Raw genomic sequence first — 54,634 nt, forward strand, 5'->3', positions numbered from 1 at the left:
CGCGCGGTGACGATGACACAGACGCGCTCACCGAGTTGCGCGGGCAGAAAACATTCTATCGTGCCATTGGCCTCGTCAATCCCGTCAAGCCAAAGCACCAAGTGCTGACCATCTGGCGGCGCTTTTGCGAGCAACGCGACCAATGCGTCGAAATCGCCCGCTTGATCGATTGGTTCATTGAAAACGGTCGCGACCTGATAATGCAGATGCGCGTAGATGTTTTCCAGTGAGGTGGTCGTTTGCCCAGTCGAGGTCGAACAAAAATGCCTCACGACCCGGCGATTGGCGACCATTTCGGCCAGATGGCACCAACGAGCCGCCAACGCGGATTTGCCAAAACCTGCGGGCGCGGCAATGACTAGCAAGCCTTGCGAGCCGCCTGCCATGCGCCGGTTCACAAAATCCTCAATAGCCTTAAGGTCACTTGACCGACCCGCGAAAAATGAAGTCAGGCGAGCTGCCACCAGCGCGGAATTTTGCCTAGCCGCCTCGGCCTTGAATTTGTGCGTTTGGCGATGCGTGAATGTCACAGCGTCGAGGTGTTCGGGAAGCTGCTTAGTCAACTCTTCGGAATGAGCCGCTTCCTCGGCAAGAGCCTTTTCAAGTTTAGCTATCGCCGCGCTGATCGAAATATTCGCAATATTATTGCCCTTGCCGGCACTACGTATTCTAGCCTCTTTGAGATCATTTTCCCATCGCTTGAACTGAACCTCTCCATTAAAGAGAAGTCTTGATATTATTTTGGCCTTTCCTTCAGAAGGAGGATATTTCTGATATTTCCCGGTATAACTGCGGTATTTCTTATACGGCCCATCGGGATCAACACCTTTGTCATCTTTAAACACTTCATCTCTAAATGCTCTTATATCCCAAGGAGTTGCGCCCCGCTGGGTTGGACTTCCTCCCGGGCGCGTCCACCAAACCTCTAAATGCCAAAGAAGCAGGTCTGCATAGGTGCCGCTCTCAGGATAGGTTGGGGGATTAGCCGACATTCTCTCATCCGTCGCCAAGTCGCCTTACCCTTCCGTTCAGCGGTCTCGGTGCGGTGCATAGCAGCCCGGCATTCCGGATAGAACGGGCAGCAGTTTTTCTAGACACTGTTAATGATATGTAATATCATTAAATCATATTTATGGCTAGTGGTGGCGAAGTTTGGGTTTTGAGTAAGATCAACGATCTCGCAAATCGGTGCGGGATCAATCCTGTCGAGGCCGATATCGACTTAAAATTCGTATCTCCTGATGATAATGAAGCTGATTGTTATTATTATATCGGCGCCATGGATGGCGGATATTCTAGTGATGATGCCAAGGTTCAGAAGTTTTGGGCATTGCTTGGCCTGGACGATTGCGGTGAGAGACGCGTGGGCACGCTGAGCGAAGTTGACGAAATTGTTGACCGGGCGTTATCTCTCGCGCCGCGCTGCCGAACCACTGATAAAAAGAGTTCTGGTCCCCCGACGCGATAGGCGTCAGCCTGCCCATGGACCGGCCATCGTTCAGAGTAAGAGGCTGTTTCCTTTTGTATCCGTTTGTGCGCCTGCACGGATGCCCTCCCTCCGCCCAAGGTCCTTTCACCGAGCATTTCTGCCGGCGACGCTAAACCGAAAGGACGGTGAGAAAATTGCGCAAAGTTTACCTAGCTGCGGCTGCGATGGTGGCGACCACGGTCGTTATCACTTGGACCCTCAGCCTGTTCGCCACGGCACAGCCGCCGGTGGCATAACTAACTAATAAACAACAACTTAAAACCTTGGGCGCGCGGACTTTCCCGCGTGATGGCTTCGTGCGCCCAAATTTTTGGAGAAACGCGATCATGCTCTACCCCAAATGTCCCAAATGCGGCGGCACCACCGAGACTGCCGAGGCTAATGATTTCGAGCGCGGCGCGCGCGGTGCCGGACAGATGCTTCGGCATCTATCGCACCGGCACCCCTACCTCAAAATGGCCCATCTGGCCGTGACGGTCGGTCGCGAGGTTTACAAACGCGTGCCGGGCGGCGGCGAGAAGCAATGCCTCGCCTGCGGCCACCGTTTCCACTGACCCTCATTCGACAAGGAACTCACCATGTTGAACTGTCCCCAGTGCCACTCACCCAATGTAGTCTCGAACAAGCCGCTAACGTCCGCGCATATCGCTCGGGCGACGGACGCAGCGCGATTCCTCCAGACATTTGGCGACCGCCGCTGGAGCGTACTCGCTGGTCTGGGAGCGCTCGGAATGCAGGGCATCAACGCGCTCTACAAGGAATGCCGGTGCCAGAATTGCGGCGCGACCTTTGATTCAGATGGCGACCATGCGCCGGCAGTCTGAACGGGCGTGCATTGGCAAATAACCTGACCTCGGGCGCGCGGCTTGCCGATAGCGGTTTCGCGCGCGCCACATCTTCGGAGAATGTACATGTACGTGACCGATTGGATTGCCACGCGCGGGCATCATGATCCCGTGATCTGCCCCGCTTGCGGCGCGAGCGATTACGAAGACTGCCATATCGACCTGCATCTGCACCGGGAATTGGTGCACGAGGCGGATGGCTTGGTGCAGGAAGGCCGCACCGAGGAAGCGGTCGATATTCTGAGCGCGCTTTATGCGCGGCACATCGCCAACTTTGTGCGCCCGCGCTGGCGGTGCCTGTGCTGCGGGGTGAAGTTCGATGCGTGATCGCTTCGCCAATGGCTTCGCCGCAGCGGTGGCGGACATCCGCCAGAAGCTGCTGGAAGAAGGATGGTTCGGCAAGGCGGTCACGCCGCGCAGCCAAACCATCACCGTCAATTCGCCGGGGGAGCAATCTCCCGGCGAACGGCTTGGCTGGTTCAAACGTGATGAGCGCTCGCACCAGTCACCCACCCCCGAACATGATCGCGGTGAAGCGGCCAAGGACCCCAAGGCCCAGGATCGCGGCATCGACCTATAGGAAGCTGCCATGGCTAAGCACCTGAGCGCGCTCGACGCGCCACTGTTGCAATTATCGCCGTATGACCATTGGGATGGCAGAGCGGCGAACAGTCATACCCTGATTTTGGGCACGACCGGCTCCGGTAAATCGAGCGCGAGCTACCGCCACGCAATCCTCGGTGCGCTCAAACTCGGTGCGGGCGGGTTGTTCTGCATAGCAAAGCCCGAGGATGCCGAAGCAATCCGCACCTATTGCGCCGAGGCGGGTCGCCGCGACTCCCTGATCGGTTGGGACGGGCGCAATTACGGCTTCAACGTACTTGCCTACGAGTTGGCACGCACCGGCAGCATCAACGCCGTGATCGACTTGCTAATGGCGATGCTCGAGATCGTGCGTGAGTCCGGGTCGAGTTCCGGCAAACCGGGCGATCAATTCTGGACGGATAGCGCTCAGCAGATGCTCCGCGCCGTTGTACCCATCGCCTATGCGGCAGAGGGAACGGTGCGCAATAGCACTCTGCTGGCGATTGTTCGAAGCGCGCCCATGTCGCTCGAACAAATGCGCGACCCGAAGTGGCAAGCGGATTCTGTGTTCGGGCAAATGTTCAATGCAGCCGCCAAACGGTTGGCGGCGGGACCGATCCCCGGCTTCGATGCGGAGACCGGCCAACGCGCGATGGACTATTGGGAAGAGTTCTGCACCCTCGATGCGAAGACAGCCGGGAACATCCGAATCTCGGTGACGACGTCGTTGTCGCGGTTCGAGACGGGTATTCTCAAAGACGCCCTTTGTGGGGACCTTGATCTGTTCCCCGCCGAACTGATGATGTCGGGCGCGATCATTCTGATGAATGTGCCGGTGCAGGTGCATGGCGCTGACGGCGCGATCCTGCAAAAGATCACAAAGCACGTCGTCTACAAAGTGATCCTCAGCCGTAATGCGATGCCCGAGGCGATGCGTGTACGACCGCTAATAATCGGCGCGGACGAATGTCAGAATTTCCTTTTCCGGGACGCCGAGGCCTTAGCGCAAATCCGTAGCTCGATGACGATGGTCATCTTCGCCACGCAGAGCCTGCCGACCATCAGGGCGATGATCGGCGGTGACCATCCGCATGACCGAACGGAGCACCTCGCTAGCGCCTTCAACAATATCGTGCTGCATTCTTCGGCCTGCGCGGAGACCAACGAATGGTTCGCCCGCAAGCTGGGCCGCACCCAGCATATGCGCTGGAGTTCCAGCCAAGGCTCAGGTGGTGGCGAAAATTACGGCCTGAACATGGGTGAAGGTACGAACTACGGCACGAACAGTAGCGCCGGGTCGAGTTCGAGCCACGCAAGCGGTGGCTCGTCCTACGGCTCGAATTCCAGCACCGGCAGTTCGCATGGCGGCAGCGATAATTGGGGCCGCAGCCGGGGCGGCAATTCGAGCTGGAACAACAGCCAATCATGGTCGGAGCAGACCGATTGGGTGATCGAGCCGGGCTTCTTCGCACGCGGATTGAAAACAGGCGGCACCGCCAACCGGGGGCGCGTGACCGCTATCTGGTTCCGCGCGGGCCACTGTTTCGCTGCGACCAACAGCAATTTCCTGATGGTGGAGTTTCTGCAGAAATGAAGAAACCAGCGATCAAAACGATGGTGATGGGGCATCCGGCGGTGGCCGTGCCGCTGAGGCTGATCGGCGGCATCACATTGCTCGCCGGCTTTCATGCAGGCAATGTCCTCATCGTCATCTTTGCCGTGGCGATCCTCGGAACCATCCAGAAGGCGAGCGCGGAAGCCAGCGCGTACCGGGCATGGGAGCGCGAGTGGAATGGGCTGGCCCCGGCCACGCCGCGCCAACGTAGGCGCGTCTGGGGTCGGGCCATCATCCTCGCGCTGGGCGCGGCGTTGTTTGGCGTGATGCTTAGCGGTGGCGCATCCGTATCCGACGCGGCGATATGCATGGGCCTCTTGGCGGGCGGTATCGGGATCATCGCCATGGCGCTGCGGTTGGCGACCTGCTGCTTCAAGCGGCGGCGGCCGCGACGCACCAGGTCATTCGTTGTCGCGGTCGTGGCTCGCCCGGGGATGGCGGTGCCGAGCCTTGCCGATGCCTACCGTGCGCTGCCGCCCTACTGCCACGCGCTGTTGCGGGGGCAGCAATGAGCAATCACGCAACTCCTGATTGCGCCCGCTCGGGCCGGATGGACTCGAGCGATCGGCGTCGCTCTACGCCAAAAGCGACAGCGAACGAAGCGCTTACAATTCGGTATTATCGAATTGTTAACCATGTTGTGCGCACAATAAGATCAAAAGGCCTTCCGCAGGAGTTCACGTTCGACACCACTTCAGGTGGCGAACGTAGCTGTGAACTCTTCCCGCGGGATAGACTTCTGATCTTAGGAAGCGGCCACAGGGCACGCCACGTCATCCATGGAGGGGGCGATGGCGCTGTTTAGCATGAGGGTCCAACAGATTAAGCGGTCGGCGGGGCAATCGCCGGTCGCGGCTGCCGCCTATCGGGCAGGTGAACGTCTGCACGATGAGCGGCAGGGCATCACCCACGACTACACCCGCAAGACGGGGATCGTACACAAGGAGATCATGGTGCCGGACAATGCCCCGGCCTGGGCGCGCAAGCTCGACCGGGAATCCCTGTGGAACATGGTCGATAAGCGCGAGCGCCGGAAGGATGCGCAGACGGCGAGGGAAATTCGCATAATGCTGCCGCGAGAAATTGCACCGGACGCACGGGTCGCGCTGGTGCGGGACTTCGTGAGGCGCAACTTCGTGGATCTCGGCATGATTGCGGATGTCGCGATCCACTGCCCGAAGGCAGCGGACGGCCAGGACCAGCCCCACGCGCACGTTTTACTCACGATGCGCGAGATTTTGGACTCCGGGTTTGGCGACAAGTCGCGGCACGATTGGGTGCCGGATCCGATGGGGCGCACCCACTCGGATGGCAGGCCGGTGATGGTCGAGTCCAATGCTCAAAGCTGGAACTCGGCAGCCTATTACGAGCGTTGCCGCGAGGATTGGGAAAACACCGCGAATGCCGCGCTTGAACGCGCCGGGTCGGCGGAACGCATCGACCGGCGCTCCTACCTAGAGCGCGGCCTGTCGAAATTGCCCGAACCGTTCCTCGGTGTGGCAATGCACCTCAAGACGCTCCATGGCGTGATGCAGGAACGGTTCGGGCAATTTCAGGTCGCGCGGCATTACCGCGTGGTCGAGGCGCGCGCCAAGGCGGCCTTCGACCGGCTCGCGGCGTCCCCGACCCGCGTCGGGGAGGCGGCGAGCATGGCGAAGCGCTTCCATGCATGGTTCGAGCGCATGGCCGACAGGCTCAGCGATCCGCCCGACCTGTCGCGCACCCCGCCACGCCGCCCGCCGGACCTTTCACCAACGATGGACCGCTGACATGAGCGAACCGCACAAGCCTTGGGAACCCGATCCCGCCAAGCTGGGCAACTGGCAGTCGATGTTCGAGCCGCGCCGCAACGGGACGACTCCTCCGCCCGAACAACCCACTGTAACGGCGGCGGCGATGTCTGACGATGTAGACGTGCCCCGCATCGATCCGTGCGAATACCGGCCGTGGATTCTCCTGCGTGGGCAATTGCGCAGTACCATGATGCTCGGCCTGCGCTGGTTTGACGCGAAGGCGGGGCTTTGGCACGGCACCGCCATCCCGTATTTCAGCCTCAACGCCATCGACACGATCGGCGAGCGGATGGTTTCTCTCGACTTCGGCGCTCGCCAATTCGTCATTGAGGGTAGCGGTCTCGATGAATTGGCGCGCCGCCTCCAGCAGGGCGATGTGGCGAAGATCGTAGAGTACGCGGCAGCGGTATGGCCGCACCGTCCCGCAGGGCCGATGGTGACCTCGATACGGCCGGTAAAGGCGGGTCAATAGGAGCGACGATTACGAACGATGCAAAGATAGCAATTCACATTTCCATGAGCCTGAGATAATATTGTCCAAATATTTCAGGTCAAATGAACTCGATCTCAAGACAATCTGCGTTTTCACTTATCGAACTCTCCATCGTGCTCGTTATCCTTGGGCTGCTGGTTGGCGGGGTGTTGTCGGGCCAATCGCTGATTCACGCGAGCCAACTGCGCAAGGTGAGCGCCGATATCAATACCTACAAAGCTGCTATCTACAGTTTCCGCGATAAATATTTTGCGCTACCCGGCGACATGACGAACGCCACTGCCTTCTGGGGGTTGGCCGGTGGTACGGGCGCGGCCGATGGCACCGATACCACCTGCTACAGCACCGCTGGCACCGGCACGGCCACCTGCAACGGCAATGGTGATGGGTTTATAAGTGGCACAGGTAATGGCAGTGGTGAGCCCCCACGCGCCTGGCAACATCTCGCGAATGCCGGGCTAGTTGCCGGTTCTTATGCAGGTAACTACGCCGGTGGCGGCGCAAACCCCAGCGGCTATGTACCTGCGCTATCGCTATCCAATGGCTATATATGGCTAGCCGCCTTCATGGCGAGCTGTGGACCAGGAGCGCAATTTTTCAATGCATGCTACGCCACGAGCGGTTCCAACTATTTATTTGTTGGATCCTATCCCACTTTTGGCAGCGGCACTGCTGTAACGCCTGGCCTGCTTCTATCGACGGAGGATGCTTGGAATATCGACACGAAGATGGATGACGGCCTACCGCAGACAGGTGTCGTTACTTCTACCGGACGTATAATCACTGGACCAGCCCAATACTCGAAGTTCTGCACGGTAGGCACAACATCGACGGACAATATGTACCAGCTGGACAGTTCCATATCCAGCGGCCCCCAATGCGCGCTGGCGTTCCGCGTCAATTAATTCTGCGTACTTTTCGCCGGTATTAGATAAAAGGGGATGAAATATATCTTATGATAAGGAGAATACGAGTTTATATTTATCCCGCCAAGCCCGGATTCAGCTTGATCGAATTAAGTATAGTGCTCGTCATTCTGGGTTTGCTTACGGGCGGAATTTTGGCTGGCCAGTCGCTCATCCGCGCGGCGGAATTGCGCAGCGTCGGCGAAGAGTATCAAAAAAACCGTACTGCTGTGGCTACGTTCAGGGACAAATATTTTGCCATTCCCGGCGATATGACCAATGCCACCAGCTTCTGGGGGCTAGCGGGCGGCACTGCTGCACCCAGCGATGCGGCCTGTGGCGTCATTGTTTCTACCGATCAAAAAACCTGCAATGGGGATGGCAGTGGGAAGATTGATGCAGCGTATGAAGCGGTGCGCTTTTGGCAGCAATTGGCGAATGCTGGCCTGATCGAGGGGCAATATACCGGCGCGTGGGGCACAACTGCACCCACTCTGATTCAGCCGGGGGTCAATATGCCCCGTGCGAAAGTGGATAGCGCCGCTTTCTGGCAACCGCAATATGAAGGTCCGGCTTCGGGAAACCCAGGCCGATTTGATAACCGGGGCTATGGTAACGTCCTTTTTATTACCGACTGGAGAAGCACATGGACGGCGAATTTTACTCCCGCCGAAGCATGGAACATTGACAAAAAATTCGATGATGGCGTGCCCTACAGCGGCATCGTCGTGAGCGGCTGGGGTACGGATGAAAGTACGGTAGCCTGCACCACCGCGACCAGTTCGGCTGACTTTACCGCAACCTACAATTTTTCCGCCTCCGGCAAAGATTGCTGGCTAGGTTTCATAAAGGCTTTTTAGGCGATAGAGTTTTGAGCATCGCTCTGTGATGCGTCTCCTCCGGGACCATCGCGAAAGTGCATGCGGGCGAGGCTCAGGAAGTGTGGCGATGGGCGCAGGCTGTTCACCACCGACCTCACCACATTCTCTTCGTCAGCGCCTGTCTAGCCGACACGTGTGACGGGCCTCATCGAGAGGGCCATCCGCAGGCCAAGTCCCGAATAGGTGCTTGCGGCGCATCACCGGCCTTTACCACATTCGGCCGGCGAACTCGCGTTCCTCCCAACCCACGGCATCAAGATAGATCGCCGTGGTGCTACCTGAGGCATGGCCCATCCACTTGGTGATGAGGTTCGGCGGAATGCGGCTAGTGGCAGCATGGATGCCGAATCCGTGGCGCAGCCCGCGACAGCAGGCCATTGGCCCTTGGATGTTGGCTGCAACCATGGCTTGCCGGATATGCCGGAAGGCAGTCGATCTATGGATCGTCCAAAGGCGACCGTCGGCGGACGGCTTGAGGGCGAGCAACATCTCAATCAGGTGGTCGGGAACGGGAACCGCTCGATAGATAGTGCGCCGCCGTTTGAGCGTGCGAAAAATGAGCCGGTATTGCCCAGCGTCAATTTGGTGTGCGCCCAGTTCAAGGGCTTCGCTGATCCGGCAGCCACTAAAGGCGAGGACATATCCAAGCGCACGCAGCGGCGGCGGGTAGTGATCCACAACCGCCAGAAAACGGCAGCGTTCGGCAGAGGAGACATATTTCCTGTGCCCCTTGTCGTTCAGAATCTGCCAACTGCTTGTCGGAGTAAAACGCACGCGACCCTCCTGCAACAAAATCGGCAATAGGGTTGCGCGGATAAATTTTCGATCATGGACAGCGGCTGCCGCTTGCGGGCTGTTTTCTGTCCGGCCGCTTCTAGGTGACTGCATGTGATAGCTGCCCCTCGCTCATGGACGAACCGAACATCTCCGGGCATTCAATAGCGAGATAATCAGCGAGCCGTATGTCAATCAGCTCTCACAACGCAGTGGTCCCGGGGTGCCCTGACCAACCGTTCGCTGACCGGTTGCCACCAGCCAATCGGATCTTAGATGGCAGCCAAAGACGAAAGCCTGTCTTCTAACGCGCCAATTGCCCGACATCGCGCGAGAGTCAGGAAAGCTTGCCTATGTCGATGTTAGGTTGACCGGTTCGGCTTATATAAGCGCCGAAGCGCTGGACCAGGTTTGGAAGAAAAGGCGTCGCGACCGACGCCTTCCGTTGACCCAAAATCGGCACAATCTCCGGCATTGGAATAGTCCTTACATCGGTGAACGTGACGAGCATCGGCGTGTCGGACCCGGGGAGCGGAGGCAGGAAATGCCGTGAGACGGGCAGGTTCTGATTCACAAAATCTCTCAGGAACGTGCTCGGCTCCTTCTTGGCGCTCTTGCTCGTTGCAGCCCTGAATGCTGCGACTTGCTCTTTCCATTTGTCGATCCCCGGCACGCATCGCGCCAACAGTACCGATTTCACCTTCCCGGTTGCCATGTCGCATTGCGGAGTGAGGACGATCCAAAGTTCGCCGTCGATCTCGAAAATGTCACCAGTATGCGCACGATCCGCAAGAAGCGGAGGTGTCACGTAATTTTCGAATGGATGCCAGCTCTCCGCATCAGGCGCGTCGATCCCGAGTAAATCTGCCAAGTGGGTAACATATTGCCGCGTAACCACACCAGCCAGAGCTTTCGGGTCGCTCCGTTCCATCGCCTCCAGTTTGTCCCACCGGGGCCATATACGTTCGACGAAAATCTCACCTCCGGCCCTTTCCATCCTCGCGCGCGCGGCGCTGAGAACGTCCATCATTTCCCAATATTCTGCGAACCACTCTATCGCTTGAGCATAGGCATCCTTCGTACCGTCCCCCCGGTCGATCGTGCCCTTGTTGAATTGCTTGACGAGCGTCTGCTGCGTCAGCTCTGTCGAAACGACTGACAAGTCGGCACTCATCAGGCCAACGGGAATCCCGAGCTCGTTGAGCGCCTTCAACGCGAGATCACTTCCAGCGGGTTCCGTCTTTCTGCCCGCAGTCCCTGCAGGCAGTCGCAAATCAAACAAGGCGCAATCAAACCGCTGCTCACGAAGCGCTGCGTCAGCGCTGGAAACATCCGTGCACAGATGCCATTCGAACTTTCTTTTTTTCTTTCCCTGTTCGGCGTTCCAGTCGCCAACAGCCGACTCAAACCGGTCGAGTTGTGGCTTCTCGTCCTCCACAAAGAGGATTCGCTTGATGTTCATGCCCTAACCCCCTCCAGTGGAAACCGGATCACGAACCGCGTGCCGCCCTCAAATTCTGGATCAAGTTCTAGGCTAGCACCGGAGCGCGCCAGCGCCTCTCGCGCGATATTGAGGCCCAATCCGGTGCCCCCAGTTCTCAGGGAAAAGCCTACATCAAAAACGGAATTCATGAATTCCTTTCGTATGCCCGGGCCATTGTCTTCGACGATGATAATTGCCTCGCCGGGCTTCCCACGTACCTTGAGCACGATTCGCGGATTCTTGATCCGGGCATCCCGCAGCCAGTGAATCCCGTTTTTTATCAGATTAACCATGGCAGTGCTGAGATCGCCCGCATGACCGAAGATGTTCATCACCTTGTCAGGGTTCTCGATCTCAATAGATATATCGCTTTGCTCGAAAAGCGCCTTTGCGCCGCGCAGTGCATTGACCACATTGAAAGAGGCTGCCTCGCTCCGCCTTCCCGCTGTTAGCGGTTGTAGGTTATTAAAGAGATCCACCAGCTTAACGCCTTCTTCCGCAAGGTGCGGCAGCTTTGTTTCAAATTCCTGCTTTGCGCGATCAACCAGCGGTCCACGAATACCAAGAAGATCTGGATAGAATCGTCTTAAGCGATTTACTGTTGTCGCGATGTAAGCGGCAGGTTGCATACCCTCGTGAACGACCTCTGATATGATCGCTCCAAGTGAAGATGCAGCCTCAAGCTTCCGTTGCCTATCCTCGAGGTCAGCTATCCTGTCTGAAATCAAATGAGCCTGACGGTCAATTGCGGCTTCCGCTTTCTGCCGCTCTTCAGGCGCAAGTGACGCGGTGAAGGAGCGGACGCTGCTCAGATCAGTGACCTTGCGAATTTGCTCAAAGGTAGTACTTCGCCCCCGTGAAAGCCCCGCCTTCTCCCGAAACTGATAACGCCGGGGTTCAACTTCGCGGCGAAGCAGTTGCTCGACGAGGCGGGTAAGACGACGAAAAGCTCCGTTTGATTCGAAACCTTCACGGCTGCTGCGCTCTTCTAGGTGCGATATTTCGGGGCCAGCGACGGCAACGTAACCGGCTACCTGATTGTGGCCAATACGCATGGATGGATCATTGACTCGTTCTTTATCGAGGGTGAGCCAGTCGTTATCGGCGTCGCCATAAGGTCGGACGCGAAATCCTTCCCGGTAGATCGCTATGCCGGTGACGCTATCGAGAATCTGACGTGCTTTCGCGGCCGTCATATCGCCAAGGCCTGCGCTTCGAAGATTGCTGCGGATAGCATCAGCTTCTCGGTCGAACAGAAATAGTCGAACGCCGACGGGACCACAGGGATCTTCCTCGTTATGAATGGGCACCTTGAACGAAAATGATTCCGGTGCTGATCCGGCTCGCCGATTTTCGAAGGTTCCTGTGAATTTCCCAGCCTGATCAAATGAGCCGACTACTTCGTAGTCGCAGCTCGTCATCAGGGGAACAGGAAGCACCTGATATCGATGGAGCGGATCGGTGTCGTCGGAATCTTCTTGGGGTCGACCGATGATCGACGCCCCGTCGAAACCTGCGGTTACCTGCGTGCATTCGGACAAATCAAGGAATATCTCGAAACTATCGTCAACACTCTTGTCTTGGAGAGGCGAAACCAGCTTTCGCAGCTCAAGCAGTAACCGCACCATCTTGGCTTCCGACCAGTCCTCGCTGAGTTCTGTAATCTCAAGCTCGGTGCCGGTTGGTTGATCGGCGCACTGCGTAAAATAGTCGATTGCGATATCGGCGAGGTAGGTGTCCCCGTTGAAAATGCTCCAGTCAATTTCCGGTATCAGGACTTCCTGCCGCTCGCCTTGACGCTCGGTGATCGAGTTCAGCCCCAGACGCCCGCCGAGCTTGGCGGCAGCAAACCGACCAATTCCCTTCGATCCCATCATGACTCGCTTCAATTCGGGAGATCGCCGCGTGGTCAACTTGGAGCTGGTCGCGGGTTCCATCCACTTTTCCTGAATATCTGCCAGCGTCATCCCATGACCGTCATCGCTGACGGTTATCCGTCCCGCGCCACGAACGAGGGGAGGATAGAACTTCACAACGACGCGATGTGCGTCAGCGTCATAGGCATTCTTCACAAGCTCAATAACCGCGGCTTCCGGGCCGCTGATGAGCTGGTCGCCAATCGTTCTGATAATCCGCGCTTTCGGCCTGAACCGAAGCTTGTCCGGACTTGCATCCGCCATCGCCAGTCCCCCTTTGCGCTAACTGTAGCGACTGCTGGTGCCAATGCATCAATCAGAATCTCACTTTGGACACCTTCTCATGCCTTTCGTTCCCGGACCAACCCGGTTTCAAAGGACGGCTCGTCCGAATCAAACCACTTGTCCAGTGCATTGATTGTCCCGCGCGCGCCGCCGCCACGAAGCGAGCATTCCCATACAATGCCTACTCGCCAATCCATGGCGCTGAGCGCAGCGACCTGATCCCTATCTCTCTCGACGTTGCGTGCGAACTTTGCGCCCCAAAATTCTGAGTTGGAGCCTGGTGTCGAGCACCAGTGACATCCCTCATGCCGATGCCAGAAGCAGCCATGTACGAATATGGCGATCCTTCGCCGGGGGAATACCAGATCGGGCTTGCCCGGCAGATCATGCGGATGCAGGCGGTAGCGGTGACCCGCAGCGTGCAGGAGTCGCCGCAGTTGAAGTTCGGGCTTGGTGTCAGCCACACGAATTCCAGCCATCATGCGCGAGCGAACGGGAGGCGCAACTACGTCCACCATACTAGCTGCCTGTCCCTTTCAGATTGATGTGATATTCAGAGCCTTTCACGCTCGTGATTCCCAAAGGTCTGATTCTTGCCAAGATACGCCGTTGTCGACATTTTTGCAGGCCCAGGAGGGCTCGCTGAAGGTTTCTCGAGCGTACTCAGCAAGGACGGGAATCGTGCATTCTCGATCGCATTGTCCGTTGAGAAGGACAAGGCCGCGCATTCGACGCTTCAATTGCGAAGCTTTCTGCGCCAGTTCGGTGATGCATTCCCACAGGCATACTACGATTTTCTGAATGGCGCTGCTGAGGAGCCGGATTGGAAGGCCTGCTATCCGGCAGAGTGGGCCGCCGCGGAAGCGGAAGCATGGCAGCTGGAGCTGGGTGCAAAAGGGGTAAGCAGGAAGCTTAACCGCCGCCTAGATCAAATTCATCGAGATAACGGTGGAAACGTGATCTTGATCGGTGGCCCACCGTGCCAAGCGTACTCATTGGCGGGACGCGTGCGTAATCAGGGGAAAGACAACTACGAGCCGCAAAAAGACAAGCGTCATTTTTTATATCGGGAATACATCAGGATTTTGGATCACCTGCGTCCAGCGGCATTCGTCATGGAGAACGTGAAGGGGATTCTTTCTTCATCGGTGGATGGACAAAGCAAAATATTTGACAGGGTTCTTGACGATCTGCGCGCGGATCGTCGCGGCGGCGTCCGTTATGAACTTTTCGCACTAGCTCCGCGTACCCGCCGTCAGCCGGAAGTGGGTAGGATCAAACCCCGGGCTGCTGATTTCGTCGTACGAGCGGAAGATTTCGGCGTACCGCAAGCGCGACACCGCGTCATTATTGTGGGGATACGGTCTGACATCGCGACCGCCCTGCCTGATGCGTCATTTGCCAATCTCCTTGAACGTCGCCGATCAAGTGCGACGGTTTCAAATGTGCTTGAAGGCTTGCCAAAGCTGCGCAGCGGCCTGAGCAGAACGCAGGATGGCCCCGAAGAATGGAAGCAGGCCGTCGTCGCGGCGATGGACCGCGTTTGTGTTCTGGATTCAGGACTTCCGGACGAACAGCAGATAGCATTTACCCAAGCTGCGTCACATCACCGAGCCGAATTCGGCAGGTTGGACTCCATGCCGCCCAGAATGGGGCGAGGCTCCGGCATCGCCAGTTCATGCCCCGAGGACCTTCGTAACTGGCTCGTCGATCCGTTGCTAAAGCAGGTACCCAATCACTTTGCACGTACGCACATGGAGAGCGATCTTTCGCGCTACTTTTACGCAGCGGCGTTTGCCGGGGTCGCAGGCCGTTCGCCAAAGGCATCCGACTTTCCACGTGAGCTCGCGCCCCAACACCACAACTGGACCACCGGTGATTTCGCGGACCGTTTTCGCGTCCAGCTACCCGATTCAGCCTCGACCACCATCACAAGCCATATCTCAAAGGACGGACATTATTTCATTCATCCAGACCCGCTGCAGTGTCGGAGTCTTTCGGTCCGGGAGGCCGCGCGCCTTCAAACGTTCCCGGACAATTATCTCTTCAAGGGCAATCGGACTCAGCAATACGTACAGGTAGGAAATGCAGTGCCGCCTCTCTTGGCAAAGTGGATTGGTGAAGCGCTTTGGTCGATCCTAAGCGGTGAACGCATCGTGGAAGACGCACCTGCGCAGAGCGCCGAAGCCCTTTCGGACGTGGCCTGAGGGCAATCTGGTGGTTGTGGCTTGGCTGGTCGAGCAGAATTGAGCCCAAACGGATACCGTAGGCTGAATGTCCGAGGTTATGGCGCAAACCTGGCGTCGCGCTCGTCGAATTAAGCTACTGAATTTAAACACTTCACCCTGCAACAAAATTGCCGATTTTGTTGCAGGGTGGCATTTTCTCCCGGATCAACGGGAGCGAAAGCATGGCCCACGTATACGATGTCCAAACCAACAATGGCGGATTTGATGTCACGGTAGCTCAGCATCACGAGCACATGACGAAAGCCGATTTCGAGCGGGCACTTACGCAGGCGATTTTGACACTTGGCCCGAGTGTGGCCTCTGGGCTGATCCTGCACCGCTACACCTACAAGGGGCCGAAGTGATGCGGCTCACGCTCGCGACGATCATGAGCATGGTCATCGCCAACAACTCCTTCGCCCAGGCCGCGCAACCCGATTACGGTAAGGCTTATCACTACGCGCTGCGCTGCTTCGTTGTGACGAGCGTTCGAACCGATCCGACTAGCGCTAAAACAGCTTACGATGCCGCGATAAAGCTGGCGCATCTGCAAGATTTATCCAACGAGCAGGTCCAAGACGATTTCGACCATGCGATAGCCGTAGAGGCCATCAATATTAATAGAAGCCCGCAGTATAAGCAGCAGTTAGTCGAAGAGTGCAAAAAGATCGGGTTGGCAAACTGATTAGCTCCGTGCGGGCGCGGTAGTTTCGCGGTTGATGCGCGGCGTTCCGGCGGTGCCGGGACTGGAAGTGTTTTCGGCTAGTGTCGTCACGCCTGCCGATTTGAGAATGGCACTGACGTCCGCAAGTTCGCTATCCGGCACCGGCGGTGGCGTAATATTCGGTTGGGTGGCCTTGACCTTCGGTTGCTCAATGTTCGCTCCGGTATCGCGTACTGCCTCTTGGCTCCGGCGCATTATATCTGCAAAATCGGGGCTGGCATCCGCGCCATGGTCACGAGCGTCATTCAACTGCCGGTTAAAGATGAGCGCGGCGTTGTGATCGCCCTCAGGTGTTCCCTTCGCCAGTTCTCGCCTGATGGCTTCCTGATTTTCCAGCTCACGTTTCCGATAGGCTTTCTCGTCCTCTTCGGATTGGAATTTGAGGTAGGGGTCAAGCACCTTGCGATCGTAATAATCATGGCTGAGATCGAGAATGGTTTGGCGTGCTGCGGCGGCAGGCGAATTGGCGGCCAGGCTATCCGCGGCGCTGGTGCGGGCATCGCGCGCGGCAGCGGTGGCGCTATCGGCCAGGTTGGCGACTTCGGCCCGCAGGGCGCTGAGCGCGCCGCCTGTGGCCGTGCCCACTTGTTGCTGCAATCCGGCTAACAGGCCGATCTGGCTGCGCAGCCGGTCGCGAATGGCGGGATCGGCACCGGCCAACTCGGAAAGTGCTGCTTCCAACGCGAACTGACCGGCGACGAGTTGCCCGAGCAATTCGGCCCGCAGCCTAGCCTGCGCATCATCAGCATGCGGATGATGCTGGTCAGAAGATGTCGGGTTGGCCGCTATAGATACCTCGCGCGCGTCAGTGATATATTCTAATAATACACCAAAGATTGCTAAGATTTGGTTAATTTCGATGGCCAAGCGATGGCGGTTATCTGCGTCCACCTCGAATAACCACGACCTCCCGGCACATGGGATGCCTGCCATCCCGGTGGTCGCAGGCAAGGCCTGCCATTGGGCGAACCCGGTCAGGCGGGTTCACCCTCTTGGCATCCAAGAGCCAGAGCCGCTTGCAACGCACGGTGTCCGCACGGCTGCACGCGACACCATTTGCGGTAGCAGGCTTCGTTCTGGCGAAGCTTGCTCCATTCAGCACTGTGGCAAGTGAGACGAACGCTGCCAGCGTCCCGAGAGTTCTCATCAGCGAAGCAAAGACGGTCGATGGCATTGGCTCCTCCTGATCGCCCCCTACGGGATGCACCGGTCTCGGCTTTTGTAGCCGTTCGCTCGCCCCGGAAAAGGCTCCTCGCTTCCTGACGTGCAGCAGCGGCCCGCGATGCGGCGTTCCGGCCCTGTCCGAGGCGTTAGGGCGAACGGCTTCCCGCCTTCCATCCCGCGCAATTCCGTGCGGGGCAAGGGAGGAAGCTATGTCCAACATCATCGTATCACACTGCTATCGGTGTCTCGCGGCAACAATCCGACGCCAAACGCGCTCGGTGAATGCTTATTATCAGGTTCGTCGTTGGCGACGCCAAGTGCTGCGCTCGCTCAGCCGCCGTAGCCGCGAGTGACGGGGCGCAGGCGGCAGAAACGCCTGCCACCCGATGGTCGCGGCGATGGGTCTCATTGCTGGCCTCCATCCTTAAGGTCGCGCGGTGACCTTGCGCATTACGATGTGGCCTTCCATCGAGAGTGCGGAAGCATCGCAGGTGATCGAGAAGCCTTCACCGTCCCGATTTGGCCAGGCCGCGCCGATCTCCGTCCAGTTCGAGGATGTGCCCGTGCCGGTAACATTGTAGATGCGGTGCCTCGGCTTGACGACAGGTTTGAATTGGGTTGCCATGATCTGCTCCTTTATGTGTCCGCCGCCGGACCATCCTGCGGCGCGATGGGAAGCACAGGGGGCGGGCCACCGAGCCACGGGTCACACCCCGCGCCAGCGCCCGAAGGGAGTGGAGCTGCACAAGCGCATCGCGCGCGGAAGCGAGCTGGGTTTACCGGTGGCGGGCCTGCCCCAGACGCGTATCCACTTACATGCCGTGAGGTGGTTGGCGGACGTTCATTGGGAGTCAAATTCTGCCACGCTGAAAGCAAACCCAAACGTGAGCGTGCTCCGATAAAATCACTGGTACGACAATTGACCTTCTGGAGGTTTCGTTCGAAGTGTCTGGCGTTCAACTCGTCGGAGACTCGGCTGATGAAACGACTGTTCACGCTCGCGATGCTTGCCTGCTCAATGACATCGCCAGTTACGGCACGATCACACGGAGGTGGCCGGGTGCATTATTCCGGGATGGTTCACCGGGGTAGCCACGGCGGGACTTATATTGGCGGCCTTGGGTCTAGCCATCGAGGCGGGCATTACAGCAACCCACGTACCGGACGTCATTACGGTTGCCACAGGTGCTAATGATGACTGCCGTGCTGCGACGGTGGTCACCACTGGATTGCGCGCCGCAGTGAAGTGGCGGCTTAGGGGGCTGACGCTTGAGGCCGCTTTTGTTGCAGCCCTTATGTTAGCGGGCCTGGTGGCGGGTATCGCGTCGTATTTTTAAACGTCCGCAGCGGAGCTCTTGTGGATCACATCGAACCCGATGCAGCGCCGGTTGCGGCGTGGGAATTCACGTCGGTAGCGATCATGTTGATTGCGACCTACGGCGACGACGCAGAGGCGCACGCACAGGATCGGCTCGATGAAGCCAGACGCAGCGGCAATGCTGGCGAGCGCGTGACCTGGACCGAGGTTGTCAAACGCCTGCCGGACGTTAGGTTGCGCCACGCGGACAATGGGTAGGAACGAATCGTTGAGAGCGTTTGCACTACTGGCAATTGTCGCGGCTCTTTCGGTACCCGCTTCGGTGGATGCGCGCCGTACCCACCATCATCACCATCATTCCGCCACGAGCGTTGGCTCGGGCGATGATTATTACACGGCCCGCAACGGGCATCGCGTCCATCGACCGATGCATAGTCGGCGCGCGCCATCCGGCGCATCGGCGCGGTGCCGGGACGGTTCATGGAGTTTCAGCCAAAGCCACCGGGGCACCTGCTCGTGGCATGGCGGCGTATCGCAATGGCTTTGAGTGGCGGGAGAATGACGATGACTAAAGGGTGGATGGTCGCAGGGGCGTTGCTGGCGACGGTGTTAGCGGCGAGTTCCGCCAGTGCGCAGTCGGTGCGCCATTACGATTGCAGCAAGGCCGGGAATGCCACCAAAACGGAGTGTAAGGCAGCAGCGGCGACGGCTGCGAAGCCAGCACCCGTGGCAACGCCCGCAAAGACCCGCAATTATGATTGCACGAAAGCGGGCAATGCGAACAAGGCAGTGTGCAAAGGCGTGGCCGTCGCTCCGGCGGCAAAGCCCGCGAACGATAATGCCGTTGCTTCCAAGCCCGCGACGACGCGCAACTACGACTGCACGAAAGCAGGCAATGCAAACAAAGCGGCGTGCAAAGCTGTCGCGACAGCCCCCGCTGCGCAGCCGGTTGCGCCCGCGCCGCGCGCGGCTCCTGCTGCCGCACCTGCGGCACGTTCGGTGTCCGGGCAGAGCACCAATCCGGCGGGGCCCAATGGTGCGACGGCCAAGTGTCGCGACGGTACGTTCAGCTCCTCGGCCCATCGCTCCGGCACCTGCTCACGGCATGGCGGCGTGGCGCAGTGGTTCTGACATTGATTTAATATCGGTGCAGTCGATGGGTGCAAGGCGAAGCCTGTTTTGAGGTTCGCTGCCTTGCACCCGCACCAATTTCTCCATCACGCCTTCGCCTAGATGCAGGAAGTTTCGGCGACGATCGGACGGATCTTCGACGCGATAGACGAGCCCTCGTGTTTCGAGGTGGCTGATGTATCGTAATGCGGTGGTAGGCGCGACATGCGCAGCCACGCAGGCGCTGGATACCGAGATTTCGCGCCCTTGCGCGGTCGCGGCGGCGAGATCGAGCAATATGTCCCAGGCAGGTTCGCGGAACAGATCGCCCTCATCGGAAAAGATCGTGTTGCGGTGGCGGCGGAGCTGGTAATGTTGGTTTGCCCAGTGCGCGATTGAGGTTGGGTTGACGGTCTCGATGCGTGCGCGGAGGGTTTTGACCTCGTGCGCGAGCGCTGCGAGTGCGGTGTGCAGGTCTGACTGCGTGGCATTTGAATCATCCGACATGGGACATTCCTAATGGGGGTTGGTAGACCAACTCGGATCGTTGCCATAGGCGTGTTTGCGCTGCTGGTGGCGCGCAACGCCTGCGGCGAGCAGGATCACGATTGGATAGCTCCAGGCGATCTCCGCGACGGCGTAGCCCCAGGGCATGACGCGCGGCGCGAACAACATTGCGAAGTGACTGACCACCGTGTCGATCTGCAACGCGGCGGCCCATATCGGCCAGTAACGTTGGGCGCGTAGCGCTAGCAGGATCAAGGCAATCGCCGTCAAGAGATCGACGGCGAACACATTGGGTTCGAAACGGGCGAACGTGATTTGGCCAACTTTTGGAACCACGATCGTCGCAATCGTTGCCGAGGCGATAATCAACGCGCCGATGCGCTCGGGCGCTGCTCCTTGGAACGTCGCATAGAGCAGCGTTCCAAGGAGTAGGCCGAGAAACACCATCTGGGTCATCGGCAATGGGCGCACCATCGGATGGAGGCGTGGTCAAGCGGTAATTCCTCAGGCAGCGAGGGTGAGCGAGACGACATTCTCGGCGTGGCCCCTTGGCTGGTCATGTGGCGGGCACTCCAACACGTCCCCGAAGCCGAGAATCTGGTGCTGTTCTGCGGTAGTTTTAAGCGTACCATGGGCTTCCGCCATTTCGCGCATCGCGCCAAAGAGCATGGCCGTCGCGCGGCCAATGCCGTCGATCGCGGGTTGGGCTTCGATCGGATGAAAGCCGCCGCTGATGCGCGCCGTGAGCACTTCCGTGCCAACGGCGAGCAGCCGCAACGTGGCTTCATTCATGGCAAGCTCGGCAGGAGAGAGCGACCGTGCAATCCGCACGGCTGAGCGGGTCTGTTTGGAAGGCATGATGATCCCCTTCGCGGCAACGGGTGCGCCGCGTTTGCAAGCGTTTGACGGATGGCACGGTTAGCGGACGAGACCTTTGGTCATGGTCTGCAAGACATCGAGCGCATTGGTGAAATTGGCGAATGCAACCAGGATCAGCAACGACAGTGCGCCGATCCAAAGTAATCGCTGCAACGGTGCTAGGTCATTGACGCGCCTCCCTTGCCTGAGGAACGGCACCCGAAACTGCGGTTGCGGCTCGTTCCGTTCTGGAAGCATTTGCTCGTCGGAAATGGGCGTGACGGCAACGGGCTGCGGTTGGGATACCAAGGGTTGGTATGGGGTTTCGGTGTCGGCTTCAAACTCGGCCAGCAGCCGCGCCGCCTCATAGCGCGAGGTAACTTCAAGCAATTGAATTGCTTTCTTCAGTCGCGCATCGACCGTGTGATGCGAGATACCGAGGGTGATCGCAATCTGCTTCGACGACCGATCACGCCGAACCAGCCGAAGACAGTCGCGCTCGCGTGGCGTCAACTCGTGAATGCGCTCCGCCCCCATGCCGCGACGCTATGCGTAGCTCGTGCGAATCTCAACCAAAGTGGGTGATTCGCAAGCCATTCCTACGGGCTCAAGGTTTGGAGTGAGGATGGCGCGACCTCCTCAAGAACCCCAGTCAATGAGGGCTGGCGGCATAGGACGACTGGCATGTCGAGAGTCGGGCAGTCGGTGACAAACAACACGGGTGTTGCCCCCGAGGCGTTATTTTCGCGCCTGGGTGATTTTGCGCGTGACGACGAGGGGCATCGCAGGTGATCGATTGTGCCCCGCCGTCGCCGATGTGGCGTCCGCCACAAGCATCGCCGCGCGGCCGCCTGCATTGAAGAATGCGCCTGCTTCTGGCACGGAATGCCATTACGAAAGCTAACGGAGTGCCGCCGCATGGAACAACCCAACACGCTGGTGATACTCACAGCGGAAATTGCCGCAAACTTTGTGGCGAATAATCACGTTGACGCGAGTGAGATCGGCGAAGCGATTGCTGCGATTCACAGCGCGCTTGCCGGGCTGGGTGTCGCTTCTATCGAGCCGCCAGTAATGGAGGCTGCCACGCCTGCGGTGTCTGTCCGCAAGAGCCTTGCGGACCCGGCCAAGATCATCTCGATGATCGACGGCAAGCCCTACAGTGTGCTCAAGCGCCATCTGACGTCGCACGGGCTAACCCCTGCGGAATATCGCACGCGCTATCATCTGCCTGCCGACTATCCGATGACCGCACCCGCTTACTCACAAGCGCGCAAGGCGATGGCGTTGAATCTTGAGCTAGGCCGAAAAAGCACCGCACGGCCCAAGCTCGGCGTAGTGACGCCTCCCAGCGACGTAGCTTCGCCCGTGATGAAAGCGCAGCGCAAGCCGCGCGCCCTCAGCAGTAAAGCCACAGCGGCAAAGGTGTCCCCGGAGTCGAAGGGATAGGAAGACCGGCCTGCTGATCGCTCAAGATTGCCAGCGGCAAAGCGACCAGCCTGCCGGAAGACGCGATCATGGGGGTGCTACGGGCCGGGCGCACCTGTTTCCCAAGCCCGCTTTGGGCCGAATTCACAAACGAGGAGCGCCAGCGGCGCTTTGTGATTTCGGCAACGCCAGCGCCAATGCATCGGCCATCGAACTCGACGGCTGACCCGATGCGCCGCTAGCGTTTGGTACGGGACGGCTTCACGGGCTGCTTCGCCTTGATCGACTGCACGGCTTTTGCCTTCGCTTCCTGCTTGTCGATTTCGGCGTCCATTTCGGTGTGCATGGCATCCCATCCGCCGATGCCCATCAGCACCCTGTCGGCATGCTTGATGGTGTTCACATGGCCATAATGCTGTTCGATCATTTTGACCGAGGTGCCCATTTGCTGGGCCAAAATATAGACATCGACCCCGGCGGAAAGCCGAAACGTCGCATAGGTATGCCGGAAGCAATAGGTGGTGCGTGGGATGCCGCTCGGCCCGTCGCGGAGTTTGGCATATTTCAGCAATTCCTCGACGGTATCGCGGTAAAGCCAGACTGCCGGTTTGCCATTGATGATGGTGAAGACATGGTCATCGGGTTCGGTGGCTTTGGAATGCGCGCGAACGCGGTCAAGATACTCCCCGACACTCTTGGGCGCGATTAGCTGGCGCGTTTTGCCCTTGCCCTGAACGAAGATCACCAGAATGTCGGTGCCATCCTTATCCTTCGCTTTGGTGATGTCCCGCCAGCGTAAATTCTTGGCTTCGGGCGGGCGCATCCCCGTGTTGCACATGACGAGAATGAAATTGTAGCACATCTGGCGATACCAGATGCCCTGCGGGGTGGTCGCCTCCTTCATCCATTTGCGACCCGCGCTGTGCAGATTGCGGTATTCCTCCAGCGTGAACTCGTCGCGTCGATTGGATTTGAGTTTCGGCATCCCCTCAAAGCGGTGGCTGGCTGGAACATAACGCTTGCTCACGGCGTAATTCATGATGGCCGCAAAAATGCTCATTTCGATCCGGATAGTGGAATCGCTGATCTTGCCCTTGCGGCGACCGACGCCGTTCTCGCGCCGCCACAACGGATATTCCGACCAGCGTTCTTGACTGACCAAGTGAATTTGGGTGCTGCCGACATAGGCGTTGAGCGGCCCGTTGACCTTGTTCCTGACATTCATCGCTCGCGCTTGGCTGATCTCGCCAGCCTTCGCGCGCCGCTGCTGTGCGTCTGCGTATTCCTCTGCCACTTGCGAAAAGGGCCGATTGAATACGGGAACGTCGTGCTTCACCCGAAAGCGAATATCGGCATCCTGATCCATTGCACGGTCGCGCGCCGTCTGCCGATCCGACGTGCGCAGTGAAATGGTCTTGTAACGGTCTTCGTTCTGAATTCTCACGCGGCAATAATACTGGTCGTGCTCGACATCGCCGCGACGAAAGATGATGAGGCCAGCCTTTATCTGCTCTTTGTCGGTGATGAATGCCATTTGCCTTGTCCCACTGTGCAGAAACTGTGTAGATTTTCGCACTAAGTCATTGGATTTTCGTGCCTGTGTAGGTTCTGTGTGGGTAATTATAGTAAAAATTGTTGTTTATTTCTAGATATTTATTAGAATACCTTCACCCGCTCCAAGTCCTCTCTGAAATAGGCTCGTGCGCGTCGCCGGACGTTGTTGGACAGGCGTTGTCTTCTCCATCGCCCCTCGCGTTCAATCGCTGCAGGCGCAAGGCCTTACGATTTGAATCGACACGCGCTATCGGGTGCGCAAAGCGAGGATGAGGAGAGGCACATGATAGGCCAGATGGATTTCGCGCTGGGCGAAACCGCGGACATGATCCGCGATACGACTCAGCGCTTCGCAACCGACCGGATCGCGCCGATCGCGGCCAGGGTCGATGCCGAGGATTGGTTCCCGCACAGCCTGTGGCCCGAAATGGGGGCGCTCGGCCTGCACGGCATCACCGTGGCGGAAGCGGATGGCGGGCTTGGCCTGGGCTATCTCGACCATGTCGTGGCGTGTGAGGAGGTCAGCCGGGCCTCGGCCTCGGTCGGCCTCAGCTATGGCGCGCATTCCAATTTGTGCGTCAACCAGATCGCGCGTTGGGCCAATCCGGAGCAGAAGGCGAAATATCTCCCCAAGCTGATTTCGGGCGAGCATGTCGGCAGCCTCGCCATGTCCGAAAGCGGTGCCGGGTCGGACGTCGTCGGCATGAAGCTGAAGGCGGACAAGGTGCAGGGGGGCTATGTCCTTAACGGCACCAAATTCTGGATCACCAATGCGGCGTATGCCGATACGCTGGTGGTCTATGCCAAGACCGGCGAGGGCAGCCGCGGCATCACCACCTTCCTGATCGAGAAGGACATGCCGGGCTTCGCGATCGGCCAGAAGATCGACAAAATGGGGATGCGCGGGTCGCCGACCGCCGAACTCGTCTTCACCGATTGCGAGGTGCCGGAAGAAAACATCATGGGCCCGGTCAATGGCGGGGTTGGTGTGTTGATGAGCGGGCTCGATTATGAGCGCACCGTGCTCGCCGGGATCCAGCTTGGCCTCATGCAGGCGTGCCTCGACGTGGTTGTCCCCTATGTCCGCGAGCGGCAGCAATTCGGCAAGCCGATTGGCGCGTTCCAGCTGATGCAGGGGAAGATCGCCGACATGTACGTCGCGCTCAATTCGGCGCGGGCCTATGTCTATGCCGTGGCGCGCGCGTGCGATGCGGGCAAGACCACGCGCTTCGATGCGGCGGGGGCGATTTTGCTGGCGAGCGAGAATGCCGTGCGCGTGGCGAACGAGGCGGTGCAGGCATTGGGTGGGGCGGGTTATACCAAGGACTGGCCGGTGGAACGCTATTACCGCGACGCCAAGCTGCTCGACATTGGGGCGGGAACCAACGAAATCCGCCGGATGCTCATCGGCCGCGAACTGATCGGGGCGGCGTGATGGGGTGTGTGGTGCGCACAGACGTACACTCCCTCTCCCTTTGGGAGAGGGAAGGGGCCCGCTCGGCGCAGCCGAGGGGGAAGGGTGAGGACGATCGGAACATGGCGTCGGTCACCCTCACCCTTCCGCCGCTTCGCGGCTCCCTCCCTCTCCCGATGGGAGAGGGGCTGTGACCGCGCCTATCCTCACCTCCGCGCTCTCGCCCGAAAGCGAAACCTTCCGCGCCAATGCCGCGCACAACCGCGCGCTGGTCGAGCGGCTGCGCGGCGATGTCGCGCGGGCCGCGCTTGGCGGGAACGAGAAGAGCCGCGAGCGCCACACCGCGCGCGGCAAACTGCTCCCGCGCGACCGGGTCGAGCGGCTGCTCGACCCAGGCTCGCCCTTCCTCGAAATCGGCCAGCTTGCGGCCAATGGCCTCTATGACGATGAAGTCCCCGGTGCAGGCGTCATTGCCGGGATCGGGCGCGTGTCGGGCCGCCAGTGCATGATCGTGTGCAACGATGCGACGGTGAAGGGCGGCACTTACTACCCGCTGACGGTCAAGAAGCATCTGCGCGCGCAGGAGATTGCCGAGGCGAACCATCTGCCGTGCATCTACCTCGTCGACAGCGGCGGCGCGAACTTGCCGCACCAGGCCGAGGTCTTCCCCGACCGCGACCATTTCGGGCGGATCTTCTTCAATCAGGCCAATATGAGCGCCAAGGGCATCCCGCAGATCGCCTGCGTGATGGGGTCCTGCACCGCGGGTGGTGCCTATGTCCCCGCCATGTCCGACGAGACGATCATCGTGCGCGGGCAGGGGACCATTTTCCTCGCGGGCCCGCCGCTGGTCAAGGCCGCGACCGGCGAGGTGATCTCGGCCGAGGAACTGGGCGGCGCGGACACGCACGGTCGCCGTTCGGGCGTGGTCGATCATGTTGCCGAGAATGATGAGCATGCGCTGACGATCGTGCGCGATATCGTCTCGACCCTGGCACTGCCGGTCCAGGCGGGGGTGAACCTCAAGGACCCGCGCCCGCCGCGCTTCGATGCCGAGGAACTGTACGGCATCGTGCCGAGCGACGTCCGCGCGCCTTATGACGTGCACGAAATCATCGCGCGGCTGGTCGATGGCAGCGAGTTTCACGAATTCAAGGCGCTCTACGGCACGTCGCTCGTCTGCGGCTTCGCGCATATCTGGGGCGTGCCCGTGGCGATCCTTGCCAATAACGGCGTGCTGTTCAGCGAGAGCGCGCAGAAGGGCGCGCATTTCATCGAACTCGCCTGCCAACGCCGCATTCCCTTGCTGTTCCTGCAGAACATTTCGGGCTTCATGGTCGGTGGCAAATATGAGGCGGAAGGCATTGCCAAACATGGCGCAAAGCTCGTCACCGCCGTCGCCACCGCGACCGTGCCCAAGATCACCGTGCTGATCGGCGGCAGCTTTGGCGCTGGCAATTACGGCATGTGCGGGCGCGCCTATAGCCCACGCTTCCTATTCTCCTGGCCCAACAGCCGGATCAGCGTGATGGGCGGCGAACAGGCAGCGTCGGTGCTGGCGACGGTCCACCGCGATGCAGACGGCTGGAGCGAGGCGGAGGCCGAGTTTTTCAAGGCACCGATCCGCCAGAAATATGAGGATGAGGGCAACCCCTGGTACGCCACTGCGCGGCTGTGGGACGATGGCATCATCGACCCGGCGCAGACCCGCGACGTGCTCGGCCTCGCCTTCGCCGCCACGCTCAACGCCCCGATCCCCGAGCGCCCCGCGTTCGGCGTGTTCCGCATGTGATGGGGATGAGGCGCCGTCTCGATCCTCCCCGACACGGGGAGGGGGACCATTTGCCTCTTCTGGCAAATGGTGGAGGGGGTTCTCCGCTCGTGTTACGCCGGTGGAGGTCCCCCTCCACCACCCGCCGGAAGTGGCGGGCGGTCCCCCTCCCGTTCCGGGGAGGATTTAAGGAAGCTCTATGCCTTTGATCTTCGCACTCGCCCTCGCCGCGCAAATGTCGCCGATGACGACGCCAGTGCAGCCGCTGCCCAAAGGCACCGGCCTGCCGCCCCCAGCAACCGAGGAAGCGCAAGTGATGGCCCCGGTCACGGCCCTGCTCAACGGCATCGCCGCCCGCGATGCGGTGGCGATCGGCGAGGCGCTGCGACCCGATGCCAGCGCAACGATCGCGACCGAACAAGCGGGCGCTTCGACAATCACGCACAAGACTCGCGCAGAGTTGCTCGCCCGCTTCACGCCGGGGCCCGAGCGTTTTCAGGAACGGCTCGGCGACGCCGCGATCGAAATCGACGGGGACATCGCGATGGTGTGGGGGCCCTATACCTTCCTGATCGACGGTAAGGTGCACCATTGCGGATATGACCATTTCGATCTGGTGCGCGAAAACGGACGCTGGAAAATTCAGAATTTGACGTGGTCGTCGCGCACCACTGGTTGCGAGGGCTAAGGTGATCCAGTCGTTGCTCATCGCCAATCGCGGCGAAATCGCCTGCCGCATCATCCGCACCGCGCGCGCGATGGGCATCCGCACGGTCGCGGTCTATTCCGACGCCGATGCCAAGGCGCTGCATGTCCGCCAGGCCGATGAAGCGGTGCATATCGGCCCCAGCCCGGCGCGCGAAAGCTATCTGGTGGGGGAGAAGATCATCGCCGCCGCCAAGGCGACGGGCGCGGCGGCGATCCATCCCGGCTACGGCTTTCTGTCCGAAAATGCCGAATTTGCGCAGGCCGTGATCGATGCCGGGCTGGTGTGGGTTGGGCCGAAGCCCGACAGCATCCGCGCAATGGGGCTGAAGGATGCCGCCAAGGCGCGCATGATCGCGGCGGGCGTGCCGGTGACGCCGGGCTATCTCGGCGAGGATCAGGCCCCCGAACGACTGGCGGGGGAAGCTGCAGCGATCGGCTATCCGGTCCTCATCAAGGCGGTGGCGGGCGGTGGCGGCAAGGGGATGCGGCGGGTCGATGACCCTGCGGATTTCGCCGATGCGCTGCTGTCGTGCCAGCGCGAGGCGGCGTCGTCCTTCGGCAATGCGCAAGTGCTGATCGAGAAATACATCCTCTCGCCCCGCCATATCGAAGTGCAGGTGTTCGGCGACACGCACGGCAACGTCGTCCATCTGTTCGAGCGCGATTGCTCGCTCCAGCGCCGCCACCAGAAAGTGATCGAGGAAGCCCCCGCGCCCGGCATGGACCCGGACACGCGCGAGGCGATCTGCGCGGCGGCGGTGCGCGCGGCGCGCGCGGTCGATTATGTCGGAGCGGGCACGATCGAGTTCATCGCCGACGCGAGCGAGGGGCTGCGCGCCGATCGCATCTGGTTCATGGAAATGAACACGCGGCTGCAGGTCGAACATCCGGTGACCGAGGAGATTACCGGGGTCGATCTGGTCGAATGGCAATTGCGCGTGGCGAGCGGTGAGCCCTTGCCGAAGCGGCAGGAGGAACTGTCGATCAACGGCTGGGCGATGGAAGCGAGACTGTATGCGGAGAACCCGGCAAAGGGGTTCTTGCCGTCGACTGGGCAACTGACACACTTTTCGTTGCCGATCCGCTCCCGACGAGATCGCTTGCGAGTTGAAACTGGGTTTCAACAAGGCGACGCAGTGACGCCGTTCTATGATCCCATGTTGGCGAAACTGATTGTCCATCGCCCATCTCGGAAAGAAGCGGCGCTATCACTGTCGCATAAATGCGCCGACGTGATTTGCTGGCCTGTTCGCACCAACGCCGAGTTTTTGGTCAATGCGCTCGGCCACCCCGCCTTCGTCGAAGGCGTTATCGATACGGGCCTGATCGCGCGTGAGGCGGATTCACTCGTGCCTAGCGGCGGGCCGAGCGCAGCGGCTTGGGAATGGGCAGCTTCCACAATACTCGCAGACAGCAGGGGCGAACGTATCGGCGATCGCTATGATATTGGTGTATCGCCCTCGCAGGGGCCGTGGCGCGCTATGCTTGGCTTTCGCCTCAATTCTGCTCCCGCCGCTGCGCTGATTCGCCTAACCGATGGGGAGCACATGGCGGAGATTGCCGCACAAGAAGAACCTGTCTGGGCTTCCCGGTGGATCGAACGTGTGGCGGAAGGGTGGCTCGTCAACGACATTGGCAGCTCGTTTGTCATCAATGAAGTGAGATCGGGCACGACGGCAACCGCGTATGCCGCCGACGGCGCGATCCTCTCGCCCATGCCCGGCCGCATCATCGCGGTCGATGTCGCGGCAGGCGACAGCGTCACCAAGGGCCAGAAGCTCGTCACGCTCGAAGCGATGAAAATGGAGCATAGCCTGACCGCGCCGTTCGACGGCACCATTGCCGAAGTGAATGCGGAAATTGGCGGGCAAGTGCAGGAGGGCGTCGTGCTCGTGCGGCTCGACACCGGAGCATGACCGAGGCTTCCACGCCGGGCGCATTGGCCGGCATCAAGGTACTGGATCTGTCGCGCGTGCTCGCCGGGCCGTGGGCGACGCAGATGCTGGGGGATCTGGGGGCGGAGGTGCTCAAGATCGAGCAGCCGGGGCAGGGCGACGACACGCGCCGCTGGGGGCCGCCTGCGCTTGCCGACGATTCGGGCGATTCGGCATATTATCTCTGCGCCAATCGCAACAAGCGTTCGCTCGCGATCGATCTCGCCCAGCCCGAGGGCGCCGATCTGATCCGCCGCCTTGCCGCCGAGAGCGATGTCGTGGTCGAGAATTTTCGCGTCGGCGGGCTGGCCAAATATGGGCTCGATTATGCCGCGCTCTCGGCGATCAACCCGCGCCTGGTCTATTGCTCGATCACCGGTTTCGGCCAGGACGGGCCGTATTGCGACAAAGGCGGCTATGACTTCCTGATCCAGGCGATGGGCGGGCTGATGAGCGTGACCGGTGAAGCCGACGGCCCGCCGATGAAGGTCGGCGTGCCGATCGTCGATCTGTTCACCGGCACCTATGCCACCGTGGCGATCCTCGCCGCTTTGCGCCACCGCGACGCGACGGGGCAGGGGCAGCATGTGGATTGCGCCTTGCTCGACACGCAATTGGCGATGATGTCCAACCAGGCGTCCAACTATCTCAATGGCGGCGCGGTGCCGGTGCGGATGGGCAATGACCATCCCAATATCGTGCCCTATCGCGACTATGCGACCGCCGATGGCGAGATCGTCGTCGCGCTTGGCAATGATCGGCAGTTCCGCGATTTTCTGCGCGTGCTGGGGCTGGAGGGGCTGGGCGACGACCCGCGCTTTGCCAGCGTCGCGCTGCGCAGTGCGAACCGCGCGGCACTGCATGCCGATCTCGCGCCCGCCGTCGCGCGGTGGCGCTCGGACGATCTGATCGCGGCGATGGAGGCGGCTAAGCTTCCCGCCGGCAAGGTCAACGGTTTGCCCGAGATCATCGCCGACGTGCATGTGGCGCACCGCGCCACGGTGCAGCCGATGGCGCGGCAGGATGGCACGCCGCTGAAGGTCGTCGCCTTCCCGGCGAAATTGTCCGCAACGCCCGCGCGCTATGATCGCGCGCCGCCCTGCGCCGGGGCGGATACGCGTGCGGCGCTGGGCGAGGCGCTGGGGCTGTCTGTGGAAGCGCTCGATCGGCTGGCGGCAAGCGGCGTGATCCCGCGCTGAGCCTTTTGCGCATCGCCGCAAAACTGAAATCAAAGCGTCATCGAAACGACGTGACCGCGTAGCAGGTGCGTCGCACAAGGCTCGTAACGCCCCGATTGTTGCATTGCACAAGGGGTCGGTTTCGATGTCGTTTCACACTGTTTCGCGCGTCGCATTGGCGCTTGGGCTGATCGCTGGCCTGTCCAACGTCGCCAACGCCGCGACCCCTGGCGTCGCACCCGCGCCTGCGCCTGGCGAACCTGTGGCAGCCCCTGCTGCGCAACCCGACGACGCGGCACAGACCGACATTCTGGTCACTGCGCGCCGCAGCACGCGATCGGTGACCCAGCTCGACAGCACCGAGATCCAGAAGATCCTGCCCGGCATCAACCCGCTCAAGGCGATCCAGACGTTGCCCGGCGTGACCTATCTCACCGCCGATCCATGGGGCAATAACGAACAGAACATCTCGCTGTTCATCCACGGCTTCAACCAGCAACAGCTTGGCTATACCCTTGACGGCATTCCGCTCGGCGACCAGAATTATGGTAATTACAATGGCTTGTCCCCACAACGTGCGATCATTTCGGAAAACGTCGGCAAGGTGACGCTGGCGAGCGGTGCGGGCGATCTCGGCACCGCCTCCACCAGCAACCTTGGCGGCACGATCGATACCTTTTCGAGCGATCCCAAGCATAGTTTCGGCGGCACGGTCGCGCAGACGGTTGGCAGCTACAGCGCGTTTCGCACCTACGTGCGGCTCGACAGCGGTGACCTCGGCGGCGGCAACGCTTTCTATGTCTCGGGCGTGCGACAGGATGCGCGCGCGTGGGATTTCAATGGCCATCAAGGTGGCTATCAAGCCAATGGCAAGTTCGTGCACGATAGCGGATCGATCAAGCTGACCGGCTATTTCGCCTATTCGGACAAGACCGAACCCAATGAGGACGCGACCGTCGTCAATATTTCAAAGGGCGAGGTGCCCGGCAGCGTGCCGTACACGCGCCCGTTCCTCTACCCCGACTTCAAGACCGCAGTCGCCTATCTGACCTCGGCCGAATATGCGGCGGCCAAGGACAATTACCGTAACTATTACAGCGACGCGCAACGCACCGATTATCTCGGCTATGTCGCGATGACGGCAAAGCTGAGCAGCGCGGTGACCTATGACGCCAAGGTCTATTATCACCACAATGATGGCGTCGGCGTGGTTGCCGGGCCGATCACGGTTGCTGGCCTGCCGCAGCTCTTTTCGGTCTATTATCCGGGGCAAAACCTCTCGACCGTGTTTGGCGGATCGGGCTTTGCGACGCGTACGACCGAATATCGCATCGATCGCGGCGGCATCATCCAGACGCTGAAACTGTCGCTCGGCAATCATGACATCGAATTTGGTGGCTGGTTTGAGCGGCAGAGCTCGTCGGCTTTCCGCCGCTGGTATGCGCTGGACGTCAACAATCCGTCGACGCCGTACCAGCGTCCGCGCGACACGCTCAACCCGCTGATCACTCAATATTATAGCGAAGTGCGCGTCGACCAGTTGCAGAGCCATGTGCAGGATGCGTGGCACGTCCTGCCGACGCTGACGATCCTCGGCGGCTTCAAGTCCACCTATCAATTCGCCACGCAGCGCATCAAAGTCCAACCGCTGCTGGGTTCGTTCGCTGGAACCGTCGCGCTTCCCAATGGCGCGCTTGAGACGACCAAGGTGTTTTTGTCCGAAGTGGGCGCGGTGTGGGAGGTGACCCCCAACGATCAGTTGTTCGTCAACGCGCAGAAGAACATCCGCCAGTTCCAGACGAGCGCTGCGGCTGGCCTGTCGCCCTTTGCACTGGGCAGCCAAGGGGCGTTCGACCTGTTTTCCTCGACCGTCCAGCCCGAAACGAGCTGGACCTATGAAGGAGGCGTGCGCTCGCATCACCAACTGGGGGGCGGCCTGTCGATTGAGGGGCAGCTCAGCGTCTATCACGTCGATTTCTCGAACCGGCTACTCGGCATTTCGCCCAACCCGATCGTCAACTCGATCACCAGCGGCGCTGCGATCATTCAGAACGTCGGTGGCGTGAAGACCAACGGCGTGGATTTCGCGTTCACGCTGCACGCCGGGCCGCGGGTCTCGCTGTACAATGCGCTTTCGTACAACACCTCGAAATATAAAGCCGATTATATCAGCGGAACGACGACGATCCCGACCAAGGACAAGAATGTGCCCGGATCGCCCGACTGGCTCAACAAGACCGTATTGTCGGTTGGACACGGGATTTTCGACGGTCAGTTGATCGGTGATTATATCGGTCGTCGTTATGCGACCTACACCAACGATCTGTCGGTCGGGGGCTATTTCACGCTGGCAGGCCAGATCGGGGCGACGATCCCGCTCGATCAACGGTTGGTGGCAAAAGCGCTGCGAGTCAGCGTGAACGTGACCAACATCACCGATCGCAAGGCGGCGTCGTCGCTAAGCATTGGGTCGGCGACCAACACCTACAGCGTGTTCCCGCTTGCCCCGCGTCAGGTGTTCGGAACGGTGAGCATCAGCTTCTGATGCCGGGCGGGGTGCCGCCGCTCGCGAGGAGCGGCGGCACTGGGGTCAGCGCCCCTTGAACAGCCCCCCCAGCACGCCGCGCACGAGCCCGCCGATGATCCCGGCTCCGGCACCGCGCGATGATCCGAACACGGTCTTCGACACTTCATTGGCGACCTGACGCCCGACTGCGGAGGAGGCGGAGCGGGTCGCCGAGGTGATCGCCCGGTTCCACGGCGAGTTGGCGGCGGCTTTGGCGGCTGCCGCTTCCTGTTGCGCGGCAAGGCGGGCCTGGCGGTCGGCCTCGCGTTGCGCCGCGACACGCTGACGCTCGGCTTCGCGCGCGGCAACGGCGTCGGCCTTGGCCTGTGCCGCCGCCGCCTTATCGGCCTCGGTTTTGGCTTTGGCTTCGGCGGCGGCTGCACTTGCTTCCTGCGCCTTGCCGGCGAGGATTTCCTCGGCGGATTGGCGGTCGATCGCGGTGTCGTATTTGGTGCCGACCGGATCGGTCTGGATCATCACGCCGCGCTCGACCGGGGTGACCGGTCCGACGCGCGAGGCGGGCGGGGCGATCAGCGTGCGCTGGACAGGCGAGGGCGATCCGTCGGGCAGCAACAGCGACACCAGAGCCTCACCGACCTTCAATTCGGTGATGGCGGTTTCGACATCGACACCGGGATTGGCGCGGAAGGTGGTGGCCGCAGACTTCACCGCCGCCTGATCGCGCGGGGTGAAGGCGCGCAGCGCGTGCTGGACGCGATTGCCGAGCTGGCCCGCCACCGTATCGGGAATGTCGATCGGGTTCTGGGTGATGAAATAGATGCCGACGCCCTTGGAGCGGATCAGGCGCACGACCTGCTCGATCTTTTCGAGCAACGCCTTGGGCGCGGCATCGAACAGCAGATGCGCCTCGTCGAAGAAGAAGCACAATTTGGGCTTGTCGGGATCGCCGACCTCGGGGAGATGCTCGAACAATTCGCTCATCAGCCACAGCAGGAAGGTGGAATAGAGCTTTGGGCTCGCCATCAATTTGTCGGCGGCGAGGATGTTGACGATGCCGCGCCCCTTGTCGTCCACCCCGATGAAATCATCGAGATCGAGCGCGGGCTCGCCGAAGAAATGCTCGCCGCCCTGGCTGCGGAGTTGGAGCAAGGCGCGCTGGATCGTGCCGATCGATTGCTTCGAGACATTGCCATACGTGGTGGTGAGTTCGTCGGCGCGTTCGCCGCAGCTGACCAGCATCGCTTGCAGATCGTCCAGGTCGAGCAGCAGCAGCCCGTCTTTGTCGGCGACGTGAAAGGCGATCGTCAGCACGCCTTCCTGCACCTCGTTCAAGTCCATCAGACGCGAGAGCAGCAGCGGCCCCATTTCGGTGATGGTGGTGCGAATGGGATGGCCCTGTTCGCCATAGAGATCCCAGAATTGCACGGGCGTATCGGCATAGGCCCAGGTGTCGTCGCCAATTTCCTTGGCGCGTGCGGCAAAGATGTCGTGATTCTTGGCAGTGGGCGATCCGGCCATGGCGAGGCCCGACAGATCGCCCTTCACATCGGCGACGAAGCACGCGACTCCGTTGCGCGAAAAGCCTTCGATGATGCCCTGGACGGTGACGGTCTTGCCGGTGCCGGTCGCGCCCGCGATCAGCCCGTGGCGATTGGCGCGCTTGAGTTCGAGCTGCTGGGGATTGCTGCCACCGGCACCCGCGCCAAGGAAGATACTGGTCGTTTCGTTCATGAAGCCTCCCGCGATTTCGGCGAAAAGCTATCGCGCGAAAAGCGGGGCGGCGGAAGGAAAATCCCTCTCCCGTGGGAACGACGGGAGAGGGATCGATAGGCTTACTTCTTCAGCTTGACCGCGATGAACAAAGCGGGCTGACGGCCGCGCACGAGATACAGCGCGACCTGCGTGCGGCCAGCGGCCTTGGCCTGGGCGACCACCGCGCCGAGCGCCGCTGGCGTGGTGACCGGAACGCCATTGGCCGAGACGATCACGTCGCCGCGCTTCAGGCCCTTCGACCCGGCATCGCTCGACGGATCGACGGTGGCGACAACCACGCCCTGCACCGACGAATCGACGTTGAAGGTGCGCGCGATTTGCGGGGTCAGCGTCTGCACCGTTACGCCCAGCGCATTGGCGGCTGCCTGGCCAACGGTGGGGTTGTCGCTGTCATCCCCATCATCGCCTTCTTCGCCCGCTGCCTTGGCGGCAAGCTGATCCTCGGGCGGGCGCGTCCCGATCGTAGCGATGATCGTTTGCGGTTTGCCCTGGCGAATGATGTCGAGCGGCACCCGGCTGCCCGGCGTCACATTGGCGACGAGATAGCTGAGCGACTGGTCGGGCGTGACATCCTTGCCGCCGACGCGCAGCACGACGTCACCAACCTTCAGCCCGGCCTTTTCGGCAGGCTGGCCCGGCTCGATGCTGCGGAGCAGTTCGCCGTGATTCTTGACCAGGCCGAAGGACGAGGCAAGATCGTCGTCGATTGGCTGCGGCCCAACGCCGAGATAGCCGCGCGCGATCTTGGTGCCCTTCATCAGCTTCTCGATGACGGGCTTGGCGTCGGTGGCCGGAATGGCAAAGCCGATGCCGATATTGCCGCCGCCCGTGCTGCCCAGAATCTGCGAGTTGATGCCGATGACGTTGCCGTTGAGGTCGAACATCGGGCCGCCGGAATTGCCCTGGTTGATCGCCGCGTCGGTCTGGATGAAGCGATCATAAGCGCCGCCTCCGGTGACGCGGTGCAGCGACGAGACGATGCCCGCCGTCACCGTGCCGCCCAGGCCGAACGGATTGCCGATCGCGACGACCCAGTCGCCAACGCGCGCGGCATCCGAATCGCCGAACTTCACGAAGGGCAGGTTCTTCGCATCGATCTTGAGCAGCGCCAGATCCGAAGTCGGATCGCGCCCGATCAGCTTGGCGACATATTCCTTGCGGTCGACCAGGGTTACGGTGATCGAATCTACCGTTGCCCCTTTGGCACCGGGAGCCACGACGTGGTTGTTGGTCACGACATAGCCGTCTGGCGAAATGATGAAGCCTGACCCGAGCGAGGTTGCTTCCCGCGTGATCGCGGGGCCGCCATTGCCGCCCTGGCCCTGCTGGCCGAACAGCCCCTCGAACGGGGTGCCGGCAAACGGGTTGGCGGGTTGCTGCTGCGTGATGTGCTGGCTGGTCGAGATATTCACCACGGCCGGCTGCAGCTTCGCCACCAGATCGGCAAAGCTCATCGGCGCGCCCGGCTTGGGGGCGGTGGCGGCCATCACGGCGGGCTCGTTCTGCGCGGTCTGCGCGCCCCCGGCGGACGGCAAGGCAATGGCGGTCGCGGTGCCGCTCAGCAACAGGGCGGCGGTAATGGCGTAGGCGTAGCGCACTTTGGTCGTTTCCTCTCGTCTACCAATTGGCAGCATCGCTTTTGTAGATACTAAGCGATGCTGAACGGCGATTGAATATGAACGGCTGATGGCGGGTTATGGAACCATCGATCAGCGTCGTCCCTGGAATTCCTTCAAATAGGCATTGTCGGGCGACAGGACCAGTGAGGTCTGGCCCTTGGCATCCTGCGCGAAGGTGTACCGATACGACTGCATCGCCCGATAGAAATCGTAGAAATCGGGGTCCTTGTTGAAGGCGTCGGCATAGATTTGCGCGGCCTTGGCATCGGCTTGCGCCTGGATGATCTGCGCGGTCTGCTGCCCTTGTGCCTTGATCGTCAGCGCCTGTTGCTGGCGCGCGGTGCGCATGCGGTTGAGCGCGCTGTCGAACGGCGTGCCGCTGGGTAGATCGGCATGCTTGATCCGGACATCGACGATCTGCACGCCATATTGCGAGGCGAGCTTTTGCAGACCGGCGCGGATGTTGCCCATCACCTGGGTGCGTTCGGGGCTGAGCAAGGCGGCGAACGGCCGCTTGCCGAGTTCGTTGCGCAGCGAGGAGCTGAACAGCGGCTTCAACTGATCCTGCACGCGCTGTTCGGTTACCGAGGTGCTGCCGGTCGAGATCACCGCCTTCAACGGGTCGACGATGCGGAAGCGGGCATAGGCGTCCACCTCCAGGCGGGTCTGGTCGGTCGAGAGCACAGGCTGGTTGTCGAGTTCGACATCGAGCACGCGCTTGTCGACCCACACCAGCCGATCGATGAAGGGCACGCGCGCGGTCAGGCCCGCGCCGGTCTGGCCGAACACTTCATTGGGGCGATATTCGTTGATCGTGCGCACGGGCTGCTGAAAGCGCAGCACCACCGCCTGGCGCGTCTCGGGCACGATCGCGAAGGTGCTGGCGGCGAGGATCAGCAACACCAAGGCGAACACGCCAAGGGCGATGGGATTGCGGAGCAGGGCGCGGTTCACTGGGCGACTCCCGGAGTCTGAGGAGCGGCTACGGCGGGGGACGGTGCCGACGGCACGCGGCGCATGCCGGGCAGCGGCAAATAAGGGACAACGCCCGGCGATTCGATGATCGTCTTGTCCGACTTGGACAGGACTTGCTCCATCGTGTCGTAATACATGCGGCGGCGCGTCACTTCGGGCGCGAGCTTATACTGCGCATAGATCACGTCGAAGGCCGCGGCTTCACCCTGCGCCTTGGCCAGCACCTGCTGCGCATAGCCGCGCGCGCGGCTGATGTCGCTTTGCGCCTGTTGCTGCGCGGCGGAGACTTCCTTGAAGGCGTCGGCGACCTGGGCGGCGGCTTGCGCGCCCTTGATCGCGACGCCCTGGATGCGGATGCCCGCATTATAGCGATCGAGGATTTCCTGCATTGCCTGCTGGACCTTCACCTCCATTGCGGTGCGGCCGGCACCGATCGCTTCGTCGAGCGTGGCGGTGGCGACGACCGCGCGCATCGCGCTTTGCGCGGTGGCGCGCAGCGTCTCGCGCGGGCGCGCGATCTGGAAGGCGAAGTCCTGCGGGTTGGCGATCTGCCAGCGCACCGAATAGTCGAGATCGACGATGTTCTGGTCGCTGGTCAGCATCAGCTTGTCGGTGTCTTTTCCGGCGGTGACGGCGCTGCTGTCATCGGGAAAGGTGTCGGTATTGATCGCGGCGACATCGACCTTGGCGACCTCGACAAAGGGCGCAGGCAAGGTGAAGCGGATGCCGGGCTCGAGCGTCTCCGAATAGCGGCCGAGCACGGTGACGACGCCGCGCTCCTGCGGGCCGATCGAATGGAAACTGGTGAGGGCAATCCACGCGACCAGCAGGATGCCGACCGCGATCACCCACAATTGGCCTGCGCTGGGCGCGCCGGGAATCCGGGGGCGTCCACCGCCACCACCAGAGCCGCCTCCGCCGCCGCGCGCGCGCTTGAGGAATTCATCGAGCGCGCTGGGCCCTGGCGTAGTGCCACGCGGCTTGCCGCCGGGCGGCTGTGCCCATGGGTTGCGCGGGCCGCCACTGTCGCCCCCGCCATTGTCGGACCCGGAGCCGCTGCCCCACGGTCCCTTATTGTCGGCGGCGAGGATGGAGAAGCGCTGAAACCAGCCCGATAAGATCGTCATGAAACCTTTATAGGGGTGCGTTCTTGCGAAAAACAGTGGCAAGCGCATCCGCGTCGCCTATCTGCGCACGATGACCGATAGTAGTTTGCTAGATGCAGCCCTCCTCCGCGTTGCCCAGGGGCGCGCCACCGGCAGGATCGAGGAGGGACGCGCCAGCATCATCGTCGATGTCAGTGGCCTGGACGAGCCTGCGCGTGACGCGCTGGAGGCCGATGTCCGCGCCGCGGCTACCGCTGTTCCCGGCATTTCCAGCGTGCGCGTTGCGCTGACCAGCCAGCGTTCGCGCCGAATCGTGCTGGCGGTGGCAAGCGGCAAGGGCGGGGTGGGCAAATCCACCGTCTCGGCCAATCTCGCGATCGCGCTGGCGCGCTCCGGGCGGCGCGTCGGGTTGGTCGATGCCGATATCTATGGTCCGTCGCAGCCACGGCTGATGGGCGTCGCCAATGCCAAGCCAACCGCGCGCGACAAGGTGTTGCAACCGGTGCCGACGCCTTATGGCGTGCCGATGCTGTCGATGGGGATGCTCGTCGCCGCCGACCAGGCGATCGCGTGGCGCGGGCCGATGGCTGCGGGCGCGCTGACGCAGATGATGGACGCCAATTGGGGACCGGCCGACACGCTGGTGCTCGATTTGCCGCCGGGCACGGGCGACGTGCAATTGACGATGATCCAGAAATATCGCCCGAGCGGCGCGGTGATCGTCTCGACCCCGCAGGATCTGGCGCTGATCGATGCGCGCCGCGCGATCGACCTGTTCGTCAAGGCGGGCGTGCCGATCATCGGGCTGATCGAGAATATGGCGGGCTATGTCTGCCCGTCATGTGGCGAGGTCTCGGATCCGTTTGGAACAGGCGGGGCGGAGGCCGCCGCGGCGGAACTGGGCCTGCCGTTTCTGGGGCGCATCCCGCTCGATATCCGGGTGCGCGTCGCCTCGGATGCGGGCGAGCCCCCGGCGGCGGGGAACGGTCCTGAAGGCGTTGCGTTCATGGGCGTGGCCGACAAGGTTGGCGATTGGATCAAAGGACAAGGCTGATGCCGCTCACCCAGGATGCCGAGCTTCGCACCTTGCTGGAGGAAACGCGCGTGATCGCGCTGGTGGGCGCATCGGATCGCCCCGATCGCCCGTCCTACCGGGTGATGCGGACGTTGCAGGAGCATGGCTATCGCGTGATCCCGGTCAATCCGCAGATCACGGGCGAGCATCTCCACGGCGAATTCGTGTTTCGCGACCTCTCGCAAATTGGCGATCCGATCGATCTGGTCGACATCTTCCGCAATTCTGCGGCAGCGGGCGAGGCGGTGGATGACGCCATTGCAGCGGGTGCGAAAGCGGTCTGGATGCAGTTGGGCGTGGTCAACGACGTCGCCGCCGCCCGGGCAGAGGCGGCGGGATTGAAGGTCGTCATGGACCGTTGCCCCGCGATTGAACTCGCGCGCCTTGGGATCGCGCCGATCGCCTGAAATTCGCCACGATTGCCGCGCAGCTTCGCTCCGATGCTGTTGCTGCTCCTTGCCGCGCAAAGCGCCAGCCCTGCGGCAAGCCCCGCAGCCGCACCGACATCCTTTTCCATTCTACAACCGGTGCCGGACGAGCCGTGCGTGCGGCGTGGCGCGAAAGACAGCAATCCTGAGGATATTGTGGTGTGCGGCCAGCCGTTGCCGTCGCAGGCTTTGCCCTATCCCAACGAAGTGGTGCTCGACGAGCCGCGCCCGTCCAACCCCGACCTGCGGGCGACCCGCGCCCTCGATCTGTCGACGCCATCCTGTGCGACGGTGCAGAGCGGCTGCAATGTGGGGGTTAACATCTTCGGCGGGGCTACGCAGTTGGTGCGCCTGGTGCAGAAGGCGATCGCGCCCGACAGTTGCTGCGAGCGGCCGGGCGAGGCGTCCAGTCTCGGCATGCTGCTGGGCGACGCCGCACACGGGGTCGGGCGGGCGTTCCGCAAAAAGCCCGACAAATCGCGCCGCGTTTCGATCCCGCTGGAAGACCCGCCGCTGGATACCTCAAGCCGAATAACGCCCTAAACGCACGCCACGGCGGTTACGCGAGGATGTGCATCCATAGCGGCTGCCCGACCAGGCTTTGCGACCCGCGCAACCGTTCCAGCGCCTGGGCGACGCTGCGCTCGGGGCCTTCATGGGTAACGATCGCGACCAGCACCGAGCCATCGGCATGGACGCCGCGCTGCATCAGGCTTTCGATCGAAACGCCGGCATCCCGCATTGCGGCGGCGATCTCGGCCAGCACACCCACGCGGTCGGCGACGGTGAAACGCACATAGGCGCGCCCGAGCCGGTCTCCCGCATCGGCAGGCCCCTGCGCGAGCAAGGCGTCGGCGGGCATGGCGAAGGCCGGGCCGAATTCGCCGCGTGCGATGTCGATCAGATCGGCGACGACAGCAGACGCGGTCGGCCCGTCGCCGGCACCCGCCCCCTGGAACAGCAAGCGCCCGACGAAATTGCCTTCCGCCACCACCGCATTGGTCGCGCCGGTGACGTGCGCTAGCGGGTGACTGACGGGCACGAGATGCGGGTGCACGCGCTGGAATAGCCCGTTCGGGCCGGATTCGGCGAGGCCGATCAAGCGCACGCGATACCCAAGCGACGCCGCCTCGGCGATATCGGCGGCAAGCACGTGGCGGATACCGCTGGCGGCGACATCGGCGAAAGCGGGCTGCGTCCCGAAGGCGAGGCTGGCCAAGAGCGAAACCTTGTGCGCCGCATCGACGCCATCGATGTCGAAGCTCGGGTCGGATTCGGCAAAGCCCAGCGCCTGCGCCTCGGCCAGCACATCGGCGAAATCGCGGCCTTCGGCTTCCATCTTGGACAGGATGAAATTGCAGGTGCCGTTGAGGATGCCGTAGACGCGCTCGATCTCATTGGCAGCGGCACCCTCGCGCAGCCCCTTGATCACGGGCACGCCGCCCGCGACGGCCGCTTCGAACTTCAGCGCGACATTGGCGGCTTCGGCGGCGCGCGCCAGCTCCAGCCCGTGATGCGCCAGCATCGCCTTATTGGCGGTGACGAAGCTCTTGCCAGCACCGAGCGTGGCGCGCGCGAGCGTGAGGGCAGGGCCATCCGACCCGCCGACCAGCTCGACCACGACATCCACGTCCGCATGGGCGAGCGCCGTCGTGTCGTCGACCCATGCGAAGCGACCGATATCGACCCCACGATCCTTGCTGCGGTCGCGCGCGGACACCGCAACGATCTCGATCGGTCGCCCCGCGCGCCGCGCGATCAGCGCGCCATTGGTGTCGAGCAAGCGGATCACGCCTGCGCCAACCGTGCCGAGACCGGCAAGCGCGATGCGGAGGGGTTTGGTCATGGGTTCGACTTCCTGCCTTGTAGTGCGGCGCGGCTCATGCGGCACGATCGACCCTGAAACAAGATCGCTGTTATTTGGGAGCGGTGAACACGACGACAGTGCACCCCTTGCTACAATCCGGAATGGTGTAAGCGGCGTGAACAATCGCCGCCACACTCCAACTGATGATCGTAACGCCAAACAGCCTTACCGCTGTATCAAAGTGTCGGCGCTGGAACGTGATCCACTGCGTGAAGCCACTGACGATGGTGATGGCAAACAAGATCGACACCAGCAACGGTAAAGCGAGGAAGCGCGCAGGGTGCGTGAGGGCAGACAGAGCCGTCAACCCAGCGAGCGCCGTTCCGAGTCCGCCGACCGCCAGTTGTAGATATCGTCCGACCCGGATCACTTCACGCCTTCACCAACCCGATTTCGACCAGCCGCTCGTGCAGATAATCGTGCGCTGTGATCGGGGTGGGATAGCGGTTGGGGTTTTCTGCGCTGATCGTCGAGGGCAAAGTCTCGATCAGGAAATCGGGCACCGGGTGCAGGAAGAACGGCATCGAATAGCGCGAGTGGCCGCGCCGCTCGGGCGCGGGATTGACGACGCGGTGCGTGGTCGAGGGCAAGACGTGGTTGGTCAGGCGCTGGAGCATGTCGCCGACATTGACGACCATCGCGCCTTCGGGCGGCCGGATCGCCAGCCACTCGCCATTCTTGTCGAGCAGCTCGAGCCCGGCCTCCTCGGCACCGAGCAGCAGGGTAATGAGGTTGATGTCCTCATGCGCACCAGCGCGGACCTCCGGCGCGTCGGCGGGGACCGGAGGATAATGGAGCAGCCGCAGCACCGAATTGCCGTCCTTTACGGCAGGATCGAACCAGTCGGGGGCGAGTCCCAGATGGCGCGCAATGGCGGAGAGCAAGCGATCGCCCGCAGTGTCGAAGGCCGCGAACAGCTCGATAAAGGTTTCGCGGAATCCCTCGGGCTGGTCGGGCCAGATGTTGGGGGACATTTGCGCCTCGAACCGGTGCCCTTTGGCCAGCTCGCGGCCGATATGCCAGAATTCCTTCAGATCGACATGGTTCGCGCCCTTGGCGATCTCGGTCTTGAACGGCGTATAGCCGCGCGCGCCGCCACCACCGGCCACGAAATAGGCGCGTTTCGTGTCCTCGGGCAGCGCGAAGAACGCCTCAGTCATCGCCCAGGCGCGCGCGATCAGATCGGCGGGTACGCCGTGATCGGCGACGACGGCAAAGCCGAACCGCTCGAACGACCCGCCGAGCGCAGCGGCAAAAGCGACCGGGTCGGCGGCTTCGTCGCTCAGCGAAAGCGCTGGGACTTGCGCAGGTGTGGGGGCAGTCGGCGTGTCGAGCATGATCGGGAGTCCGTCAGAGTAAAGCCACCGGATAAACCGGATTTGCCCAGACGTCATCAGCAGACCGCCACGCTCGCTCATCCGATAGTGATGACGCCTTTTGCCATATCGCTGCCGTCGGGCACGAGGTCGAGCGCGAACGGTTCCCCTTCATTGGTCTTGCCGGTCAAGCCATTGCCCGCTGCCGTCAGCGTGAATCCCGCCGCAGTCAGCTTGGTTTTGAACCAGTCCCGGACCGCAGCCGGGGCGGCGGGGCTGGTAAAGGCAACGCGGACGTGGCCGTCTTCCTCGGCGTCGGGCTTGTTCTTGGCAGTGATGTTCACGCTGCCGATCGTCGAACCGGGATACAGATGCACCCCGTTCATGTCGAAATTGCTCGCATCCAACTTGACGTTGGGCAACTTCATCTTGCCCTTGAAAAACGGCGTGTCGATCGCCGCTTCGCCATTGCCGTCGAAACCGGCCAGGACCGGGCCGTCACCATCCGACGTGTTGATCGAAATCGAGGTGCCGTCCTTGCCGCCCCCACAGGCGGCAAGCGGGAACAGCGCAATCGCGCACACCAGGGGACGGAGCATGGCAGACCTCATGTGTATCATCGTGCTAACACACTAAAGGCCTGCCATGCGGTTCGTCAAGGTCTCAGTGCGTCAGCGCGGCGGGCACGGTGCCGCCGGACTCGGCCAGCTTGGCCATGACCTGCTGGTGCAGCCAGACATTCATGGTTGCGCTGTCGTCTGTGTCACCGGTGAAGCCCAGTTCGTGCGCGAGGGCGAGGCGGTTCTCATGGCTCGGGTCGAGATCGAGCAGCTTCATCAAGTCGACGATCGAGTCGCGCCAGTTGAGCTCCTGCCCCTTGGCCTCGGCTTTGGCGGTGAGGATCGCTTCGACATCGACGGGGGCCGTGGGGGCCGTCGGGGTGGCTTCGGCGGGCGGGTTGCCCGGGTCGGACGGCGTGTTCATCTGCGGCATCGCCGATGTCGAGGGAACGGCTTCGACCGGGGCGGCCTTCTGGCCCCAGATTGCATCCTTGATCATGCTGAAAATGCCCATCGCCATGCTCCTTGTGGTGGAGCCACGAAAGTGCCGCAACGGTGCTACGGTTCCATGACGCGCGCGAGATTCAAGCTGCGGTGCGGATGAATTGATGGGTGACCTGCGCGGCAGGCTCGGGCATTGGGGCGATATGCCTGTTTCGAACGACATCCCCGTGCAGGACACGCCGCCAATCCGCTTGGTGGAGTTCGTGCCTCTGATCGCTGCCCTCATTTCGCTCGGTGCGCTTGGGATCGATACGATGCTGCCCGCCTTGCCCGATATCGCACGTCGGCTCGGGGTGGATGCGATCGTCGACGGCCCGTTGATTTTGACGGTGTTCGTGGTCGGGCTGGGGATCGGGCAATTGATCCACGGACCGTTGACCGATCGTTTCGGGCGGCGGCCGGTGTTGATCGCGGGGCTGCTCGGGTACATCGTGTGCAACTTGCTGGCGGGGCTGGCCAACGGTTTCGCGCTCCTGCTGGCGATGCGCTTCATCAGCGGCTTGGCGGTTGCCGCCAGTCGCGTCGTAACCATCGCCGTGATCCGCGATTGCTTTTCCGGGCGCGCGATGGCGCAGGTGACCAGCCTGGCCTTCATGGTGTTCATGGCGGTGCCGATCGTGGCACCGAGCATCGGGCAGGCGATCTTGCTGCTGGGATCGTGGCGGCTGATTTTTGAGATGATCGCGGCGGCGGCGTTGCTGTGCCTGGTCTGGTTCGTCCTCCGCATGCCCGAGACGCTGCGTTCGGAAAATCGCGCGCCGCTATCGATCCGTAGTACAGTGTCAGGCTGGCGACACACGCTGCGCGACCGCTATTCGCTGGGTTACATGATCGCGGCGCTGATCTGCCAGGGCGCGATTTTCGGGTATCTCAGTTCGATCCAGCCGATCATGGAGCATGTCTTTCATCGCCCTGGGCTGCTCGGCATGGTGTTCGCCGCCTCGGCGGGCACGATGGCGGTGGCGAACTTGCTCAATTCGCGGATCGTCATTCATCTGGGCATGCGCCGTATTTCGCAGGTTGCGTTGGTGGTGATGATCGTCTCGTCGGGCACGGGCCTGGCGGTCGGGTCTTTTGGCGATGAGCCGCTGCTGGTGTTCGTCGTGGTCCAGGCGATCACGATGGCGTGCTTTGGCCTCGCCACCTCCAACATGTCGGCGATGGCGATGGAAAATATGGGCGAAATCGCGGGGATCGCATCGAGCGTGCAGGGCTTTTTCGGTATCACGCTTGGCGGCGTGATCGGCTGGGCGATTGGGCGCAGCTTCAATGGCACGACCGCGCCGATGCACCTGGGTTTCCTCATCGCCGGTGTGGCCGGGCTAGGCATCGCCGCCATTGTCGAGCGTGGTCGGCTGTTTCGCCCCAGTTGAGCGAATTTCGGTGAACCGCGCGGAACCGAACGCGGGTTGCGCGGTTCGAAGTTTGGAATGATCCTACATTGTGTGGGCTGTCGGGAGAGACGCAATGAGCATAGGTGGACATCGCGTGCCGGGGGAAGGCACCGGCGACGACGGATATGACGAAGAAGGCTATGACGAAAGCCAGCGCGCGGAAATCCTGGAGGTCACGCGCGACGGGCCCAGCGATGGCACTTTGCTGACCGACCTCAACCCCGACATCGCATCCGAAAATGACGATGACGATGACGATGATCTCGACATGGAAGACGATGATCTGGGCGAGGAAGATGACGACCTCGATTCGGAAAAGGATCCGGATGAAGACGAGGAAGAGGAAGACGACGTTCAGGACGAACTCGACGACGATACGGTCGATGACGACGAATTGAGCGACCGCGACGACGCGGCCTTGCGTCCCTGACTATAGGATTGGGGCGGTCGACATTTGTCGGCCGCCCTTTTTTTGACCTCCGCCAATCGCAGGCGGAGGGCTATGTCGCGCGCTGGCGCTGACCCTTACGATCCCCAACGATGATGTGGACGACGCGCGGCACCGCTAAGCGCTTCAGTTGCCCTTCATCGCATTGGCGAGAATGGCGAGGTCCGCATTGTCGATGGCCGCCCCGGTGGCGTCGGTGGCATTGGCCGCAGCTGCTGCGTCGCCATGCCCAGCCGGGGGCGCAAACCCAACCGTATCGACCGCTGTCCAAAGGATGCCGATCGCCCAAAGCAGCGCGGACCACCGGCTGAGAAAGAGTTTTCGAAACGGCACAGGCTCGCCATAGCGAACCGTGATTAACACTCTTTCCTTAAAGCGTATGATTCCACGGAAATTCTTCGTTCGGTCGGCGATCGGCCAGGTCAGCTGCGCGGTGAAGATGTTCGGCGGATTGCTTGGCGGCCTGCGGGGTGAGCGAGGTCGCCAAACCATCCGGCCCATCGAGCAAGACTTCGCCACGCTCCGCCGCTACACGGATGGGCGTATCGCTCGGTGTTTTCGACATTGCATCTCTCCCAGTGGACAGAACGTGGTGACGCGGCGCATGTTCCGGGAAAATAGGGGAAACCATGTACACTAGCCTGTTCCTTAAGACTCATCGCATCCCGGTGCTGGACGCCGAGGAGGTGGCCGCGCTGGAAGCGGCGGTTGGACGGACGGCCACATTTTCAGCCAAGCAGATCATCGTGCGTCAGCAAACACCGCTGACCCAATGTACGCTGCTGCTGGAGGGCTTCGTCGAGCGGTATAAGGATACGCCCGAGGGGCGGCGGCAAATCCTCGCGATTCACGTTCCCGGCGATTTTGTCGATTTGCACAGCTACCCGCTGAAGCGCCTCGAACATTCGGTCGCGGCGCTTACCGACGTGAAGGTCGCGTTTTTCCCGCATAGCGCAATTCGGGCGCTCACCGAGCGATCTGCCACGCTGACCGAATTGCTGTGGCGCTCGACGCTGATCGATGCCGCGATCAACCGCGAATGGATCGTGTCGATCGGCGCGCGCAGCGCCGTCGTCCGCCTCGCGCACCTCTTTTGCGAGATGTACGTTCGCCTTGAGCGGATCGGGATGACCTCGGGCACCACGTTCGCGCTGCCGCTGACCCAGGTCGACCTGTCCGATGCCACCGGACTGACCGCGGTTCACGCCAACCGCATGCTCCGCCAGTTGCGCGAACAGGAGCTGGTCAGTTTTCGACAGGGGACGGTCGAGATTCTCGATTGGAACGCGTTGCGGCGCTTCGCCGATTTCGATCCGGCCTATCTGTTCTTCGATTGATGCACGGCTTCAGCGGATCGGCACTCCGGCCAGATAATGCGTCTGCGCCGCATCGGTCGCGTTGATGGCGAGAATCGAGCGCGCGTCGCCGGGAGCCAGGGGCTTGCCGTGACGATCAGCCGCCGCGCCGATGACGCGGTGGAGCAGTTCCTGGCCCTCTTCCCACCATCCGATCCCGCTCGCCGCGTTCAGATGGCCTTGGGCCCCGGCATCGACAAAGTGGCTGCCCCAGCCGACCGCCAGGCTGTGCGCGCGCTCGATCGTGATCCAGGGGTCGTCGCGACTGGCGACGACAATGGAGGGGAAGGGCAGGGGGCTGATCGGGGTTGGGCCAAAGGCGGCGAGTTCGGCCTGGGCATCAGGGCGGTCGACATCGGCGGGGGCGACCAGCAGTGCCCCGGCGACGGGCCAGCCATAAGGCTGGCGGGTCAGCTCCGTCCACCACGCCACGGCGAGGCAGCCAAGACTGTGCGCGGCGAGCACGACCGGAGCCTGCGCCGAACGGATCGCCTGGTCGAGCTTGGTCACCCAGGCGTTGCGATGCGGCGTATTCCACATCCCCAGTTCGACGCGGATCGTGTCTGGGCGTGCCTGTTCCCACAAGGTCTGCCAATGCGACGGGCCCGAGCCGCCAAGGCCGGGAACGGTCAAAATGGTCGGCTGAACGGGGTCGAAATTCGAAAAGGTACCCATCGATTCTCTCCCAATGCGCCCTGAAACAGGGGTGGAGAGACGTGGCCATCCGTGCTCTAGGGGGACGCCGCATGGCCACGCCTCCAAGCGCAAAATGTATTCCTACTTAAAAGATAGGCAATAGCGCTGCGCCAGAAAGAATGGCGGATGCGATGACCTGAAATAGGGACGACCGCGCGGCGTAAAACGGGCCGGGGCGAGCGGTATTTCAAGGGCACTAAGGCGCGCGCGACTCGAAGCCCCCTTGCGCGCGTGCGCCGCTTGGCGTTGGAGGGGCTGTATGTCCAAGACCCGTGCTGACCAACTCCTCGTCGATCGCGGCCTCGCCGAAAGCCGGACGCGCGCGCAGGCGCTGATCATGGCGGGGCTGGTGTTTTCGGGCGAGCGCAAGATCGACAAGCCCGGCCAGGCGGTGGCGGACGATGTCGTGCTCGACGTGCGCGGGCGCGACCATCCATGGGTCTCGCGCGGCGGAATCAAGCTGGCGCATGGTCTGGATGCGGTCGGCTGGGACGTAACGGGCGCGGTGGCGATCGATGTCGGCTCTTCGACCGGCGGCTTTACCGACGTGTTGCTCCAGCGTGGCGCGGCGCGGGTTTATGCCGTCGACAGTGGCACCAACCAATTGGCGTGGAAGCTGCGCCAGGATGACCGGGTGATCGTCCACGAACAGACCAGCGCGCGGATTTTGACCGAGGCGCATATTCCCGAGCCGATCGACCTGATCGTCTGCGATGCGAGCTTCATCGGCCTCACCAAGGTGCTCGAGGTGCCGCTGCGCTTTGCCAAGCCGCAGGCGCGCTTGCTCGCTTTGATCAAGCCGCAATTCGAGGCTGGCCGCAATGAGGTTGGCAAGGGCGGGGTCGTGCGCGATCCAGCGGTGCATGCGCGCGTCTGCACAGAGGTCTCGGCATGGGTGGTCGCGCAAGGGTGGTCCGTCGTCACGCTGGTCGAAAGCCCGATCACCGGGCCTGAGGGCAATATCGAATTTCTGATCGCCGCCACACGGTAGGAGACAGGCGCTGGTTGGGGAAAATTTAACCACGCAACCTGACCGTCGTTCTTCTATAGAAGATCAGGCGGGGCGACAGCTGAGCGCCTGACAGATTCGCGTGTAACCGGGGGCCGTGGCTTGAGAGAGATTGCATCGAAACAGCAGTTGCGGCTTGCGTTTTTGCGCTGGGCGGTCGTGACGGTGCCGTTCGTGCTCTTGCTGGGCTTTACCGCAGCGCGCCTGGCCCCCGCTGGATCGGCCAATGTCTGGTACGCCGCGCTGGTTAAACCGCCCGTTACGCCGCCGGATTGGGCCTTCCCGGCGGCATGGACGGCGATCTACGTCCTGCTGGGCCTTGCGCTGGCGATGATCATCCATGCCCGCGGCTCGCGCATGCGTGGCCCGGCGATTGCGCTGTTCGCTGTTCAGTTGGCGGTGAATTTGAGCTGGTCGCCGGTGTTTTTCGGCATGCATCAGGTGACCTTCGCGCTCGGGATCGTCGTGCTGATGTTTCTGCTCACGCTGGCGATGGCGATCGTCTTCGGCCGGATCCGCGTGCTGGCCGGGGCTTTGCTGGTACCGTATCTTCTCTGGCTGGTGTTCGCCTTCTATCTCAATTACCAGATCATGGACTTGAACCCAGGGGCCGAAACCCTTGCGCCACCGTCCGCCACCACCCAAATCATCAAGCTCTGAACCCCACGGGATTTTCCGCATGCAATCCGATAACAAGATTTTCGACGACCTCGCCAAGTTCCTGAACGGTGCTGCTGGAACGCTGGCCGGTGTTGGGCGTGAGGCCGAGGCAGGCGCGCGCGCGCGGGCGAAGGAGTGGATCGGCGGTCTGGATTTCGTTTCGCGCGACGAGTTTGAGGTCGTCAAGGCGATGGCGGCGGCCGCGCGCGACGATGCGGATGCGCTGCGTGCGCGGCTCGATGCGCTCGAAGCGAAAGCGGCGGCAACGCCTAAGGCGGAAGGCTGAGACGATCTTTTCCACAGTTTTTTCGATTGGCTTGCCTGCCCCATTCTTGTGCTGCCCGCCGCGCTGCGTCACCACAGCGCCAAAGGCGAATGATGGAGGCGCACGATGATCCTCGATGAGGCGGATTTCGATCGCGACGATGCAGCGCCGATCGACATGCTGGAAAGCTATTTCGCGGCGCATGGCTGGGACCATGAGCGGCAGGACGATGAAGTCATCGCCAAGGTCAAAGGGAGCTGGACGCAATATGAGCTTCGCGCGCTATGGCGCGAGGAAGACAGCGTTATTCAGTTCCTGGCCTTTCCCGACGTGCGCGTGGCCGATGACCGGCGCGCCGCGATTTATGAAGCGATCGGGCTGATCAACGAGCAATTGTGGGTCGGCCATTTCGAATTGTGGTCGGCGAGCGGGATCCTGCTGTACCGCCATGCCGCGATGATCGAAGGCGCGACCGAATCGGGGGGCGGCACGATGTCGCTGGGGACGGCGGAATTGCTGGTCGAGAGCGCGATCGACGAATGCGAGCGCTTCTATCCGGTGTTCCAGTTCGTGCTGTGGGGCGGCAAGACCCCTGCCGAAGCCATGGCCGCAGCCATGACCGAGACGCAGGGCGAGGCCTGAATGGTCGGGCACGACCGTCCGGAACGGACGGTGACTCGCGTCTGGATGGTCGGATGCGGGACTATGGGCGGGGCGATGCTCCGCCAATGGATTGCCAGTGGGGTTCTGGCACCCGGCAATGTCGATGTGGTCAACCGGGCCGACCGGCTTTTGCCGACAGGCGTCCGGCAGGCGCGGGATGTGCCGAGCGGGGCATTGCCCGATCTCGTGATCCTGGCGATGAAGCCGCAGCAATTGGACGAGGTCGCCGCGCGCTTTGCGGAGCGCTTGCGGGGCGTGCCAGCGTTGGTCTCGATTTTGGCGGGGGTGGAAGAACACGCGCTTGCCGCGCGGTTTCAGGCAGGCGCGATCGTTCGCGCAATGCCGAATTTGCCGGTCGGGATTGGCAAGGGCGTCGTCGCGCTCGACAGCAGCAGCGCCGATCCCGCCCTGCGCAGGGCGATCACCACGGTGATGGCAGCACTCGGTCTGGTCGAATGGGTCGATCCAGCACAGTTCGATGCCGTCACCGCACTGGCCGGGTGCGGGCCGGCGTTTCTATATCGCTTTATCGATGCGCTGGCAGCGGCGGGCGTTGCGCAGGGGCTGCCCGAAGACCAGGCGAACCGTCTGGCGCTCGCCACGGTTGCAGGGTCGGCGCTGCTGGCGGCTGCCGCAGATGTTCCGCCGGGCACGCTGGCCGATCGTGTTGCCAGCCCCGGCGGTTCCACGCGCAAGGGGCTCGACGTACTGGATCAGGGGCAGGCGCTTGTCGCTTTGCTGCGCACCACGGTTGCAGCCTCGGCTGCGCGCAACGCGGAGATGGCCGCAGAAGCGCGGCGTTAGGACGCGGGCGACGCCTAAGTCTGCAGTCAGACCGAGAGGAGCTTCAGCACCTCGTCTGGGGTGATTCCTTCCAGCACCGCCCAGAAGCCGCTGACCGCATTCTGCCCCGCACTGGCATAAGCCTGCGCCCACACCTGGCGGACGCATTCGAACAGATCGGATTCGAGCTGCTTGCCCGCTTCCGACAAGCGCAGCAGCCGTTGCCGCCGATCACGCTCGCCAATGCGCGTTTCGACGAGGTTGCGCTCGACCAGTTCGTTCAGGACGCGGCCGAGCGATTGCTTGGTGATGCCGAGCAGCCCGAGCAGCGCGCTGACCGTCAAGTCGGGGTGGCGCGCGATGAAATACAAAGCGCGGTGGTGCGCCCGGCCCAGTCCTAACGCGCTCAGTTGTTCCTCGGTGGAGCGCGCAAGCGTGCTCTGCGCGAAGTACATGAGTTCCATGCCACGACGGATTTCGGGTTCGCGCAGGAAAAGCGGCGAGGCGGAGGCGATTGCGGTAGCCATTGTTGACCGCGTTTGCCGCCTCCCGTACAGCCCTTCAACCCCCAAATTGTAACAACTTGTCGCAGGGCTTCGATGCACCAGAACGCCGATCTCGACCACCGCTCCACCGCCAGCACGCAGGCTTTTGTCGTGGAGCCGCATCCGACGCCCGTGCCCGCGAACGAACGCACCGGCTTGATTGCAAACCCGGGCTTCGGGCGCGTGTTCACCGACCATATGGTGACGATCCGTTATAACGAGGTCGCCGGGTGGCATGATGCCAAGATCACCCCGCGTGCGGCGTTCCAGATGGATAGCGCGTCGGCCGTGCTGCATTATGCGCAAGAGATTTTCGAAGGGCTGAAGGCCTATCGCTTGCCCGATGGCGGGGCAGCTTTGTTCCGCCCGTCGGCAAACGCTGCGCGCTTCCGCGCATCGGCGGAGCGGATGGCGATGGTGCCGCTGCCCGATGAGCTGTTCGTCGAGTCGGTCCGCGCCATCGTGCGGCAGGAGGCCGACTGGATCCCCGATATCGACGGAGGCGCGCTGTATCTCCGCCCGTTCATGATCGCGAGCGAAGTGTTCCTGGGGGTGAAGCCGTCCAGCGAATATCTGTACGCGGTGATCGCCTCCTCGGTCGGGGCCTATTTCAAGGGAGGCGCGCCCGCCGTCACCCTGTGGGTGTCGCAGGACTATACCCGCGCCGCCCCCGGCGGCACCGGTGCCGCCAAATGCGGCGGCAATTACGCCTCCAGTCTGATCGCGCAGGCCGAAGCGACTCGCCAAGGGTGCGACCAGGTGCTGTTCATCGACGCAGTCGAGCGGCGCTGGATTGAAGAACTGGGCGGCATGAACATCTTTTTCGTGTTCGACGATGGCAGCATCGCCACGCCGCCGCTGACGGGCACGATCCTTCCCGGCATCACCCGCGATTCCTTGCTGACCTTGGCGCGCGATATGGGGCTCAGTGTCCGCGAAGAGCCGTATGCGATCGACCAGTGCCGCGCCGATGCCGAAAGCGGTCGGCTGCTGGAGGCCTTTGCGTGCGGCACGGCGGCGGTGGTCACCCCGATTGGCACGATGAAGATGCGCGATGGCGCATTCCAGATCGGCGGCGGCGGGCCGGGGCAAACCACCCAGCGTTTGCGCCAGGCGCTTATCGATATTCAGCGCGGGCACGCGCCTGATCCGTATGGCTGGCTCGAGCGCGTGATCTGAAAGCGTGAATCCGGGCTTTCCAAGCGCGGATTCGCAGCCTAAAGCACGCCGCTCCCGGATTGGGGCGTCGCCAAGTGGTAAGGCAGCGGCTTTTGATGCCGCCATTCGCAGGTTCGAACCCTGCCGCCCCAGCCAATCTCTTCATCACGATTCTGCATGGGCAGAAAGTCAGCGGTCGACAGATGCGGAGCCGCGCTTGAAAGACGCAGCGACCATGACGATGCTCCGCTTGATCCTGCTCGGCCTGATCGCCATCCCTTTGGGTTGCAGTCCGCTGGCGGCACGAAGCAAGCACGCCAAAATCGCCCTGACCTTCGATGACCTGCCGGCGCTGACGATGGCGAAGGACCAGCCTTATGTGACCGGCTTGAACGCCGACATTCTGCAGGGCCTGCGCAAGCACAGGATCCCGGCGACGGGCTTTGTCAACGAATCGAAACTCAACGAGCTGGATCGGCCGCAACAGATCGCCGTTCTGGAGCATTGGCTCGATGCCGGCATGGACCTGGGGAACCATACCTTTTCCCACGAATCGCCCAATCGCCTGGGCGCGGCCGCCTACATTGCCGATATTGCGCGCGGCGAGCCGGTCACGCGGGGCCTGCTCGAAGAACGGCACCGTCGGATCGGCTGGTTTCGCCACCCCTATCTCGAAACCGGCACGCCGGAGGCGGTCAAGCACGAGATCAACGCTTGGCTGACCGCGCATGGCTACCGCATCGCGCCCGTTACGATCGATGCCGATGACTGGGAATTTGCCGAGCCCTATGATGCCGCGACCATCGCGCGGGATGAGGCGACGCGCGCGCGGATCCGGCACCTCTATCTCGCCCATACCGCAACGACGATCCGCTGGTATCGCAGCGCAGCGCATGCCCTGTTCGGGCGCGATATCGCCTATGTCATGCTGCTGCACGCGACGCGGCT

61 protein-coding genes and 1 tRNA gene (2 of these 62 cut by a window edge) are annotated in these 54,634 nt (G+C 61.8%); 37 read left to right on the top strand and 25 right to left on the bottom strand.

Annotated elements, in window-relative coordinates:
* Nucleotides 1–845, bottom strand: the start of a protein-coding gene (locus tag H4W01_RS05675; protein WP_209610239.1) for a hypothetical protein. It extends 2,125 nt beyond the left edge of the window; only the first 845 of its 2,970 coding nucleotides appear in the window; the start codon lies at nt 843–845; its stop codon lies beyond the left edge, outside the window.
* Between the two features lie 287 nt (nt 846–1,132).
* Here H4W01_RS05675 and H4W01_RS05680 point away from each other — a divergent pair, with 287 nt between their 5' ends.
* From H4W01_RS05680 to H4W01_RS05725, 10 genes are all read left to right on the top strand, one after another.
* Nucleotides 1,133–1,468: a hypothetical protein gene (locus H4W01_RS05680; protein ID WP_209610240.1), complete on the top strand. Its 336-nt coding sequence runs from the start codon at nt 1,133–1,135 to the stop codon at nt 1,466–1,468.
* 347 nt (nt 1,469–1,815) lie between these two features.
* Entirely contained in the window at nt 1,816–2,043 is a 228-nt protein-coding gene (locus tag H4W01_RS05685) for a hypothetical protein (protein ID WP_209610241.1), read from the top strand.
* Between the two features lie 357 nt (nt 2,044–2,400).
* Nucleotides 2,401–2,661, top strand: a complete 261-nt coding sequence (locus H4W01_RS05690; RefSeq protein ID WP_209610242.1) for a hypothetical protein — start codon at nt 2,401–2,403, stop codon at nt 2,659–2,661.
* Entirely contained in the window at nt 2,654–2,914 is a 261-nt protein-coding gene (locus H4W01_RS05695) for a hypothetical protein (protein ID WP_209610243.1), read from the top strand. The genes H4W01_RS05690 and H4W01_RS05695 overlap by 8 nt, the downstream gene beginning before the upstream one ends.
* A 9-nt stretch (nt 2,915–2,923) precedes the next feature.
* On the top strand, nt 2,924–4,513 hold the full coding sequence (locus H4W01_RS05700) for a type IV secretory system conjugative DNA transfer family protein (protein ID WP_209610244.1): 1,590 nt from the start codon (nt 2,924–2,926) through the stop codon (nt 4,511–4,513).
* A complete protein-coding gene (locus H4W01_RS05705) occupies nt 4,510–5,046 on the top strand; it encodes a hypothetical protein (protein WP_209610245.1) in 537 nt (178 codons plus the stop codon). Before H4W01_RS05700 ends, H4W01_RS05705 begins: the two co-directional genes overlap by 4 nt.
* Before the next feature lie 279 nt (nt 5,047–5,325).
* Nucleotides 5,326–6,303, top strand: coding sequence for a MobQ family relaxase (gene mobQ, locus H4W01_RS05710; protein ID WP_209610246.1), 978 nt, complete (start codon nt 5,326–5,328; stop codon nt 6,301–6,303).
* 1 nt (nt 6,304) lies between these two features.
* Nucleotides 6,305–6,799, top strand: coding sequence for a hypothetical protein (locus H4W01_RS05715; RefSeq protein ID WP_209610247.1), 495 nt, complete (start codon nt 6,305–6,307; stop codon nt 6,797–6,799).
* An 83-nt stretch (nt 6,800–6,882) separates the two neighbouring features.
* Nucleotides 6,883–7,725: a type II secretion system protein gene (locus H4W01_RS05720; RefSeq protein WP_209610248.1), complete on the top strand. Its 843-nt coding sequence runs from the start codon at nt 6,883–6,885 to the stop codon at nt 7,723–7,725.
* Between the two features lie 50 nt (nt 7,726–7,775).
* The gene (locus H4W01_RS05725; protein ID WP_334685168.1) at nt 7,776–8,585 is read left to right on the top strand and encodes a type II secretion system protein; all 810 of its coding nucleotides are present in this window, start codon (nt 7,776–7,778) and stop codon (nt 8,583–8,585) included.
* 228 nt (nt 8,586–8,813) lie between these two features.
* Here H4W01_RS05725 and H4W01_RS05730 read toward each other — a convergent pair whose 3' ends face one another.
* The 4 genes from H4W01_RS05730 to H4W01_RS05745 all read right to left on the bottom strand — a co-directional run bounded on the left by H4W01_RS05730 (nt 8,814) and on the right by H4W01_RS05745 (nt 13,582).
* Nucleotides 8,814–9,380, bottom strand: a complete 567-nt coding sequence (locus H4W01_RS05730; RefSeq protein ID WP_209610250.1) for a tyrosine-type recombinase/integrase — start codon at nt 9,378–9,380, stop codon at nt 8,814–8,816.
* Nucleotides 9,381–9,717: 337 nt separating this feature from the next.
* Entirely contained in the window at nt 9,718–10,842 is a 1,125-nt protein-coding gene (locus H4W01_RS05735; protein ID WP_209610251.1) for a hypothetical protein, read from the bottom strand.
* A complete protein-coding gene (locus H4W01_RS05740) occupies nt 10,839–13,043 on the bottom strand; it encodes a sensor histidine kinase (RefSeq protein WP_209610252.1) in 2,205 nt (734 codons plus the stop codon). The genes H4W01_RS05735 and H4W01_RS05740 overlap by 4 nt, the downstream gene beginning before the upstream one ends.
* Before the next feature lie 77 nt (nt 13,044–13,120).
* Entirely contained in the window at nt 13,121–13,582 is a 462-nt protein-coding gene (locus tag H4W01_RS05745) for a very short patch repair endonuclease (RefSeq protein WP_209610253.1), read from the bottom strand.
* Nucleotides 13,583–13,657: 75 nt separating this feature from the next.
* On the opposite strand from H4W01_RS05745, the gene H4W01_RS05750 reads away from it, so the two are divergent.
* The 3 genes from H4W01_RS05750 to H4W01_RS05760 all read left to right on the top strand — a co-directional run bounded on the left by H4W01_RS05750 (nt 13,658) and on the right by H4W01_RS05760 (nt 15,977).
* The gene (locus tag H4W01_RS05750; protein ID WP_209610254.1) at nt 13,658–15,271 is read left to right on the top strand and encodes a DNA cytosine methyltransferase; all 1,614 of its coding nucleotides are present in this window, start codon (nt 13,658–13,660) and stop codon (nt 15,269–15,271) included.
* Between the two features lie 203 nt (nt 15,272–15,474).
* Entirely contained in the window at nt 15,475–15,657 is a 183-nt protein-coding gene (locus H4W01_RS05755; protein ID WP_209610255.1) for a hypothetical protein, read from the top strand.
* Entirely contained in the window at nt 15,657–15,977 is a 321-nt protein-coding gene (locus H4W01_RS05760; protein ID WP_209610256.1) for a hypothetical protein, read from the top strand. Before H4W01_RS05755 ends, H4W01_RS05760 begins: the two co-directional genes overlap by 1 nt.
* Here H4W01_RS05760 and H4W01_RS05765 read toward each other — a convergent pair whose 3' ends face one another.
* A complete protein-coding gene (locus H4W01_RS05765; RefSeq protein ID WP_209610257.1) occupies nt 15,978–16,883 on the bottom strand; it encodes a hypothetical protein in 906 nt (301 codons plus the stop codon).
* Between the two features lie 721 nt (nt 16,884–17,604).
* Complete coding sequence (locus tag H4W01_RS05770) at nt 17,605–17,805, bottom strand: hypothetical protein (RefSeq protein ID WP_209610258.1); 201 nt, start codon at nt 17,803–17,805, stop codon at nt 17,605–17,607.
* Between the two features lie 732 nt (nt 17,806–18,537).
* Between H4W01_RS05770 and H4W01_RS05775 the strand changes: the two genes are divergently transcribed.
* The 3 genes from H4W01_RS05775 to H4W01_RS05785 are packed head-to-tail and all read left to right on the top strand — an operon-like array spanning nt 18,538 to nt 19,629.
* Nucleotides 18,538–18,756: a hypothetical protein gene (locus H4W01_RS05775; protein ID WP_209610259.1), complete on the top strand. Its 219-nt coding sequence runs from the start codon at nt 18,538–18,540 to the stop codon at nt 18,754–18,756.
* The gene (locus H4W01_RS22980; protein WP_209610260.1) at nt 18,749–19,045 is read left to right on the top strand and encodes a DUF3761 domain-containing protein; all 297 of its coding nucleotides are present in this window, start codon (nt 18,749–18,751) and stop codon (nt 19,043–19,045) included. Before H4W01_RS05775 ends, H4W01_RS22980 begins: the two co-directional genes overlap by 8 nt.
* Before the next feature lie 17 nt (nt 19,046–19,062).
* Nucleotides 19,063–19,629 (top strand): DUF3761 domain-containing protein, encoded by a 567-nt coding sequence (locus H4W01_RS05785; RefSeq protein ID WP_209610261.1) that lies wholly within the window; start codon nt 19,063–19,065, stop codon nt 19,627–19,629.
* On the opposite strand, the gene H4W01_RS05790 is transcribed toward H4W01_RS05785, so the two are convergent.
* Genes H4W01_RS05790 through H4W01_RS05805 form a run of 4 tightly spaced genes read right to left on the bottom strand, consistent with a single transcriptional unit; the run spans nt 19,597 to nt 21,510 of the window.
* Nucleotides 19,597–20,115 carry a hypothetical protein gene (locus H4W01_RS05790; protein ID WP_209610262.1) on the bottom strand — a complete coding sequence of 173 codons (519 nt, stop codon included), beginning with the start codon at nt 20,113–20,115 and terminating at the stop codon, nt 19,597–19,599. The two genes, H4W01_RS05785 and H4W01_RS05790, sit on opposite strands and share 33 nt — an antisense overlap.
* Before the next feature lie 9 nt (nt 20,116–20,124).
* Entirely contained in the window at nt 20,125–20,562 is a 438-nt protein-coding gene (locus H4W01_RS05795; protein WP_209610263.1) for a hypothetical protein, read from the bottom strand.
* A 57-nt stretch (nt 20,563–20,619) separates the two neighbouring features.
* A complete protein-coding gene (locus H4W01_RS05800) occupies nt 20,620–20,973 on the bottom strand; it encodes a hypothetical protein (RefSeq protein WP_209610264.1) in 354 nt (117 codons plus the stop codon).
* A gap of 60 nt (nt 20,974–21,033) precedes the next feature.
* Entirely contained in the window at nt 21,034–21,510 is a 477-nt protein-coding gene (locus H4W01_RS05805) for a helix-turn-helix domain-containing protein (protein ID WP_209610265.1), read from the bottom strand.
* A 381-nt stretch (nt 21,511–21,891) separates the two neighbouring features.
* Here H4W01_RS05805 and H4W01_RS05810 point away from each other — a divergent pair, with 381 nt between their 5' ends.
* Nucleotides 21,892–22,422, top strand: a complete 531-nt coding sequence (locus H4W01_RS05810; RefSeq protein ID WP_209610266.1) for a MucR family transcriptional regulator — start codon at nt 21,892–21,894, stop codon at nt 22,420–22,422.
* 217 nt (nt 22,423–22,639) lie between these two features.
* On the opposite strand, the gene H4W01_RS05815 is transcribed toward H4W01_RS05810, so the two are convergent.
* Nucleotides 22,640–23,935 (bottom strand): tyrosine-type recombinase/integrase, encoded by a 1,296-nt coding sequence (locus H4W01_RS05815; RefSeq protein ID WP_209610267.1) that lies wholly within the window; start codon nt 23,933–23,935, stop codon nt 22,640–22,642.
* Nucleotides 23,936–24,238: 303 nt separating this feature from the next.
* Between H4W01_RS05815 and H4W01_RS05820 the strand changes: the two genes are divergently transcribed.
* The 6 genes from H4W01_RS05820 (at nt 24,239) to H4W01_RS05845 (ending at nt 33,505) form a co-directional block, all read left to right on the top strand.
* Nucleotides 24,239–25,390 carry an acyl-CoA dehydrogenase family protein gene (locus tag H4W01_RS05820; RefSeq protein ID WP_209610268.1) on the top strand — a complete coding sequence of 384 codons (1,152 nt, stop codon included), beginning with the start codon at nt 24,239–24,241 and terminating at the stop codon, nt 25,388–25,390.
* A 169-nt stretch (nt 25,391–25,559) separates the two neighbouring features.
* Nucleotides 25,560–27,161: a carboxyl transferase domain-containing protein gene (locus H4W01_RS05825; RefSeq protein WP_209610269.1), complete on the top strand. Its 1,602-nt coding sequence runs from the start codon at nt 25,560–25,562 to the stop codon at nt 27,159–27,161.
* 178 nt (nt 27,162–27,339) lie between these two features.
* On the top strand, nt 27,340–27,828 hold the full coding sequence (locus tag H4W01_RS05830; RefSeq protein ID WP_209610270.1) for a nuclear transport factor 2 family protein: 489 nt from the start codon (nt 27,340–27,342) through the stop codon (nt 27,826–27,828).
* Nucleotide 27,829: 1 nt separating this feature from the next.
* Nucleotides 27,830–29,764, top strand: coding sequence for an acetyl/propionyl/methylcrotonyl-CoA carboxylase subunit alpha (locus H4W01_RS05835; protein WP_209610271.1), 1,935 nt, complete (start codon nt 27,830–27,832; stop codon nt 29,762–29,764).
* On the top strand, nt 29,761–30,981 hold the full coding sequence (locus H4W01_RS05840) for a CaiB/BaiF CoA transferase family protein (protein WP_209610272.1): 1,221 nt from the start codon (nt 29,761–29,763) through the stop codon (nt 30,979–30,981). The genes H4W01_RS05835 and H4W01_RS05840 overlap by 4 nt, the downstream gene beginning before the upstream one ends.
* Before the next feature lie 124 nt (nt 30,982–31,105).
* Nucleotides 31,106–33,505 carry a TonB-dependent receptor gene (locus H4W01_RS05845; RefSeq protein ID WP_209610273.1) on the top strand — a complete coding sequence of 800 codons (2,400 nt, stop codon included), beginning with the start codon at nt 31,106–31,108 and terminating at the stop codon, nt 33,503–33,505.
* 45 nt (nt 33,506–33,550) lie between these two features.
* Here the strand turns inward: H4W01_RS05845 and H4W01_RS05850 are convergent, their stop codons facing one another.
* The 4 genes from H4W01_RS05850 to hflK all read right to left on the bottom strand — a co-directional run bounded on the left by H4W01_RS05850 (nt 33,551) and on the right by hflK (nt 38,981).
* Entirely contained in the window at nt 33,551–35,218 is a 1,668-nt protein-coding gene (locus tag H4W01_RS05850; RefSeq protein ID WP_209610274.1) for a helicase HerA-like domain-containing protein, read from the bottom strand.
* 101 nt (nt 35,219–35,319) lie between these two features.
* Nucleotides 35,320–36,858, bottom strand: coding sequence for a Do family serine endopeptidase (locus H4W01_RS05855; RefSeq protein WP_209610275.1), 1,539 nt, complete (start codon nt 36,856–36,858; stop codon nt 35,320–35,322).
* A gap of 111 nt (nt 36,859–36,969) precedes the next feature.
* A complete protein-coding gene (hflC, locus tag H4W01_RS05860; protein WP_010408391.1) occupies nt 36,970–37,833 on the bottom strand; it encodes a protease modulator HflC in 864 nt (287 codons plus the stop codon).
* Complete coding sequence (gene hflK, locus H4W01_RS05865; RefSeq protein WP_209610276.1) at nt 37,830–38,981, bottom strand: protease modulator HflK; 1,152 nt, start codon at nt 38,979–38,981, stop codon at nt 37,830–37,832. Before hflK ends, hflC begins: the two co-directional genes overlap by 4 nt.
* A 70-nt stretch (nt 38,982–39,051) precedes the next feature.
* Here hflK and H4W01_RS05870 point away from each other — a divergent pair, with 70 nt between their 5' ends.
* The 3 genes from H4W01_RS05870 to H4W01_RS05880 are packed head-to-tail and all read left to right on the top strand — an operon-like array spanning nt 39,052 to nt 41,006.
* Nucleotides 39,052–40,014, top strand: coding sequence for an Mrp/NBP35 family ATP-binding protein (locus H4W01_RS05870; protein WP_209610277.1), 963 nt, complete (start codon nt 39,052–39,054; stop codon nt 40,012–40,014).
* Nucleotides 40,014–40,442, top strand: coding sequence for a CoA-binding protein (locus H4W01_RS05875; RefSeq protein ID WP_209610278.1), 429 nt, complete (start codon nt 40,014–40,016; stop codon nt 40,440–40,442). The genes H4W01_RS05870 and H4W01_RS05875 overlap by 1 nt, the downstream gene beginning before the upstream one ends.
* Nucleotides 40,443–40,475: 33 nt before the next feature.
* Nucleotides 40,476–41,006 carry a hypothetical protein gene (locus H4W01_RS05880; protein WP_209610279.1) on the top strand — a complete coding sequence of 177 codons (531 nt, stop codon included), beginning with the start codon at nt 40,476–40,478 and terminating at the stop codon, nt 41,004–41,006.
* 16 nt (nt 41,007–41,022) lie between these two features.
* On the opposite strand, the gene H4W01_RS05885 is transcribed toward H4W01_RS05880, so the two are convergent.
* From H4W01_RS05885 to H4W01_RS05905, 5 genes are all read right to left on the bottom strand, one after another.
* Nucleotides 41,023–42,309, bottom strand: coding sequence for a homoserine dehydrogenase (locus H4W01_RS05885; RefSeq protein ID WP_209610280.1), 1,287 nt, complete (start codon nt 42,307–42,309; stop codon nt 41,023–41,025).
* A 70-nt stretch (nt 42,310–42,379) separates the two neighbouring features.
* Nucleotides 42,380–42,700: a hypothetical protein gene (locus tag H4W01_RS05890; protein WP_209610281.1), complete on the bottom strand. Its 321-nt coding sequence runs from the start codon at nt 42,698–42,700 to the stop codon at nt 42,380–42,382.
* A 1-nt stretch (nt 42,701) separates the two neighbouring features.
* A complete protein-coding gene (locus H4W01_RS05895) occupies nt 42,702–43,667 on the bottom strand; it encodes an isopenicillin N synthase family dioxygenase (RefSeq protein WP_209610282.1) in 966 nt (321 codons plus the stop codon).
* 77 nt (nt 43,668–43,744) lie between these two features.
* Nucleotides 43,745–44,245: a hypothetical protein gene (locus tag H4W01_RS05900; RefSeq protein WP_010408414.1), complete on the bottom strand. Its 501-nt coding sequence runs from the start codon at nt 44,243–44,245 to the stop codon at nt 43,745–43,747.
* A 64-nt stretch (nt 44,246–44,309) separates the two neighbouring features.
* Nucleotides 44,310–44,720 (bottom strand): DUF3597 domain-containing protein, encoded by a 411-nt coding sequence (locus tag H4W01_RS05905; RefSeq protein ID WP_209610283.1) that lies wholly within the window; start codon nt 44,718–44,720, stop codon nt 44,310–44,312.
* Nucleotides 44,721–44,814: 94 nt separating this feature from the next.
* Between H4W01_RS05905 and H4W01_RS05910 the strand changes: the two genes are divergently transcribed.
* On the top strand, nt 44,815–46,083 hold the full coding sequence (locus tag H4W01_RS05910) for a multidrug effflux MFS transporter (RefSeq protein ID WP_334685169.1): 1,269 nt from the start codon (nt 44,815–44,817) through the stop codon (nt 46,081–46,083).
* Nucleotides 46,084–46,177: 94 nt separating this feature from the next.
* On the top strand, nt 46,178–46,534 hold the full coding sequence (locus H4W01_RS05915) for a DNA primase (RefSeq protein WP_209610284.1): 357 nt from the start codon (nt 46,178–46,180) through the stop codon (nt 46,532–46,534).
* Between the two features lie 144 nt (nt 46,535–46,678).
* Here the strand turns inward: H4W01_RS05915 and H4W01_RS05920 are convergent, their stop codons facing one another.
* Both H4W01_RS05920 and H4W01_RS05925 read right to left on the bottom strand, forming a co-directional pair.
* Entirely contained in the window at nt 46,679–46,915 is a 237-nt protein-coding gene (locus H4W01_RS05920; RefSeq protein ID WP_334685170.1) for a hypothetical protein, read from the bottom strand.
* A gap of 7 nt (nt 46,916–46,922) precedes the next feature.
* Nucleotides 46,923–47,117 (bottom strand): hypothetical protein, encoded by a 195-nt coding sequence (locus H4W01_RS05925; RefSeq protein ID WP_010408424.1) that lies wholly within the window; start codon nt 47,115–47,117, stop codon nt 46,923–46,925.
* A 64-nt stretch (nt 47,118–47,181) separates the two neighbouring features.
* On the opposite strand from H4W01_RS05925, the gene H4W01_RS05930 reads away from it, so the two are divergent.
* Nucleotides 47,182–47,889: a Crp/Fnr family transcriptional regulator gene (locus H4W01_RS05930; protein ID WP_209610285.1), complete on the top strand. Its 708-nt coding sequence runs from the start codon at nt 47,182–47,184 to the stop codon at nt 47,887–47,889.
* A gap of 9 nt (nt 47,890–47,898) precedes the next feature.
* Here H4W01_RS05930 and H4W01_RS05935 read toward each other — a convergent pair whose 3' ends face one another.
* Nucleotides 47,899–48,582: an RBBP9/YdeN family alpha/beta hydrolase gene (locus tag H4W01_RS05935; RefSeq protein WP_209610286.1), complete on the bottom strand. Its 684-nt coding sequence runs from the start codon at nt 48,580–48,582 to the stop codon at nt 47,899–47,901.
* Nucleotides 48,583–48,862: 280 nt separating this feature from the next.
* On the opposite strand from H4W01_RS05935, the gene H4W01_RS05940 reads away from it, so the two are divergent.
* The 5 genes from H4W01_RS05940 (at nt 48,863) to proC (ending at nt 52,004) form a co-directional block, all read left to right on the top strand.
* Nucleotides 48,863–49,594, top strand: coding sequence for a TlyA family RNA methyltransferase (locus H4W01_RS05940; protein ID WP_209610287.1), 732 nt, complete (start codon nt 48,863–48,865; stop codon nt 49,592–49,594).
* A 120-nt stretch (nt 49,595–49,714) separates the two neighbouring features.
* Nucleotides 49,715–50,272: a TspO/MBR family protein gene (locus H4W01_RS05945; protein WP_029623109.1), complete on the top strand. Its 558-nt coding sequence runs from the start codon at nt 49,715–49,717 to the stop codon at nt 50,270–50,272.
* Nucleotides 50,273–50,291: 19 nt separating this feature from the next.
* Nucleotides 50,292–50,558, top strand: coding sequence for an accessory factor UbiK family protein (locus tag H4W01_RS05950; protein WP_010408435.1), 267 nt, complete (start codon nt 50,292–50,294; stop codon nt 50,556–50,558).
* 105 nt (nt 50,559–50,663) lie between these two features.
* On the top strand, nt 50,664–51,179 hold the full coding sequence (locus H4W01_RS05955; RefSeq protein ID WP_010408437.1) for a YbjN domain-containing protein: 516 nt from the start codon (nt 50,664–50,666) through the stop codon (nt 51,177–51,179).
* A gap of 45 nt (nt 51,180–51,224) precedes the next feature.
* Nucleotides 51,225–52,004 carry a pyrroline-5-carboxylate reductase gene (proC, locus tag H4W01_RS05960; protein WP_209613263.1) on the top strand — a complete coding sequence of 260 codons (780 nt, stop codon included), beginning with the start codon at nt 51,225–51,227 and terminating at the stop codon, nt 52,002–52,004.
* Between the two features lie 26 nt (nt 52,005–52,030).
* Here proC and H4W01_RS05965 read toward each other — a convergent pair whose 3' ends face one another.
* Nucleotides 52,031–52,510: a MarR family transcriptional regulator gene (locus tag H4W01_RS05965; RefSeq protein WP_010408442.1), complete on the bottom strand. Its 480-nt coding sequence runs from the start codon at nt 52,508–52,510 to the stop codon at nt 52,031–52,033.
* Nucleotides 52,511–52,582: 72 nt separating this feature from the next.
* Between H4W01_RS05965 and H4W01_RS05970 the strand changes: the two genes are divergently transcribed.
* The 3 genes from H4W01_RS05970 to H4W01_RS05980 form a co-directional block, all read left to right on the top strand.
* Nucleotides 52,583–53,707 carry a branched-chain amino acid aminotransferase gene (locus H4W01_RS05970; RefSeq protein WP_209610288.1) on the top strand — a complete coding sequence of 375 codons (1,125 nt, stop codon included), beginning with the start codon at nt 52,583–52,585 and terminating at the stop codon, nt 53,705–53,707.
* 60 nt (nt 53,708–53,767) lie between these two features.
* A tRNA-Gln gene (locus tag H4W01_RS05975) sits at nt 53,768–53,842 on the top strand.
* A gap of 79 nt (nt 53,843–53,921) precedes the next feature.
* On the top strand, nt 53,922–54,634 hold the 5' portion of the coding sequence (locus H4W01_RS05980; RefSeq protein WP_209610289.1) for a polysaccharide deacetylase family protein. The gene runs 244 nt beyond the window's last position; only the first 713 of its 957 coding nucleotides appear in the window; its start codon is at nt 53,922–53,924; the stop codon falls past the right edge of the window.

Source organism: Sphingomonas sp. PL20 (assembly GCF_017875905.1).
Taxonomy (GTDB): domain Bacteria; phylum Pseudomonadota; class Alphaproteobacteria; order Sphingomonadales; family Sphingomonadaceae; genus Sphingomonas; species Sphingomonas echinoides.

What these genes read in the sequence shown, in the direction of transcription:
- H4W01_RS05840 (WP_209610272.1), top strand. Translation starts at nt 29,761, where the DNA reads ATGACCGAGGCTTCCACGCCGGGCGCATTGGCCGGCATCAAGGTACTG.
- H4W01_RS05870 (WP_209610277.1), top strand. Translation starts at nt 39,052, where the DNA reads ATGACCGATAGTAGTTTGCTAGATGCAGCCCTCCTCCGCGTTGCCCAG.
- H4W01_RS05680 (WP_209610240.1), top strand. Translation starts at nt 1,133, where the DNA reads ATGGCTAGTGGTGGCGAAGTTTGGGTTTTGAGTAAGATCAACGATCTC.
- H4W01_RS05950 (WP_010408435.1), top strand. Translation starts at nt 50,292, where the DNA reads ATGCAATCCGATAACAAGATTTTCGACGACCTCGCCAAGTTCCTGAAC.
- H4W01_RS05815 (WP_209610267.1), bottom strand. Translation starts at nt 23,935, where the DNA reads ATGGCATTCATCACCGACAAAGAGCAGATAAAGGCTGGCCTCATCATC.
- H4W01_RS05955 (WP_010408437.1), top strand. Translation starts at nt 50,664, where the DNA reads ATGATCCTCGATGAGGCGGATTTCGATCGCGACGATGCAGCGCCGATC.
- H4W01_RS05930 (WP_209610285.1), top strand. Translation starts at nt 47,182, where the DNA reads ATGTACACTAGCCTGTTCCTTAAGACTCATCGCATCCCGGTGCTGGAC.
- H4W01_RS05900 (WP_010408414.1), bottom strand. Translation starts at nt 44,245, where the DNA reads ATGCTCCGTCCCCTGGTGTGCGCGATTGCGCTGTTCCCGCTTGCCGCC.
- H4W01_RS05790 (WP_209610262.1), bottom strand. Translation starts at nt 20,115, where the DNA reads ATGTCGGATGATTCAAATGCCACGCAGTCAGACCTGCACACCGCACTC.
- H4W01_RS05965 (WP_010408442.1), bottom strand. Translation starts at nt 52,510, where the DNA reads ATGGCTACCGCAATCGCCTCCGCCTCGCCGCTTTTCCTGCGCGAACCC.
- H4W01_RS05770 (WP_209610258.1), bottom strand. Translation starts at nt 17,805, where the DNA reads ATGGCAACCCAATTCAAACCTGTCGTCAAGCCGAGGCACCGCATCTAC.
- H4W01_RS05715 (WP_209610247.1), top strand. Translation starts at nt 6,305, where the DNA reads ATGAGCGAACCGCACAAGCCTTGGGAACCCGATCCCGCCAAGCTGGGC.
- H4W01_RS05940 (WP_209610287.1), top strand. Translation starts at nt 48,863, where the DNA reads ATGTCCAAGACCCGTGCTGACCAACTCCTCGTCGATCGCGGCCTCGCC.
- H4W01_RS05795 (WP_209610263.1), bottom strand. Translation starts at nt 20,562, where the DNA reads ATGGTGTTTCTCGGCCTACTCCTTGGAACGCTGCTCTATGCGACGTTC.
- H4W01_RS05850 (WP_209610274.1), bottom strand. Translation starts at nt 35,218, where the DNA reads ATGAACGAAACGACCAGTATCTTCCTTGGCGCGGGTGCCGGTGGCAGC.
- H4W01_RS05720 (WP_209610248.1), top strand. Translation starts at nt 6,883, where the DNA reads ATGAACTCGATCTCAAGACAATCTGCGTTTTCACTTATCGAACTCTCC.
- H4W01_RS05785 (WP_209610261.1), top strand. Translation starts at nt 19,063, where the DNA reads ATGACTAAAGGGTGGATGGTCGCAGGGGCGTTGCTGGCGACGGTGTTA.
- hflK (WP_209610276.1), bottom strand. Translation starts at nt 38,981, where the DNA reads ATGACGATCTTATCGGGCTGGTTTCAGCGCTTCTCCATCCTCGCCGCC.
- H4W01_RS05830 (WP_209610270.1), top strand. Translation starts at nt 27,340, where the DNA reads ATGCCTTTGATCTTCGCACTCGCCCTCGCCGCGCAAATGTCGCCGATG.
- H4W01_RS05725 (WP_334685168.1), top strand. Translation starts at nt 7,776, where the DNA reads ATGATAAGGAGAATACGAGTTTATATTTATCCCGCCAAGCCCGGATTC.
- H4W01_RS05705 (WP_209610245.1), top strand. Translation starts at nt 4,510, where the DNA reads ATGAAGAAACCAGCGATCAAAACGATGGTGATGGGGCATCCGGCGGTG.
- H4W01_RS05875 (WP_209610278.1), top strand. Translation starts at nt 40,014, where the DNA reads ATGCCGCTCACCCAGGATGCCGAGCTTCGCACCTTGCTGGAGGAAACG.
- H4W01_RS05970 (WP_209610288.1), top strand. Translation starts at nt 52,583, where the DNA reads ATGCACCAGAACGCCGATCTCGACCACCGCTCCACCGCCAGCACGCAG.
- H4W01_RS05695 (WP_209610243.1), top strand. Translation starts at nt 2,654, where the DNA reads ATGCGTGATCGCTTCGCCAATGGCTTCGCCGCAGCGGTGGCGGACATC.
- H4W01_RS05700 (WP_209610244.1), top strand. Translation starts at nt 2,924, where the DNA reads ATGGCTAAGCACCTGAGCGCGCTCGACGCGCCACTGTTGCAATTATCG.
- H4W01_RS05885 (WP_209610280.1), bottom strand. Translation starts at nt 42,309, where the DNA reads ATGACCAAACCCCTCCGCATCGCGCTTGCCGGTCTCGGCACGGTTGGC.
- H4W01_RS05820 (WP_209610268.1), top strand. Translation starts at nt 24,239, where the DNA reads ATGATAGGCCAGATGGATTTCGCGCTGGGCGAAACCGCGGACATGATC.
- H4W01_RS05845 (WP_209610273.1), top strand. Translation starts at nt 31,106, where the DNA reads ATGTCGTTTCACACTGTTTCGCGCGTCGCATTGGCGCTTGGGCTGATC.
- H4W01_RS05800 (WP_209610264.1), bottom strand. Translation starts at nt 20,973, where the DNA reads ATGCCTTCCAAACAGACCCGCTCAGCCGTGCGGATTGCACGGTCGCTC.
- mobQ (WP_209610246.1), top strand. Translation starts at nt 5,326, where the DNA reads ATGGCGCTGTTTAGCATGAGGGTCCAACAGATTAAGCGGTCGGCGGGG.
- H4W01_RS05805 (WP_209610265.1), bottom strand. Translation starts at nt 21,510, where the DNA reads ATGGGGGCGGAGCGCATTCACGAGTTGACGCCACGCGAGCGCGACTGT.
- H4W01_RS05740 (WP_209610252.1), bottom strand. Translation starts at nt 13,043, where the DNA reads ATGGCGGATGCAAGTCCGGACAAGCTTCGGTTCAGGCCGAAAGCGCGG.
- H4W01_RS22980 (WP_209610260.1), top strand. Translation starts at nt 18,749, where the DNA reads ATGGGTAGGAACGAATCGTTGAGAGCGTTTGCACTACTGGCAATTGTC.
- H4W01_RS05880 (WP_209610279.1), top strand. Translation starts at nt 40,476, where the DNA reads ATGCTGTTGCTGCTCCTTGCCGCGCAAAGCGCCAGCCCTGCGGCAAGC.
- proC (WP_209613263.1), top strand. Translation starts at nt 51,225, where the DNA reads ATGGTCGGATGCGGGACTATGGGCGGGGCGATGCTCCGCCAATGGATT.
- H4W01_RS05760 (WP_209610256.1), top strand. Translation starts at nt 15,657, where the DNA reads ATGCGGCTCACGCTCGCGACGATCATGAGCATGGTCATCGCCAACAAC.
- H4W01_RS05910 (WP_334685169.1), top strand. Translation starts at nt 44,815, where the DNA reads ATGGGTGACCTGCGCGGCAGGCTCGGGCATTGGGGCGATATGCCTGTT.
- H4W01_RS05935 (WP_209610286.1), bottom strand. Translation starts at nt 48,582, where the DNA reads ATGGGTACCTTTTCGAATTTCGACCCCGTTCAGCCGACCATTTTGACC.
- H4W01_RS05685 (WP_209610241.1), top strand. Translation starts at nt 1,816, where the DNA reads ATGCTCTACCCCAAATGTCCCAAATGCGGCGGCACCACCGAGACTGCC.
- H4W01_RS05690 (WP_209610242.1), top strand. Translation starts at nt 2,401, where the DNA reads ATGTACGTGACCGATTGGATTGCCACGCGCGGGCATCATGATCCCGTG.
- H4W01_RS05735 (WP_209610251.1), bottom strand. Translation starts at nt 10,842, where the DNA reads ATGAACATCAAGCGAATCCTCTTTGTGGAGGACGAGAAGCCACAACTC.
- H4W01_RS05905 (WP_209610283.1), bottom strand. Translation starts at nt 44,720, where the DNA reads ATGGGCATTTTCAGCATGATCAAGGATGCAATCTGGGGCCAGAAGGCC.
- H4W01_RS05895 (WP_209610282.1), bottom strand. Translation starts at nt 43,667, where the DNA reads ATGCTCGACACGCCGACTGCCCCCACACCTGCGCAAGTCCCAGCGCTT.
- H4W01_RS05915 (WP_209610284.1), top strand. Translation starts at nt 46,178, where the DNA reads ATGAGCATAGGTGGACATCGCGTGCCGGGGGAAGGCACCGGCGACGAC.
- H4W01_RS05755 (WP_209610255.1), top strand. Translation starts at nt 15,475, where the DNA reads ATGGCCCACGTATACGATGTCCAAACCAACAATGGCGGATTTGATGTC.
- H4W01_RS05745 (WP_209610253.1), bottom strand. Translation starts at nt 13,582, where the DNA reads ATGGTGGACGTAGTTGCGCCTCCCGTTCGCTCGCGCATGATGGCTGGA.
- H4W01_RS05925 (WP_010408424.1), bottom strand. Translation starts at nt 47,117, where the DNA reads ATGTCGAAAACACCGAGCGATACGCCCATCCGTGTAGCGGCGGAGCGT.
- H4W01_RS05810 (WP_209610266.1), top strand. Translation starts at nt 21,892, where the DNA reads ATGGAACAACCCAACACGCTGGTGATACTCACAGCGGAAATTGCCGCA.